The 57,671-nt window shown below is 66.7% G+C and carries 42 protein-coding genes and 1 pseudogene (1 of these 43 running past the window's edge); 24 read left to right on the forward strand and 19 right to left on the reverse strand.

Going from position 1 to position 57,671, the window contains the following annotated elements; all coding sequences use genetic code 11:
- Positions 1–197 precede the first annotated feature (197 nt).
- Complete coding sequence (locus tag ACFW0H_RS20845; protein WP_422915764.1) at positions 198–1,103, reverse strand: LysR family transcriptional regulator; 906 nt, start codon at positions 1,101–1,103, stop codon at positions 198–200.
- Between the two features lie 99 nt (positions 1,104–1,202).
- On the opposite strand from ACFW0H_RS20845, the gene ACFW0H_RS20850 reads away from it, so the two are divergent.
- The 4 genes from ACFW0H_RS20850 (at position 1,203) to ACFW0H_RS20865 (ending at position 5,462) form a co-directional block, all read left to right on the forward strand.
- Positions 1,203–2,066, forward strand: a complete 864-nt coding sequence (locus ACFW0H_RS20850) for a pirin family protein (RefSeq protein WP_422915765.1) — start codon at positions 1,203–1,205, stop codon at positions 2,064–2,066.
- A 119-nt stretch (positions 2,067–2,185) separates the two neighbouring features.
- The gene (locus tag ACFW0H_RS20855) at positions 2,186–2,872 is read left to right on the forward strand and encodes a hydrolase (protein ID WP_422915766.1); all 687 of its coding nucleotides are present in this window, start codon (positions 2,186–2,188) and stop codon (positions 2,870–2,872) included.
- A gap of 57 nt (positions 2,873–2,929) precedes the next feature.
- Positions 2,930–3,553: an isochorismate family cysteine hydrolase YcaC gene (gene ycaC, locus ACFW0H_RS20860; protein WP_422915767.1), complete on the forward strand. Its 624-nt coding sequence runs from the start codon at positions 2,930–2,932 to the stop codon at positions 3,551–3,553.
- Between the two features lie 97 nt (positions 3,554–3,650).
- Positions 3,651–5,462, forward strand: coding sequence for a monovalent cation:proton antiporter-2 (CPA2) family protein (locus ACFW0H_RS20865; protein WP_422915768.1), 1,812 nt, complete (start codon positions 3,651–3,653; stop codon positions 5,460–5,462).
- 248 nt (positions 5,463–5,710) lie between these two features.
- Here the strand turns inward: ACFW0H_RS20865 and ACFW0H_RS20870 are convergent, their stop codons facing one another.
- Positions 5,711–6,571 (reverse strand): CAP domain-containing protein, encoded by an 861-nt coding sequence (locus ACFW0H_RS20870; RefSeq protein ID WP_422915769.1) that lies wholly within the window; start codon positions 6,569–6,571, stop codon positions 5,711–5,713.
- Positions 6,572–6,927: 356 nt separating this feature from the next.
- On the opposite strand from ACFW0H_RS20870, the gene ACFW0H_RS20875 reads away from it, so the two are divergent.
- From ACFW0H_RS20875 to ACFW0H_RS20890, 4 genes and pseudogenes are all read left to right on the forward strand, one after another.
- The gene (locus tag ACFW0H_RS20875) at positions 6,928–7,080 is read left to right on the forward strand and encodes a PSPA7_2676 family Cys-rich small protein (RefSeq protein ID WP_422915770.1); all 153 of its coding nucleotides are present in this window, start codon (positions 6,928–6,930) and stop codon (positions 7,078–7,080) included.
- A 281-nt stretch (positions 7,081–7,361) separates the two neighbouring features.
- Positions 7,362–7,583 (forward strand): annotated as a pseudogene (locus tag ACFW0H_RS20880) (CheR family methyltransferase); the annotation flags it as partial.
- Entirely contained in the window at positions 7,580–8,167 is a 588-nt protein-coding gene (locus tag ACFW0H_RS20885; RefSeq protein ID WP_422915771.1) for a chemotaxis protein CheD, read from the forward strand. The pseudogene ACFW0H_RS20880 and the gene ACFW0H_RS20885, both read left to right, overlap by 4 nt.
- Before the next feature lie 191 nt (positions 8,168–8,358).
- The gene (locus ACFW0H_RS20890; protein ID WP_422915772.1) at positions 8,359–9,396 is read left to right on the forward strand and encodes a metal-dependent hydrolase; all 1,038 of its coding nucleotides are present in this window, start codon (positions 8,359–8,361) and stop codon (positions 9,394–9,396) included.
- Between the two features lie 10 nt (positions 9,397–9,406).
- Here the strand turns inward: ACFW0H_RS20890 and ACFW0H_RS20895 are convergent, their stop codons facing one another.
- The 3 genes from ACFW0H_RS20895 to maiA all read right to left on the reverse strand — a co-directional run bounded on the left by ACFW0H_RS20895 (position 9,407) and on the right by maiA (position 12,888).
- Entirely contained in the window at positions 9,407–10,510 is a 1,104-nt protein-coding gene (locus ACFW0H_RS20895) for a hypothetical protein (protein WP_422915773.1), read from the reverse strand.
- A gap of 206 nt (positions 10,511–10,716) precedes the next feature.
- Positions 10,717–12,126: an amino acid permease gene (locus ACFW0H_RS20900; RefSeq protein ID WP_422915774.1), complete on the reverse strand. Its 1,410-nt coding sequence runs from the start codon at positions 12,124–12,126 to the stop codon at positions 10,717–10,719.
- Between the two features lie 96 nt (positions 12,127–12,222).
- Positions 12,223–12,888: a maleylacetoacetate isomerase gene (gene maiA, locus ACFW0H_RS20905; RefSeq protein WP_422915775.1), complete on the reverse strand. Its 666-nt coding sequence runs from the start codon at positions 12,886–12,888 to the stop codon at positions 12,223–12,225.
- 296 nt (positions 12,889–13,184) lie between these two features.
- On the opposite strand from maiA, the gene ACFW0H_RS20910 reads away from it, so the two are divergent.
- Entirely contained in the window at positions 13,185–14,282 is a 1,098-nt protein-coding gene (locus tag ACFW0H_RS20910) for a helix-turn-helix transcriptional regulator (protein WP_422915776.1), read from the forward strand.
- A 152-nt stretch (positions 14,283–14,434) separates the two neighbouring features.
- Positions 14,435–15,331: a class I SAM-dependent methyltransferase gene (locus ACFW0H_RS20915; protein ID WP_422915777.1), complete on the forward strand. Its 897-nt coding sequence runs from the start codon at positions 14,435–14,437 to the stop codon at positions 15,329–15,331.
- 163 nt (positions 15,332–15,494) lie between these two features.
- On the opposite strand, the gene ACFW0H_RS20920 is transcribed toward ACFW0H_RS20915, so the two are convergent.
- The 5 genes from ACFW0H_RS20920 to ACFW0H_RS20940 all read right to left on the reverse strand — a co-directional run bounded on the left by ACFW0H_RS20920 (position 15,495) and on the right by ACFW0H_RS20940 (position 19,828).
- Positions 15,495–17,276 carry an ABC transporter ATP-binding protein gene (locus ACFW0H_RS20920; RefSeq protein ID WP_422915778.1) on the reverse strand — a complete coding sequence of 594 codons (1,782 nt, stop codon included), beginning with the start codon at positions 17,274–17,276 and terminating at the stop codon, positions 15,495–15,497.
- Positions 17,269–17,880 (reverse strand): DsbA family protein, encoded by a 612-nt coding sequence (locus ACFW0H_RS20925; RefSeq protein ID WP_459077324.1) that lies wholly within the window; start codon positions 17,878–17,880, stop codon positions 17,269–17,271. The genes ACFW0H_RS20920 and ACFW0H_RS20925 overlap by 8 nt, the downstream gene beginning before the upstream one ends.
- Before the next feature lie 29 nt (positions 17,881–17,909).
- Positions 17,910–18,845: an oxygen-dependent tRNA uridine(34) hydroxylase TrhO gene (trhO, locus tag ACFW0H_RS20930; protein ID WP_422915779.1), complete on the reverse strand. Its 936-nt coding sequence runs from the start codon at positions 18,843–18,845 to the stop codon at positions 17,910–17,912.
- A 154-nt stretch (positions 18,846–18,999) separates the two neighbouring features.
- Positions 19,000–19,305 (reverse strand): BolA family protein, encoded by a 306-nt coding sequence (locus tag ACFW0H_RS20935; protein ID WP_422915780.1) that lies wholly within the window; start codon positions 19,303–19,305, stop codon positions 19,000–19,002.
- Positions 19,306–19,318: 13 nt separating this feature from the next.
- The gene (locus ACFW0H_RS20940) at positions 19,319–19,828 is read right to left on the reverse strand and encodes a DUF2059 domain-containing protein (RefSeq protein ID WP_422915781.1); all 510 of its coding nucleotides are present in this window, start codon (positions 19,826–19,828) and stop codon (positions 19,319–19,321) included.
- Between the two features lie 291 nt (positions 19,829–20,119).
- Here ACFW0H_RS20940 and ACFW0H_RS20945 point away from each other — a divergent pair, with 291 nt between their 5' ends.
- The 3 genes from ACFW0H_RS20945 (at position 20,120) to ACFW0H_RS20955 (ending at position 23,210) form a co-directional block, all read left to right on the forward strand.
- On the forward strand, positions 20,120–21,130 hold the full coding sequence (locus ACFW0H_RS20945; RefSeq protein ID WP_422915782.1) for a DUF2804 domain-containing protein: 1,011 nt from the start codon (positions 20,120–20,122) through the stop codon (positions 21,128–21,130).
- A 72-nt stretch (positions 21,131–21,202) separates the two neighbouring features.
- Positions 21,203–22,597 (forward strand): class II fumarate hydratase, encoded by a 1,395-nt coding sequence (locus ACFW0H_RS20950; RefSeq protein WP_422915783.1) that lies wholly within the window; start codon positions 21,203–21,205, stop codon positions 22,595–22,597.
- On the forward strand, positions 22,590–23,210 hold the full coding sequence (locus tag ACFW0H_RS20955; protein WP_422915784.1) for an NAD(P)H-dependent oxidoreductase: 621 nt from the start codon (positions 22,590–22,592) through the stop codon (positions 23,208–23,210). Before ACFW0H_RS20950 ends, ACFW0H_RS20955 begins: the two co-directional genes overlap by 8 nt.
- A 413-nt stretch (positions 23,211–23,623) precedes the next feature.
- Here ACFW0H_RS20955 and fusA read toward each other — a convergent pair whose 3' ends face one another.
- From fusA to ACFW0H_RS20970, 3 genes are all read right to left on the reverse strand, one after another.
- Complete coding sequence (fusA, locus tag ACFW0H_RS20960) at positions 23,624–25,726, reverse strand: elongation factor G (RefSeq protein ID WP_422915785.1); 2,103 nt, start codon at positions 25,724–25,726, stop codon at positions 23,624–23,626.
- 368 nt (positions 25,727–26,094) lie between these two features.
- Positions 26,095–26,382 carry a GYD domain-containing protein gene (locus tag ACFW0H_RS20965; RefSeq protein WP_422915786.1) on the reverse strand — a complete coding sequence of 96 codons (288 nt, stop codon included), beginning with the start codon at positions 26,380–26,382 and terminating at the stop codon, positions 26,095–26,097.
- A gap of 149 nt (positions 26,383–26,531) precedes the next feature.
- The gene (locus tag ACFW0H_RS20970) at positions 26,532–27,362 is read right to left on the reverse strand and encodes a methyltransferase domain-containing protein (RefSeq protein ID WP_422915787.1); all 831 of its coding nucleotides are present in this window, start codon (positions 27,360–27,362) and stop codon (positions 26,532–26,534) included.
- Positions 27,363–27,606: 244 nt separating this feature from the next.
- On the opposite strand from ACFW0H_RS20970, the gene ACFW0H_RS20975 reads away from it, so the two are divergent.
- The 4 genes from ACFW0H_RS20975 (at position 27,607) to ACFW0H_RS20990 (ending at position 31,809) form a co-directional block, all read left to right on the forward strand.
- Positions 27,607–28,260 carry a peroxiredoxin gene (locus tag ACFW0H_RS20975; RefSeq protein WP_422915788.1) on the forward strand — a complete coding sequence of 218 codons (654 nt, stop codon included), beginning with the start codon at positions 27,607–27,609 and terminating at the stop codon, positions 28,258–28,260.
- A 55-nt stretch (positions 28,261–28,315) separates the two neighbouring features.
- A complete protein-coding gene (locus ACFW0H_RS20980) occupies positions 28,316–29,068 on the forward strand; it encodes a Mut7-C RNAse domain-containing protein (RefSeq protein ID WP_422915789.1) in 753 nt (250 codons plus the stop codon).
- 258 nt (positions 29,069–29,326) lie between these two features.
- On the forward strand, positions 29,327–31,171 hold the full coding sequence (locus ACFW0H_RS20985; protein WP_422915790.1) for a multicopper oxidase family protein: 1,845 nt from the start codon (positions 29,327–29,329) through the stop codon (positions 31,169–31,171).
- A gap of 26 nt (positions 31,172–31,197) precedes the next feature.
- Positions 31,198–31,809, forward strand: coding sequence for an SCO family protein (locus tag ACFW0H_RS20990; RefSeq protein ID WP_422915791.1), 612 nt, complete (start codon positions 31,198–31,200; stop codon positions 31,807–31,809).
- A 407-nt stretch (positions 31,810–32,216) separates the two neighbouring features.
- On the opposite strand, the gene ACFW0H_RS20995 is transcribed toward ACFW0H_RS20990, so the two are convergent.
- A complete protein-coding gene (locus ACFW0H_RS20995; protein WP_422915792.1) occupies positions 32,217–36,617 on the reverse strand; it encodes a DEAD/DEAH box helicase in 4,401 nt (1,466 codons plus the stop codon).
- Positions 36,618–37,005: 388 nt separating this feature from the next.
- On the opposite strand from ACFW0H_RS20995, the gene ACFW0H_RS21000 reads away from it, so the two are divergent.
- The 5 genes from ACFW0H_RS21000 to ACFW0H_RS21020 all read left to right on the forward strand — a co-directional run bounded on the left by ACFW0H_RS21000 (position 37,006) and on the right by ACFW0H_RS21020 (position 49,506).
- Positions 37,006–42,897, forward strand: a complete 5,892-nt coding sequence (locus tag ACFW0H_RS21000; RefSeq protein ID WP_422915793.1) for a peroxidase family protein — start codon at positions 37,006–37,008, stop codon at positions 42,895–42,897.
- 509 nt (positions 42,898–43,406) lie between these two features.
- A complete protein-coding gene (locus tag ACFW0H_RS21005; protein WP_422915794.1) occupies positions 43,407–44,846 on the forward strand; it encodes a multiheme c-type cytochrome in 1,440 nt (479 codons plus the stop codon).
- 471 nt (positions 44,847–45,317) lie between these two features.
- A complete protein-coding gene (locus ACFW0H_RS21010) occupies positions 45,318–46,364 on the forward strand; it encodes a class I SAM-dependent methyltransferase (RefSeq protein WP_422915795.1) in 1,047 nt (348 codons plus the stop codon).
- A 255-nt stretch (positions 46,365–46,619) separates the two neighbouring features.
- Positions 46,620–48,020 carry a nucleotide 5'-monophosphate nucleosidase PpnN gene (gene ppnN, locus ACFW0H_RS21015; RefSeq protein WP_422915796.1) on the forward strand — a complete coding sequence of 467 codons (1,401 nt, stop codon included), beginning with the start codon at positions 46,620–46,622 and terminating at the stop codon, positions 48,018–48,020.
- Between the two features lie 214 nt (positions 48,021–48,234).
- A complete protein-coding gene (locus ACFW0H_RS21020) occupies positions 48,235–49,506 on the forward strand; it encodes an MFS transporter (RefSeq protein WP_422915797.1) in 1,272 nt (423 codons plus the stop codon).
- A gap of 4 nt (positions 49,507–49,510) precedes the next feature.
- On the opposite strand, the gene ACFW0H_RS21025 is transcribed toward ACFW0H_RS21020, so the two are convergent.
- Positions 49,511–50,983, reverse strand: a complete 1,473-nt coding sequence (locus tag ACFW0H_RS21025; RefSeq protein WP_422915798.1) for an aldehyde dehydrogenase family protein — start codon at positions 50,981–50,983, stop codon at positions 49,511–49,513.
- A 196-nt stretch (positions 50,984–51,179) separates the two neighbouring features.
- On the opposite strand from ACFW0H_RS21025, the gene ACFW0H_RS21030 reads away from it, so the two are divergent.
- Complete coding sequence (locus ACFW0H_RS21030) at positions 51,180–51,911, forward strand: class II aldolase and adducin N-terminal domain-containing protein (protein WP_422915799.1); 732 nt, start codon at positions 51,180–51,182, stop codon at positions 51,909–51,911.
- A gap of 290 nt (positions 51,912–52,201) precedes the next feature.
- Here ACFW0H_RS21030 and ACFW0H_RS21035 read toward each other — a convergent pair whose 3' ends face one another.
- From ACFW0H_RS21035 to ACFW0H_RS21045, 3 genes are read right to left on the reverse strand one after another with little or no spacing between them, the layout of a single operon-like run.
- Positions 52,202–53,233, reverse strand: a complete 1,032-nt coding sequence (locus ACFW0H_RS21035; protein WP_422915800.1) for a GlxA family transcriptional regulator — start codon at positions 53,231–53,233, stop codon at positions 52,202–52,204.
- A 27-nt stretch (positions 53,234–53,260) separates the two neighbouring features.
- Positions 53,261–54,916: a choline dehydrogenase gene (locus ACFW0H_RS21040; RefSeq protein WP_422915801.1), complete on the reverse strand. Its 1,656-nt coding sequence runs from the start codon at positions 54,914–54,916 to the stop codon at positions 53,261–53,263.
- A 22-nt stretch (positions 54,917–54,938) separates the two neighbouring features.
- Positions 54,939–56,108, reverse strand: a complete 1,170-nt coding sequence (locus ACFW0H_RS21045) for an aromatic ring-hydroxylating oxygenase subunit alpha (RefSeq protein ID WP_422915802.1) — start codon at positions 56,106–56,108, stop codon at positions 54,939–54,941.
- 266 nt (positions 56,109–56,374) lie between these two features.
- Here ACFW0H_RS21045 and ACFW0H_RS21050 point away from each other — a divergent pair, with 266 nt between their 5' ends.
- On the forward strand, positions 56,375–57,319 hold the full coding sequence (locus ACFW0H_RS21050) for a choline ABC transporter substrate-binding protein (RefSeq protein ID WP_422915803.1): 945 nt from the start codon (positions 56,375–56,377) through the stop codon (positions 57,317–57,319).
- 72 nt (positions 57,320–57,391) lie between these two features.
- Here ACFW0H_RS21050 and ACFW0H_RS21055 read toward each other — a convergent pair whose 3' ends face one another.
- Positions 57,392–57,671: the final stretch of a MerR family transcriptional regulator gene (locus ACFW0H_RS21055; RefSeq protein ID WP_422915804.1), read on the reverse strand. The gene runs 530 nt beyond the window's last position; only the last 280 of its 810 coding nucleotides appear in the window; its start codon lies beyond the right edge, outside the window; its stop codon occupies positions 57,392–57,394.

Here is a 57,671-nt window from a genome sequence, read left to right on the forward strand (position 1 = left end):
AATAAATTCGCCCCTACAAAAAAGCGGCTTGTGCCAACACTCGACCTCATCAGCCGCACCGACCCACTGTAGGGGCGAATTCATTCGCCAAGGGCAACGCAGTTGCCCCCTGCGGGTTCGAACGGCAGCCCTGCGGCCTGCTTGGCGAATGAATTCGCCCCTACAGAAAAGCGCCCCGTGCCGGTGCGCACATCCCCTCACTTCATATCACTGCCCTTGAATGCTTCGGCCAGGAAATCGATCAGGGTGCGCACCGACGGCAGTAATCCGCGCCGTGATGGAAACGCCGCATGCACCACGCCGGTCCGCGGCGCCCAGCCCGGGGTCACCTGGACGAGCCTGCCGCTGGCCAAGCCTTCACGCGCCACCACCCAGGGCATGTGCACCACCCCAACCCCAGCCTCGGCGGCCTGGCGCAACACCAGCAGGTCGTCGGTCACCAGCCGGGGATGGTGGCGCACCGCGGCGCTGGCCCCGTCCGGGCCGTCCAGTTGCCAGACGTACTCGCGCAGCGGCGCCCCCCAGTGCAGGCTCGGCAGGCTGGCCAGGTCCGCCGGCACCCGCAGCGACGGTAAACGCTCCAGCAGGGTCGGGCTGGCCACCAGCCACTGGGTGCTGTTGGCCAGCACCTTCATCACCAGGTCGGTGTCCTCCAGCGGCGGGAAGCGCACCCGCAAGGCGATGTCGATGCCCTCCTGGATCAGGTCCACCTGGCGGTTGGTGCTTTCGATATGCAGCTCCACCAGCGGGTACTCCAGCATGAAGCGGGTCAGCATCGGCCCCACCCAGAAGTCCAGCAGTGCCGTGGGACAGCTGATGCGCACCACGCCCTGGGGCTCGGAGCGGTTGCGCTCGATCACCTCGGCGGCGCCCTCGGCCTCCACCACCATGGCCACACACTGGCGGTAGTACGCCTGGCCAATCTCGGTGACCGAGAAGTGCCGCGTCGAGCGCTGGATCAGGCGCACGCCCAGGCGTTCCTCCAGGTTGGCGATGCGCCGGCTGAGCTTGGACTTGGGCATATCCAGGGCTCGTCCGGCCGGGGCGAAGCCACCGTGCTCGATCACCTGGGCGAAGTAGTAGAGGTCGTTGAGGTCTTCCACCGTCGTTCTCCAAATAGGACTCTGAGACCAATTTAACCCCACTACCGAGGCCAGCGTTGCAGTTTCAAGATGTGCCCCATGCACTCAAGGAGGCACACCATGAAAAAGATCCGTGGCATCTACACCAGCCCAAGGCCCCATTGGGTGGGCGACGGCTTCCCGGTTCGCACACTGTTTTCCTACGACAGCCTGGGCAAGCACATCAGCCCCTTCCTGATGCTGGACTACGCCGGCCCCGCCGACTTCACCCCCGCCAACCGGCCACGCGGCGTCGGCCAACACCCGCACCGGGGCTTCGAGACGGTGACCATCGTCTACCAGGGCGAACTGGAACACCGCGACTCCACCGGCGCAGGTGGACTGATCGGCCCCGGCGATGTGCAGTGGATGACCGCGGCCTCGGGCATCCTCCACGAGGAATTCCATTCCGAGTCCTTCACCCGCAGCGGCGGCACCCTGGAAATGGTCCAGCTCTGGGTCAACCTGCCGGCCCGCGACAAGCTGGCGGCGCCGGGCTACCAGACCATCCTCGACGCCGATATCCCGCACCTGCCCCTGGCGGATGGCGCCGGCAGCCTACGCCTGATCGCCGGTGAGTTCGCCGGCCACCACGGGCCGGCGCGCACCTTTACCGCCATGGATGTCTGGGACATCCGCCTGAACGGCGGCAAGCCGGTCAGCCTCGACCTCAAGCCCGGCCGCAACACCGCCCTGGTGGTGCTGCGCGGCGCCTTGTTGGCGAACGGCGTGGACCTGGTGCGCGAAGGCCAGCTGGCGCTGCTCGAACAAGCCGGTGACGAGCTGCTGCTGGAGGCCAACGGAGAAGCCCTGGTGCTGCTGCTTTCCGGTGAGCCCATCGACGAGCCGATCGTCAGCTACGGCCCCTTCGTGATGAACAGCGAAGCCGAGATACGCCAGGCCATCCGCGACTTCCAGCGCGGCGACTTCGGCCGCCTCGACTGACGGTCCCACACCAGGCCGGGCCCTTGCCTAGTCTGATCAACCCCCACGGCGGAATCGTGGGCCGGCGGGCAACCGCTGCGGCCAGGACGGCCATCACCCTGAAAAAGAGGAAACACGCCATGAGCAACTTCGCCCAAGTCGCCAACTTCAACGGCAAGATCCCGAAGATCGACCCCAATAATGCAGCGATGCTGCTGATCGACCATCAGAGCGGGCTGTTCCAGACGGTCAAGGACATGCCCATGACCGAACTGCGGGCCAATGCCATCACCCTGGCGAAGGTCGCCACCCTGGCCAGGATGCCGGTCATCACCACCGCCTCGGTGCCCCAGGGTCCCAACGGCCCGCTGATCCCCGAGATCCACGAAGCCGCGCCTCACGCCCAGTACGTGGCGCGCAAGGGCGAGATCAACGCCTGGAACAACCCCGAATTCGTCGCCGCCGTGGAGAAGACCGGCCGCAAGCAACTGATCATCGCCGGCACCATCACCAGCGTGTGCATGGCCTTTCCCAGCATCAGCGCCGTGAACGCGGGCTATCAGGTGTTCGCTGTCATCGACGCGTCAGGTACCTATTCGAAGATGGCCCAGGAAATCACCCTGGCGCGCGTCGTCCAGGCCGGCGTGGTGCCCATGGATACCGCTGCCGTCTGCTCGGAGGTCCAGCAGACCTGGAACCGCCCGGACGCAGCCGAGTGGGCAGCAGCCTATAGTCAAGTGTTCCCGCACTACCAACTGCTGATCGAGAGCTACATGAAGGCCCAGCAGGTGGCCAAGGACAACGAAGTGCTGGATTCGCAACGCTGAATTGAATGCGCCCGCCCCCACGAGGGCAGGCGCCAAACCGAAGCAAGGAGAACCACCATGTCTTTCCAATACAAGCGTCTGGACAAGAACAACGCGGCCGTGCTGCTGGTCGACCACCAGGCCGGCCTGCTTTCGCTGGTGCGGGATATCGAACCCGACAAGTTCAAGAACAACGTGCTGGCCCTGGGTGCCCTGGCCAAGTACTTCAAGCTGCCGACCATCCTCACCACCAGCTTCGAAACCGGCCCCAACGGCCCGCTGGTGCCGGAGTTGAAGGAACAGTTCCCCAACGCCCCCTACATTGCCCGCCCCGGCAACATCAACGCCTGGGACAACGAAGACTTCGTCAAGGCCGTGAAGGCCACCGGCAAGAAGCAACTGATCATCGCCGGCGTGGTCACCGAGGTCTGCGTGGCCTTCCCGGCACTGTCGGCACTGGAAGAAGGCTTTGACGTGTTCGTGGTCGCCGACGCCTCCGGCACCTTCAATGAAGTCACCCGCGACGCCGCCTGGCGCCGGATGGAAGCCGCCGGCGCGCAACTGATGACCTGGTTCGGCGTGGCCTGCGAACTGCACCGCGACTGGCGCAACGACATCGAAGGCCTGGCCGCGCTGTTCTCCGCCCACATCCCCGACTACCGCAACCTGATCACCAGCTACAGCACCCTCACCGCCAAGTGAGCCTCAGGGGGCCGCGTCGTATTGGCGCGGCGCCCTGCCCCATCGTTCCGCCCTGCTCTAAGATGTCGCCCCCCGCACCAAACCCAAGGAGTGACATATGCCCCACGACGGCAGCCTGCTGCAGGCATCAGTGATTTTTCTGCTCGCCACCGTCCTCACCGTGCCCCTGGCCAAGCGCCTGCAACTGGGGGCCGTGCTGGGGTACCTGCTGGCCGGCGTGCTGATCGGCCCGTCGGTGCTGCGCCTGATCGGCAACACGGAAAACGTCAGCCACCTGTCCGAACTGGGGGTGGTGCTGCTGCTCTTCATCATCGGCCTCGAACTGTCGCCCAGGCGCCTCTGGGTCATGCGCCACTCCGTGTTCGGCATGGGCCTGGCCCAGGTGCTGCTGACCGGCCTGGCCATAGGCGCGGTCGCCTGGCTGGTCTTCGCGCAATCGCTCAACACCGCCGCGGTGGTGGGCTTCGGCCTGGCCCTGTCATCCACCGCCTTCGGCCTGCAGTTGCTGGCCGAGCGCAAGGAAGTGACCAGCCCCCACGGCCGCCTGGCCTTCGCCATCCTGCTGTTCCAGGACATCGCCGCCATCCCGCTGATCGCCCTGCTGCCGGTAATCGCCGGCACCGGCGAGCTGGAGGCCGACCGCGACACCCTGGTCAATCTGCTCAAGGTGGTGGGCAGCGTGGGGGCGGTGATCATCGGCGGGCGCTACCTGCTGCGACCGGTGTTCCGCATCGTGGCCAGGACCGGCCTGCGGGAGGTCTCCACCGCCACCGCGCTGCTGGTGGTCATCGGCACCGCCTGGCTGATGGAGCTGGCCGGGGTATCCATGGCCCTGGGCGCCTTCATCGCCGGCGTGCTGCTGGCGGATTCGGAATACCGCCATGAGCTGGAATCCCATATCGAGCCCTTCAAGGGCTTGCTGCTGGGCCTGTTCTTCATCAGCGTGGGCATGAGCGCCGACCTCGGCCTGCTGCTGAGCGAGCCGCTGTCGGTCATAGGCATGACCCTGATCCTGGTGCTGATCAAGCTGCCGCTGCTCTACCTGATCGGCCGCTACTCCGGCGGCCTGGACGGCGGCCAGGCGCTGCGCCTGGGCGTCGTGCTGGCAGCCGGCGGCGAGTTCGCCTTCGTGGTGTTCAAGCTGGCCCGCGAGCATGGCCTGCTGGACGCCCGCCTGCACGACCTGCTGGTCCTCACCATCACCCTGTCCATGGCGGTCACCCCGCTGTTGGTGCTGCTCCTGTTCCGCCTGTTCAAGGCCAAGCCGGCACCGGTAGAAGTGCCGCCGGAGTACAGGAACATCGAGAGCGACGAACCACGGGTCGTGATCGCCGGCATGGGCCGCATGGGCCAGATCATCGCCCGGGTGCTGCGCGCCCAGCGGGTGAACTACGTGGCGCTGGACACCGCGGTGGAAATGGTCGACTACGGCCGCAGCATGAGCCTGGGCCGCATGCCGGTGTTCTACGGCGACCCGCTGCGTCCGGAAATCCTCCGTGCGGCGAAGGTGGACAAGGCCGAATTCTTCATCGTCACCACCGACGACCCGGAGACCAATCTCAAGGTCACCGAACTGGTGCAACGCCACTTCCCGCACGTCAAGGTCATCGCCCGTGCGCGTAATCGCCAGCATGTGCACCGCCTGCTGGACCTGGGGGCAGTGCCGGTGCGCGAGACCTTCCATTCCGCCCTGGAGATGAGCCGCCAGGCCCTGCTTGGCCTCGGCCTCGACGAAGACCAGGCCAATGCCCGCATCCGCCGCTTCCATCGCCACGACGAAGAAGTGCTGGCCGCCCAGCACAAGGTCTACGACGACGACGCCGCCGTGATCCAGACCGCCCGCGAGGCCCGCGCCGAGCTGGAAAACCTGTTCGATGCCGACCTGATCGAGGACAAGGGCGTGAAATAGCGCCCTCCCTTGATCCCTCCGGGGGCTGGCGCCACGTAGGAGCGAGCTCTGCTCGCGAACAGCCCCCCTTCGCAAGCAATCCCCGGGAGCGCTGGACTTCCGACTCCTTTCAGCTACGTAGGATGGCTCGGGCGGCGTTCCGCGAGCTTGCGATACCCATGAGCCCTGTCCGCATGGGTATCGCTCCGCTCCACCCATCCGAACTGGGCGACTGGAAAGGCTTACCGTTGTGGGGGCGATCGCGGGTATCAGGGCGCGCCGAACATCATGGTCCAGTAGATGCCGTTTTCGCTGCGGGTTTGCGAGGCGTAGGCGGCGCCGACGTGGGTGAACCTGGGGTTCATCAGGTTGGCGCAATGGCCGGGGCTGGCCAGCCAGCTTTCCATGGCCTGGCTGGGCGAACCCTGGCCGGCGGCGATGTTCTCGCCCACCTGGCGGCCCTTGTAGCCAGCCGCGCGGGCGCGGTCGAAGGGTGAATCGCCGTTCGGGTCCTGGTGGGAGAAGTAGTCGCGGGTGGCCATGGAGCGGCTGTGCTGCTGGGCCGCAGAGCCGAGGGCGGAACTCCAGGTCAGCGGGCGGGCGGCGGCGAAGCGCTTGCCGCCGCACATGCGCGACCGGGCCCGCGCCGCGTTGACCTGGGCCAGCAGCGCCTGCCCCGCCGAGCGGGCATCTCCCAGCTGCGCGCTGGCCATCGGCCGGGCCAGTACCAGCCGCCACTGGTTGCCGCTGCGGCTGATCCCGATATCGGAAACCTGGGTGTCGAGCAGGTCCTCGCAGTATTGGTCACGGAGCATGTCGAAGGCCCTTTCGGCATCCCGCGCTCCGGACAGGCGAATGGTGCGCACCTCGCCCGCCAGGTAGCCGGCATTGCGCAATCCGCGCCGCAGCTCGCCCGAGTACCCCACCGGCAGGGCCACGTTGGATTTCAACACCAGCGGCGGCGCCGCCCGGTAGCTGCGCCATTCGCAGCGCTGGCTGTGGGTACGGTAATCGTTGATGGCGGCCAGCAGTTGCCGTTCCTCGCCGGCGTGGGCGGGGCTGGTGAACAGAGGTAACAGGGCCAGGGAGCACAGGGAAAGCGGGCGAAGGGATCGGGTGATTGGGCGCATGAAAGGCTTTGCCGGTGGAGGGTGATGAGATCGGGCCGGGCTATGACTGCGGCGCCAGGAACAAGGTTCAGAGGCGTCCGGAAAACCGTGACGAGGCGCATGGTTGTTCGGGGCAGCTGCGCTGCCCATCGCGAATGAATTCGCCCGCCCGCAGAGTCCGTGCCCCGGCGAAATCCGCTCGCTGGCACCGCTTGTCACCGACCAGCGGTCCCACCGCCCGGCCGTTTAGGTTGCCGGTTCTAGCGCTTCAGGCCGAACCTCGGGCCCGATCCATGCCTCCAACAAGAACAAGGCGAGTGCAGTTCCAAACCACCACTGCCTTATCTCACCAGGGGGGTCGCCCCCGGGGAGGAGCCATGCGTATTCGTTGCTTCCTGCTCGGTTGTCGCTGGACCGAGAGTTTCCGTACCGAAGTGGGCGCCGTGCCCATGATCTGCCAACGCTGCCTGCGCTGTGGCGCCCAACGCTATGTGAGCCCGCCGGAGGAAGGGGTGGAAACCACCGGATGATCGACGCGGGCAGCGGACGGTTGGCCAGTTGACAGCACGCCATCACCCTCTAGCTTTATCCAGCGTTGCCGATGACCTTCACAGGGTCAGCCGTCCGGCCGAACAACCAGGCAAGGGAGTGCACCATGTCGCATCCGTCCTCCGCCAATCCCATCAAGTGCCTGGCCCTGCACTCCCTGGTCTGGTTGGTTTGCGCCGGCCTGGTCGCCCTCGATGTGCCGGTCTGGCTGGCCCTTGGCGGTGGCTGGCTGGCCAGCCGGCAGCCGGTGGCCGCGGTGCCGGACTGGCGCCTGCCCGGCGGCTTCGACGGGATCTTTTGCCGCAACGTGATGATCTATTTCGATAAGACCACCCAGGTCCAACTGCTGGAACGCATGGTGCGGCTGCTCAGGTCAGACGGTCTATTCTTTGCCGGGCACGCGGAAAGCTTCGTGCAGGCCAGCCACGTGGTGAAGCTGGTCAGCCGCACCGTCTACAGGCCCGTTACAGGAGTTCCGGCATGAAAGGAGAAACTGCAGGCGCCATCGCCTCCAACCGCTATTTCGATCCCGATTTCCAGCTGCCGGCGGTGAAGATCCTGCCCGGCGAGTTCTACGCCACCAGCGAGGACCAGGTGCTGGTCGCGGTACTCGGCAGCTGCGTCGCGGTCTGCCTGTTCGACAGCCAGCGCGGCATCGGCGGGATGAACCACTTCCTCCTGCCCGACCAGGCCAGCGCTCACCACGGCGTGCGCATCATGGAGCAGCTCATAGAGGAATTGCTGCGCGAAGGTGCCCGCCGCTACCAACTGGAAGCCAAGGTATTCGGCGCCGGCAACCTGCCCCAAGAACTGTTGCGCCACGACACCACTCTGCGCACGGTGGAGTTCGTCCACAGCTATCTGGACACCGAAGGCATCCCGCTGCTGGCCGAGGATGTGATGGGTCCGCATGCGCGCAAGGTCTACATTTTCCCCTCCAGCGGCCAGGTGCAGGTGAAGACACTCAGGAGCCTGCACAACGACACCATCCAGCAGCGCGAACTGGAATACCTGCTGTACCTCAAGCGCGGCGAGGTGCTGGGCCCCTACGATCTGTTCAAGAAGTGAACAGGTGGCGATCGCGGCAGTTGAGCGCGGAGCAAGGGCTGATCCTGCAATCGGTGCGCATGGCGCACCCTACGGCGGGCCAGGTGCGGGATTAATGCCGCGTCGGTGGAAAACTTTCGTCCGAATTTCCCGCAAGCCAATGGCCAGAGGGACCGTTAACGTAGCTCGCTGACCTATCACGAAGGACGGCGATGGACTCACTCACCCAGGCACTGCTCGGCGCCACCATCCAGGGCGCGATGCTCGGCCGCTGGCAGGGCCGCAAGGCGCTGCTGTACGGCGCCCTGCTCGGTACCCTGCCGGACCTGGACGTGGCGATCCGCTACAGCGACGCGGTAGCCGCGATGACCTACCACCGCGGCTTCAGCCATTCGCTTGTCGTCCTCAGTGCCCTGGCCGCGCTGCTCACCTGGCTGGTGCGGCGCTTCCGGCCGCATCCGGGCTATTCCACCCGACGCCTGTTCCTCGCCCTCTGGCTGGTGCTGGTCACCCACCCGCTGCTGGACTGCTTCACCAGCTACGGCACCCAGCTGTTCTGGCCGATGGCGACGCCCCCCGTGGCCTGGTCGAGCATTTTCATCATCGATCCGCTCTACAGCCTGCCATTGCTGGCCGCGGTGCTAGGTGGGCTGCTGTTCGGGCTGCGTGAGCGCGTGCCACGCCTGCCGCTGGCCGCACTGGCGCTGTCCAGCCTCTACCTGTTGTCGACCCTGGGCGGCAAGTTCATGGCCGAGCAGCGGGTCGCCGAGGTGCTGGATCGCGAAGGCATCCGCCCGCAGGCGATCTTCAGCACGCCGGCGCCCTTCAACACCCTGCTTTGGCGGGTGGTCGTGCTGGACGGCGAGGACTACCACGAGTCCCTGGTGAGCTGGTTCGACCGCGAGCCGCCGAAGCTCGAACGCATCCCGCGCGGCACCGAACTCGCGCGGCGGCTGCGGGATTCTCCCCAGCACCTGCGGCTGGCCTGGTTCACCCACGGCATCCTGCGCTACGACCAGATCGACCAGGCGCTGGTGGTCACCGACCTGCGCCTGGGCATGACCGGTTTCCACCCGTTCCGCTTCGTTCTCGCCGAGCGCCGGGACGGGCGCTGGCAGCCGGTGGCCGAGGCGCGCCGCTGGCGCACCGAGCGCGGCGACCTGGAACGCCTGAAGGTGCTCTGGCAGCGCATCTGGCACCAGGAACCGTCCGTGCCGCTCTCCACCTGGGCCGGCCTGCTGCAGCACTAGACAGCGGCGGTCAGGCCGCTGCCTTCAGTACGTCCAGCAGCGCCGGCAATGGCAATGCCTGGGCGCCGTTGATGGACAGGCCGCAGCGATTGCCGGCGGCCTCCACCAATCGTTGCAACTCGGCCGCCGGCAGTTGCCCGGCGTTGAACTGCAGGTCCAGCTTCCTGGCCTGCCCCGCTGCGTCCAGCGCCGCAACCAACCCCTCGACCGCCACACCCTGGGCGCTGCTGACGCTCACGGAGGTGCTGATGCCAGCCGCCTCGATGGCCTGCACCAGGCCAGCGGCAGCGGCCTGCACGCCGTTGTACTCGACGTTGAGCTGACGGGTATTGCCGGTGGCCTCGATGGCCGCCAGCAGCCTTCCTGCGCCAATCGCCTCGGCTGTGTTCAGCCGCACCAGAGTGTTGGTGCCGGCGGCGGCCACCAGGTGCGGCAGAGCAGCTTCATCCACCTGGGAACCATTCAAGGAAAGGCTGAGCTGCTTGGCATCCCCGGCCCCCAGCATCAGCGCCTGGAGCTCGTCCCGGTCCAGGGCGTGGGCGGTGTTGATGGCGATGCCGGTATTGGCGCCAGCCGCCTCCACAGCCTGGAGCAGGTTGGCCGCCGGCTGCGCGCCGCCCAGCTCCACGGCGAGCTTGCGCTGGTCGCCCGCGGCCTGGAGGGTAGCCAGCAGGGCTTCCTGGGCAAGGGACTGGGAAGCGACGAGGCTGATACCCACCTCGCGGCCGGCGGCGTCCAGGGCACTGCGCAGGGTCTCCTGGTTGACCCGGGCGCCGCTGAAGACCGCCCGTATGGACTTGCTATCGCCAGCGGCGGCGATGGCAGTCACCAGGGCGCTCGGCTGTACCGCCTGGGCGGCGGCGATATCGATGCGGGTGCGGTCACTGGCGAAGCTCACCGCCTGCTGCAGGCTGCGGGGGTCCAGGCGGGCGCCGTCGAAACCGAGGACCAGGTTTTTCTCGCCACCGGAGGCGCTCAGCACCGAGAGCATGGCGCTGGCGTCCAGGTCGTGGGCGGCGGAGTAGTGGATGGTGGTGCTCTCCCCGGCGGCCAGGATCGCCTGGCGCAGGGTGTTGATCGCAACGGAACCATCGAAGTGCAGGGCCAGTTTCATATTCCTTCTCCTGTACGGGTCCTGGGGACGAACCCACCACCATACAGGGAGGCGCCCGCTTCACAAGCCTAAGAAGCCAGCATCTTGTCTGGATTTATCCGATTTTACCTGCAAAATCACGACAAACTGTGTGGTCCTTTCCTTAACCCGAAGCTCGGAAACGACAAGGCCCGGCACTTGGCCGGGCCTTGCGGGTGGGGCGGCAATCAGCTGGCGGCGTAGGCCTGGCGGGCCTTGGCGGCGCTGGACAGCTTGAGGCGGTAGCAGCCCCACATCACCAGCAGCCACAGCGGGATGGCGTACACCGACACCTGGATGCCCGGGATCATCAGCATGACGCCGAGGATGAACACCACGAAGGCCAGGCACAGGTAGTTGCCCATCGGGAACCACAGGGCGCGGAAACCGGTGCGGACACCGTCCTTGTCCATGCGCTGACGGAACTTCAGGTGGGAGTAGCTGATCATCGCCCAGTTGATCACCAGGGCGGCCACCACCAGGGACATCAGCAGCTCCAGCGCGTTCTGCGGGACTACGTAGTTGACGACCACCGCGAGGAAGGTCACCACGGCCGACACCATGATCGAGCGCACCGGCACGCCGCGCTTGTCCACCTTGGCCAGGGCGCGCGGGGCGTCACCCTGCTCGGCCAGGCCCAGCAGCATGCGGCCATTGCAGTAGGTGCCGCTGTTGTAGACCGACAGGGCGGCGGTGAGCACCACGAAGTTCAGCAGGTGAGCGGCGGTGTCGCTGCCGATCAGCGCGAAGATCTTCACGAAGGGGCTGCCGCTGTAGGCGTCGCCGGCGCTGTTGATGGAGGCCAGCAGCGCATCCCAGGGGCTCAGGGAGAGCAGCACCACCAGGGCACCGACATAGAAGATCAGGATGCGATAGATGACCTGGTTGATCGCCTTGGGGATCACCTGCTTCGGCTTGTCGGCCTCGGCAGCGGTGAAGCCGAGCATTTCCAGGCCGCCGAAGGAGAACATGATGAAGGCCATGGCCATCACCAGCCCACTGACGCCATTGGGGAAGAAGCCGCCATGTTCCCAGAGGTTGCTCACCGCAGCCTGCTCGCCGCCGCTACCACTGAACAGCATCCAGCAGCCGAGGACGATCATGCCGACGATGGCCACCACCTTGATCATGGCGAACCAGAATTCGGCCTCGCCGAACAGCTTCACGTTGGCCAGGTTGATGGCGTTGACCACCAGGAAGAACACCGCCGCCGTGGCCCAGGTCGGGACGTCTGGCCACCAGTAGTGGATGTACTTGCCCACCGCGGTGAGCTCGGACATGCCCACCAGGATGTAGAGCACCCAGCAGTTCCAGCCGGAAAGGAAGCCGGCGAAACCGCCCCAGTACTTGTGGGCGAAATGGCTGAAGGAGCCAGCGACCGGCTCTTCGACGATCATTTCGCCGAGCTGGCGCATGATCAGGAAGGCGATGAAGCCGCAGATGGCGTAGCCGAGGATCATCGAGGGGCCGGCGGACTTGAGCACCCCGGCCGAGCCGAGGAAGAGGCCGGTGCCGATGGCGCCGCCGAGGGCGATCAGCTGGATATGGCGATTCTTCAGGCCGCGTTTCAGCTCGCCCGAGTGTTGCATCTCACTCATTGCGTCACCTTTTGTTGTTGTCGTGACGGGATTTCACCCGCCGGGCTTGTGGTCCGGCGGAACTTTGCAAGGCAGGTGGGTAGACCAGACCCCGGATTACTGTGCGTCTGGCTGTACCTCCGGAGCAGCATTCCTGAATGCCTCGAGGGCTTCGCAGCGCGCAGCGATATCGAGGATGCGCGGATAGGCCGACAGGTCACAGCCGAAGCGCCGTGCGTTGTAGACCTGGGGAATCAGACAGGCTTCCAGGTAGCCCGGGCGGGAACCCAGGGAAAGCTTGCCACCAAAGGCTTCCAGCCCCTTTTCCACAGCGGCGAGGCCGAGCCCCACCCAGTGGCGGTACCAGGCGTCCTTGGCGTCTTCCGCCACGCCCAGTTCGTTCTTGAGGTACTGCAGCACCCGCAGGTTGTTCAGCGGATGCACGTCGCAGGCGATGTGCAGGGCCAGGGAGCGCACCAGGGCGCGCTGGGCCGTGTCGGCCGGCAGCAGGGCCGGAACGGGGAAGGCTTCTTCGAGGTATTCGAGGATGGCCAGGGACTGCGCGATGCGGACTTCGCCACCGGCATGGCCGCCATCCACCAGCAGCGGGACCAGGCCCTGGGGATTGAGTTCGCGATAGGCACCCTGGTGCTGCTGGCCACCGTCCTTGACCAGGTGGACCGGCTCCTGGCGGTAGGCCAGGCCCTTGAGGTTGAGGGCGATGCGGACACGGTAGGCAGCGCTGGAGCGCCAGTAGCCATATAGGGTCAGTTCGGTGTTCATGGCGTCGGACCGATTTTTTGTTTGCGCCATGACACTCTGGCAGCGCTTCGCGAACAAGGCGCGGAACTCGCCGGAGCGAAGCGCCGAACGGTCAAACCGGAAAGTTTTCCTTACACCAACGAGATACTGATGGCACAGCCTGCCAGGCGCCCCAACTACGTAAACTTTTATTTACAGGGCGTTCATCCAGGCTTCCAGGCGGGAATCCTGCTGCCCGACCAGCGGCGATTCTCAAGGGCCGCCGCGCTGTGCCATATGAAGGCAATGCGCCACCTGCCATTCAAGGACGCCGCGCGATGCCGCAAATGGACGAGCTCTACGACGAACTGGTCAACCTCTGCTACGAGTGCGTGCTGGACGAAAGCACCTGGAATCCGATGCTGGATCGGCTGGCGGCGGCCACCGGGCATCAGATGGGCGCCCTGCTCTTCCTCGACCAGCGCCAGCGACGTCCACAGGTGACCTCCATCCACAGCTGCGACCCGGCCAGCGTGGAGGCGTACAACGGCTACTACCACCAGTACGATCCGGCCAAGGAAGTGCTGGTGCCGCGCCCCGTCGGCAGCTGGTACCACGACCGCGAAGACCTCGGCCCACGGCGCATCCGGCGCGACCCCTACTACCAGGAATTCCACCTGCCTTTCGGCATGAACAGCATTTCCTGCATCAAGCTGCATGAGCAGGCCGACTCGGGGGTCTACCTGTCGCTGCTGACGGCCGTGGGCGCGAGCCTGCCGGAGCGGCACGAGCGCGACCTGCTGAACCGCCTCAGCCCGCACCTGCTGCGCGCGGCACGGATGTCCAACCGCCTGCAGGCACTGGAACTGGATGTGGCCCGCCGTGACCTGCTGCTGGAGCGCCATTCGACGCCGGTCTGGCTGCTGAACGTCGAAGGCCGGGTAGTCTTCTGCAACCACCAGGCCGAACTGCGCCTGTGCCGGCGGCAGTTTCCCCTGCAGGAGCGCCAGGGACGTTTGTACGCTGGCAGCCTCGACGTCCGCCTGCAGGCATTGCTGCGCCAGGCGCTGGGCCGCGATGGCAATCGCCGCGCCGGCTGGCTGCCCCTGGAAGCGGAGCCGCCGAGCCAGCTGCTGGTGACACCGGTGCCGGAAGATCAGGCCCTGGCCGCCCGCCATCCAGGCCCGCTGGTGCTCCTCGCCCTGCTGGAGCACCAGCCACGGAACCCATTCATGGCCGAACTCTTCCAGTTCACCCCAGCGGAACGACGCCTCGCCGAACTGCTCGTCCAGGGCCTCGCCCCCGAAGCCTGCGCCGCGCGCCTGACGGTCTCGATCAACACGGTCCGGACCCAACTGCGCGCGCTCTTCCGCAAGACCGGGACGGAGCGCCAGGCCGAACTGCTCAGCCTCCTTGCCCGCCTCCAGGACCTCTGAACGGCATACTTCCAGCCATCGGAAATCGCCATTTCATCTAGATGAATGATGGCGGGCAAATGGCCATCAACTAAGGTACTAACGGAGTCAACATCTGCCTTCATCCCGCGTGCCGGGTCGAGGATTCCGCGTTGGGCCAGAGGAGGTGGCGTGTGGAAGAAATCAGCGGTCCGGAAGAACTGCGCAGACGTCTCGAGGAACAACAACAACTCCGCCAGGAACTGGCGAGGATCAAGTCGGAACGGGAACGATTGAGGTTCGACCACCCCGAGCCGGCCAGTGAAGCACCAAGTCCAACCAGCAACATCCTGCCGTTCCCCTGCAAGCGCCTCCTCAGTCCGGGCATGCGCTGCGGCAACGCCACGCTGCTGGACTATCTCTACGGCGTGGAGTCCGACGCGCTGCGGGAGCTGCCCGAGGAGCGTACCCGCCAGCTTTTCGACTTCGCGACCAGCGCGGCGGCCGCTCGGGCCCTGCGCTGCCGGCGCCGCATGCTGGCCCGCGCGGTGGACGAGACCTGCCAGCAGGCCGGCAAGGCCGCGCGCCTGCTGTGCATCGCCGGCGGCCACTTCCGCGAGGCGGAACTCGCCCATGCCCTGCGCCATGGTCGCTACGGTGAAATGCTGGTGTTCGACGATGACCAGGCGCGCCTGGAAACCGTGCGCAAGAGCTACGGCGCGCTGGGCGTCACCACCCGCCTGGGCGACCTCGACCAGTTGCTGGCCGGCGAATGCCAGTTCGAGGGCTATGACCTGGTGTATTCGGCGGCGGTCACCGAGTTGCTCGACGACCGCCGTTGCGAGCGCCTGGTGCATCGCCTGTTCCAGGCCCTGCGCCCCGGCGGCCGGCTGCTGCTGGGCAATTTTCGCCCCGGCATCAACGCCATCGCCTTGCTCGAAGGCCTGCTGGACTGGCGCCCGCGCTACCGCCACGACGCACAGATGCTCAGCCTGCTGGACGGTATCGACTACAACCAGATCGCCTCGGCGCGGGTGTTCCACGATATCGGCCAACGCATCGTGTTCCTCGAAGCGGTGCGGTACGGCTGACGGCACCGATGGTGGAAATCCGTCACGCGGATTTCCACCCAGGCCAGCAGCATCACCTCGTAGGGTGCGCTGTGCGCACCGATTCCGACGTACAGAAGAACATCGATTCCCGGTCCTGCTCCGTCACGGTGCGCATGGCGCCCCCTACGGCCGCCACTTCCGGTCAGCCCTGCTGCAGATGCCCGTAGAGCTTGGCGTAGAGCCCGCCTTCGGCGATCAGCTGCTGGTGGTCGCCGTCTTCGGCGATGTGGCCACCGTCGAACACCAGCACGCGGTCGGCCTGCTTAACCGCCGACAGGCGGTGGGCGATGATCAGCGTGGTACGGCCATTGAGGAAGGTGCCCAGGGCCTGGTGCAGGGCATACTCGGTGGCGGCGTCCAGGGCCGAGGTGGCCTCGTCGAGGATCACCACCTTGGGCTCGGCCAGCACCATGCGGGCGATGGCCAGGCGTTGCCGCTGGCCACCGGACAGGCGCACGCCGGAGCGCCCCACCACGCTATCCAGGCCCAGGGGCAGGCTGTGGATGGTGTCGGCCAACTGAGCGATTTCCAGCGCGCGCCAGCAGGCTTCGTCGCTGCGCTCGCGGCCCATGGTCAGGTTGGCGCGCACGCTGTCGTTGAACAGCGCCGGGTGCTGCAGGACCACGGCGACGTTGTCGCGCACCTCGGCCAGGCCGATCTCCTCCAGGCGGCAACCGCCGTAGCGGATCTGTCCGGCCTGGGGCTGGTAAAGCCCGAGCAGCAGTTGCACCAGGGTGCTCTTGCCGCCGCCGCTGGCGCCGACGATGGCCACCTTCTCGCCCGGGGCGATGGACAGATTGAGGCCGTCCAGCACCGGGTCGTCGGCATAGGCGAAGCGCAGGCCCTTGACCTCGATGCCGACCGTATCGCGCCCCTTGAAGGGATCGACGGCGGGGCTGTACTCGGGCTCGTCGGCGCGGGCCAGCAGCTCGTTGATCCGCCCTAGCGCGGCGCCGGCCGCATAGTAGGAGTACTGCAGGCCCAGCAGTTGCTCCACCGGGCCGATCATGAACCAGAGGTAGCTGAACACGGCCAGCATCTGGCCGATGGAGAGGTCCGAGAAGAGCACCGTGAGCATGGCCGCGGCGCGGAAGAAGTCGATGCCGAACTGGAACAGCAGGCCGCTGGTTCGCCCGGCGGCGTCGCTCTTCCACTGGGAGGCCACGGCGTAGTCACGGACTTCCTGGGCGCGCTGACCGAGGCGGCCGAAGAAGAAGCCCTGGCGGTTGCTGGTGCGCACTTCCTGGATGGCTTCCAGGGTTTCCGTCAGCGCCTGGGTGAAGCGCGCCGTGCTGTCGTTTTCCAGCTTCTTCAGGTGCTTGACCTTCTTGCCCAGCTGCACCGTGGAGTAGATCACCAGCGGGTTGAACAGGAGGATCAGCAGCGCCAGCTTCCAATGCATCCAGACCAGGATGCCGGCCGTGCCGGTGAGGGTGAGCACGGCCACCAGGAAGCGGCTCAGGGTCTCGCCGACGAACTTGTCGAGGGTGTCCAGGTCGGTCACCAGGTGGGCGGTGACGGTACCACCGCCGAGACTTTCGTACTCGCCCAGGGAAATGCGCTTCAAGCGCTCGATCAGGCGGATGCGGATGCGATAGACGATGTCCTTGGCCAGCCGCGCGAAGAGGCGCGCCTGCAACACGTTGAACACCAGGGCCATGCCGCGCAACAACAGGGTGGTCACCAGCATCAGGCCGATATAGCCGACGGCGTTTTCCCAGGGCTGGGGCAGGAAGTGGTCCATGAAGCGCAGGGCGGCATCGCCGCGCTGCAACAGCACTTCGTCCACCAGCAGGGGCAGCAGCAGCGGAATGGGCACGCTGCAGAGAGTGGCCAGTACGGCGGCGAAGTTGGCCAGCCAGAGTGCTTTCTTGTGGCGCAAGGCCAGACGGCGGACCTCCGCCCAGCTCAAGCGATCAGCCATGGGTACCCCGTTCCAGCCAGCGACCCAGCAGCGGCGCCAGGTCGTCCAGCGGCTGGTAGCCATTGGTCAGCAACGCCAGCTGGCCATCGCGCTCGGCCAGCACGGTGGGGAAGCCGGCGATGCCGAGGTCCTGTACCCAGGTGAAGTCGGCGGCCGTTGCCTCGCGGGCCGCAGCCCCGTCGAAGGCTTCGGCGAACGCGATGCGCGCAATCCCCACCTGCTCCGCCAAGGCCACCAGGGTGGATGCCTGGGTCACGTCGCGCCCTTCGGCATAGAAGGCGTGCTGGATCTGCCTGACCAGCGGCCAGGCCAGTTCCGGCGCGAGCATGCGCGCCACCACCAGAGCGCGGCAGACCGGCTCGGTGTCGTAGACGAAACCCTCGGGCAGCGCGCCCTCGAAGCGGAAGGGCTGTCCCGTGGCCTGGTTGACCGCCTGCCAGTGTTCGAGGATGTAGCGCCTGGTGTGGCCATCCAGCGCCGCGCCGTGGCCGGTACGCAGGCCGCCGGCAACCAGGTGCAGCGGCACGCCGGCCGCCGCGGCCTGCTCGGCGAGGGCCGAGGCCACCGGGGCGAAGCCCCAGCACCAGGAACACATGGGGTCCATCACATAGAGCAGGCGGGCGTTGGACAAACTCAGTCCTCCATGGCTTGGCGCGGGTCGCGGCCAATCGGATGGGGCAGGTTGCGGACCTTGGCCAGTTCGATCTGCTTCTGCCGCTCGCGGGCGCTGGCGCGGGTCTTCTCGCTCAGGCTGTCCCAGCAGTGCGGGCAACTGATGCCCGGCGAGTAGTGTTCAGACAGGCGCTCTTCCAGCGAGATCGGGTTACGGCACGCGTGACACTGGTCGAAGTCCCCTTCTGATAGATCGTGGCGCACGGTGACGCGATTGTCGAAGACGAAGCAGTCGCCACGCCAGAGGGTTTCCTCCCGGGGCACTTCCTCCAGGTACTTGAGGATGCCGCCCTTGAGGTGGAAGACCTCCTCGAAGCCCTGGCCGAGCATGTAGCTGGAAGCCTTCTCGCAACGGATGCCGCCGGTGCAGAACATCGCCACCTTCTTGTGCACCGCCGGGTCGTAATGGGCCTTGATGTAGTCGGGGAATTCGCGGAAGGACGCGGTCTTCGGGTCCACCGCGCCCTCGAAGGTGCCGATGGCCACTTCGTAGTCGTTGCGGGTGTCGATCAGCAGCACCTCGGGGTCACTGATCAGCGCGTTCCAGTCCTTGGCTTCGACATAGGTGCCGACCTGCTGGTTGGGGTCCACGCCGGGCACGCCGAGGGTGACGATTTCCTTCTTCAGCTTGACCTTGGTGCGGTAGAAGGGTTGCTCCTGGCAGTAGGACTCCTTGTGGTCCAGGTCAACCAGGCGCGGGTCGACCCTGAGCCAGGCGAGCAGCCCGTCGATACCTTCGCGGGTGCCGGACACGGTGCCGTTGATGCCTTCCTCGGCCAGCAACAGCGTGCCTTTGACGCCGTTGTCGAGCATGGTCTTGAGCAGCGGTTCGCGCAGCGCGACGTAGTCCTTCAGGGTGACGAACTTGTACAGCGCCGCAACAACGATCTGGGTCATGCGGTACTTCCTCCAGTGGTCGCCCTCGCAAAGGGCGGACCGGGTGATAGAAACGACTGCGCCGGCTGGGCCGGCGCGGTGCGAAGTCTATCAAAAAGCCGCAGGGGACAGGCTGCGTGAGAATGTCTCAGGCGCCCAGCGGGCGTACCGCCTATCAATGACCCAGCTTGCTGCCGCCCTTGCAGGTGGGCGAATCCGGCGCGGCGCCCTGCTCCGCCCACTCCTCGGGGGTGTAGGTATGCAGGGCCAGGGCGTGGAACTGGCCCATCAGCTCGCCGAGGCTGCCGTAGACCTTCTGGTGACGCTTGACGGCGTTCAGCCCGGCGAACACCGGGCTGACGATCACCGCCTTGTAGTGGGTTTCCAGGCCGCGGCTGTGCATGTGGCTCTCGTCCAGCACTTCCAGGTGCTGCGGTTCGAGGGCCGCCAGGGCGGTCAGGATGCGTTGTTGCATGGACATCGGGTAACTCCGCTTACGGCTTCTTCTTGTCCTGGGGTGCCAGTTCGTTGGTCATGTCGCTGAGCAACTTGTTGACCTCGGGCACGGCGCTTTCCAGGCGGCTCTGGGTCAGCTGGGCGGACTGCTGGGTCAGGGCCGGCATCTTTTCCAGCACTTTCTTGCCCAGGGGGGATTCATAGAAGGCGACCAGTTCCTTGAGTTCGCTCTCGGTGAAATTGCTGGTGTAGATCTTCACCAGTTCCGGTTTCAGCTTGTCCCAGCCGACAGCCTTGTCCAGGGCGGCATTGGCCTTGGCCTGGTAGCTTTCCAGGGTGGCCTTCTTGTCGGCCGGCGCCTTGGTCTGCTGGAAGCGCTGCTCGAACATCTGCTGCACCTGCGCGTAGACCGGCACGGTCAGCTTGTCCGCGCGGGCGAGCTTGAGGAAACGCTCGGCGTCGGCGGCGTGGCTGGCGGCATCGGCCAGGACCTGGCCACTGGCGCAAGCCAGCAGAACGGCGGTGCAGAGAACGCGAAGCTTGGTCATTGGGAATCCTTGTTCGGGCGTGGATAAGGGGGGCTGCCCCGAGGCAGATCATTTTGCGCTCAAGCCGATATCGGGCTCAAGCCGCGAGTTTCTTCGACAACCCCGTGGCGAAAATGTGCGATACAGCGCTCAATCGGACAGTTGTCAAAATGCCATCACTTGCTCATGCTTTCACCCACTGGGCATCCTGTGCCGGCTTCGAAATCCGTGGTGCGATTCGACGGATTCTCCGATGAGGCTGAGGCCGGTTTCTTGCAGAACCCAGGCTCCGCACACACATGGACGTGCCCGATGACTAGCCACATCTCCACCCTGCCGCCGGGATCTCCCGCGCTCTGCGACGCCCGCGGCAAACTCGTTCCCAGCGCCGTCGGCTGGTCCAGCCGACCCCGCCTGGATTACGCGATCCCCGGCCACTTCGGCCGCCGCAAGCGCTGGAACCACTGGTGCATCACCACGCCACGCTGGATGCTTTCGCTGACCCTCGGGGACCTCGACTACCTGGGCTACGGCGCCGCCTACTTTCTCGACCTCGACAGCGGCCAGGCCGTCGCCCACACCCAGCTGCGCGCCTTCGCCCGTGGCTGCCGGCTGCCCGACACGCCGCTGGCGAGCCATGGCTTCGACCACCCGCGCCTGCAGATCCAGGTGGAGGAACACCTCGGCCGCCTGCGCCTGCGGGTGGAGGCCCCGGACCTCGGCGGCCTGCCGCTGCATGTCGCCCTCGACGTCCTGCGCCCCGCCCACCTGGACTCGGTGAACCTGGTGGCCCCCATGGCCGGCCGCTGCTTCCATGCCTGCAGCCGGCATATGGGCCTTCCCGCCAGCGGCAGCGTGCAACTGGGCGACCGGCATTACGAATGCACCACCGGGCAGAGCTTCGCCGCGCTCGACTTCGGCCGCGGCGTCTGGCCGTGGAACAGCCACTGGACCCGCGCCGCCTTCGCCGCCCCGGGCGGCATCGCGGCCAACTTCGGCGGCGGCTGGACCGACGCCAGCGGCCTGACCGAGAACGCCCTGTGGTTCGGCGGCAAGCTGTCCAAGCTGGACCGCCCGGTAGCGATCGAGCAGGCCGCCGGCAACCCCCTCGCGCCCTGGCGGCTCTGCACCCCCTGCCGCCGGGTGGAGCTCAGCTTCACGCCCCGGCAGCTGCATCACGCCTGCCCGCGCGTCGGCCCGATCCATGCCGACACCCGGCAATGGTTCGGCCACTTCGACGGCGTGCTGCGCAGCCCGGCAGGCGAGTGCGTGCCGGTGAACAACGCCGTCGGCTGGCTGGGAGCCACCCGCGCGCGCTGGTAATCGCCCGAACGGTTGAACCGAGTGCCGGAGTTACGGCCTAAACTGCGGAATCAATAGCCGGAGCCAATCCACATGAGCCGCACAGAAACCGACAGCCTGGGGCCTGTCGAAGTCGCCGACGATGCCTACTGGGGTGCCCAGACCCAGCGCTCGCTGGAAAACTTCGCGATAGGTGGCGAACGCATGCCGCTGGCTGTGGTGCATGCCCTGGCACTGATCAAGAAGGCCGCCGCGCGGGTCAATGGCCGCGACGGCGACCTGCCGCCGGACGTCGCCCGCCTGATCGAACAGGCCGCCGACGAAGTGCTGGCCGGCAAGCACGACCACCAGTTCCCCCTGGTGGTCTGGCAGACCGGCAGCGGTACCCAGAGCAACATGAACGTCAACGAGGTGATCGCCGGCCGCGCCAACGAGCTGGCCACCGGCAGCCGCGGCGGCAAGAGCCCGGTCCACCCCAATGACCATGTGAACTTCGCCCAGAGCTCCAACGACTGCTTCCCCACGGCGATGCACATCGCCATCGCCAAGGCCGTGCAGCACGAGCTGCTGCCGGCCATCGCCGAACTGTCCGGCGGCCTGGCCGAGCAATCGGCGCGTCACGCCCATCTGGTGAAGACCGGTCGCACCCACATGATGGATGCCACCCCCGTCACCTTCGGCCAGGAACTCTCCGCCTTCGTCGCCCAGCTCGACTACGCCGACAAGGCCATCCGCGCGGCGTTGCCGGCGGTCCTGCAACTGGCCCAGGGCGGTACCGCCGTGGGCACCGGCCTCAACGCCCCCCATGGCTTCGCCGATGCCATGGCCGCCGAGCTGGCGGCGCTGTCCGGGCTGGATTTCGTCTCGGCGCCGAACAAGTTCGCCGCCCTGGCCGGCCACGAGCCGCTGGTGAACCTCTCCGGCGCCCTCAAGACCCTGGCCGTGGCCCTGATGAAGATCGCCAATGACCTGCGCTTGCTGGGCTCCGGCCCCCGTGGCGGCCTGGCCGAAGTGAAACTGCCGGCCAACGAGCCGGGCAGCTCGATCATGCCCGGCAAGGTCAACCCGACCCAATGCGAGGCCCTGTCCATGCTGGCCTGCCAGGTCATGGGCAACGACGCCACCATCGGTTTCGCCGCCAGCCAGGGACACCTGCAGCTGAACGTGTTCAAGCCGGTGATCGTGCACAACGTGTTGCAGTCCATCCGCCTGCTCGGCGACGGCTGCCGCAACTTCCAGCAGCACTGCGTGGCCGGCATGGAGCCGGATGCCGCGAGGATGGCCGAGCACCTGGAGCGCGGCCTGATGCTGGTCACCGCCCTCAACCCGCACATCGGCTACGACAAGGCCGCGCAGATTGCCAAGAAGGCCTATGCCGAGGGCACCACCCTGCGCGCGGCGGCCCTGGCCCTGGGCTACCTGACCGAGGAAGAATTCGACGCCTGGGTCCGCCCGGAAGGCATGCTGGAGGCCGGTCAACATGGCTGAGGCGGCAAAGCACGGCGCCACGCCGCTCGAAGGTGACGGCAAGCGCATCCTGATGATTCTCGGCACGTCCAAGGGCGGCAGCCTGTGCCACGCCCTGAGCGATGCCTTCGCCCAGGGCGCCCGCAGCGAAGGCCACGTGGTGCGCCTGCTGAAGCTCGGCGAGATGCAGTTCGACCCGGTGCTGCGCGGCGGCTACGACCAGAACCAGATCCTCGAGCCCGACCTGCTCGACGCCCAGCGGCAGATCCACTGGGCCGAGCACCTGGTGTTCGTCTATCCGGTCTGGTGGGGCGGCCTGCCGGCGCTGCTCAAGGGCTTCTTCGACCGCGTCTTCCTGCCCGGCTTCGCCTTCCGCTACCGCGGCCAGTCCCAGGCCTGGGACAAGCTGCTGAGCGGCCGCACCGCCGACCTGCTGGTGACCCTGGACACCCCGCCCTGGTACTTCCGCTGGATCTACGGCGCCCCGGCGCACCGCCAGATGGTGCGCACCATCCTCGGCTTCTGCGGGATCAAGACCCGTCGTCTCACCGAGTTCTCCCCGGTGCGTCCCTCCTCCGAGGAGCAGCGCCAGACCTGGCTGCGCAAGGCCGAATTGCTCGGTACCCGCTGCTGATCCCAGGGTCCATGTCGATTTGCGCGTAGGGTGGAAATCCCTTTGGGGATTTCCACCATCGGTGTCCTGCATGGCCCCGCCGGTGGATAGAAAAGCGCTATCCACCCTACAGGGCTGATGGCACAGGACTTGTAGGGGCGAATTCATTCGCCAAGGGACGCGCAGCGTCCCCCTCGGCCCGCAGGTTTACTCGGCCGACTCCCGGTATCGCCCACCATCCCTCACCCCAACCCCGCTCTGCGCCCCAGCCTGATCGCTTCGCGCTCAGTCGCTCATCGGCACCGGAAGCGGGGCTTCCGAACGCGCGCCTCTTCGCCCCAGAGGGAGAGGGGGCAGTCCGTGCGATCTGGTTGTTTTTACCTTGCCTGTGGGAGCGAATTCATTCGCGAGTGCGGGCCCCGGGCCCGCCCTGCTCAACCGGACTTCTTCACGATCGCCTCGGCGATGCTCGCCGGCACTTCGGCGTAGCGGGCGAACTCCATGGAGAAACTGGCCCGGCCCTGGGACATCGAGCGCACATCGGTGGCGTAGCCGAACATCTCGCCCAGGGGCACCTCGGCGCGGACGATCTTGCCGGAGAGCCCGTCTTCCATGCCGTGGATCAGGCCCCGCCGGCGGTTGAGGTCGCCCATGATGTCGCCCATGTAATCCTCGGGCGTCACCACTTCCAGCTTCATCACCGGCTCCAGCAGCACCGCGCCGCCTTTTTGCGACAGCTGTTTGGTGGCCATGGAGGCGGCGATCTTGAAGGCCATCTCGCTGGAGTCCACGTCGTGGTAGGAGCCGTCGAACACGGCGGCCTTCAGGCCGATCAGCGGGTAGCCGGCGAGCACGCCGTTCTTCATCTGCTCCTCGATGCCTTTCTGGATGGCCGGGACGAACTCGCGGGGCACCACGCCGCCCACGACCTCGTTGACGAATTCCAGCCCCTCCTTGCCTTCATCCGCCGGGGCGAAGCGGATCCAGCAATGGCCGTACTGGCCGCGCCCGCCGGACTGGCGGACGAACTTGCCCTCGATCTCGCAGGTCTTGCGGATCGTCTCGCGATAGGCCACCTGCGGCTTGCCGGTGTTGGCCTCGACGCCGAACTCGCGCTTCATGCGGTCGACGATGATGTCCAGGTGCAGCTCGCCCATGCCGGAGATGATGGTCTGCCCGGTCTCCTCGTCCGTCCTCACCCGGAACGATGGGTCCTCCTGGGCCAACCGGCCGAGGGCGATGCCCATCTTTTCCTGGTCGGCCTTGGTCTTGGGTTCCACGGCAATGGAGATCACCGGCTCGGGGAAGTCCATGCGCTCGAGGATGATCGGCTTGTTCAGGTCGCACAGCGTGTCGCCGGTGGTGACGTCCTTCATGCCGATCAGCGCGGCGATGTCGCCAGCGCGCACTTCCTTGATCTCGGCGCGGTGGTTGGCATGCATCTGCACCATGCGTCCGACGCGCTCCTTCTTGCCCTTCACCGAGTTGAGCACGGCATCCCCCGAGTTGAGCACGCCGGAGTAGACGCGGACGAAGGTCAGGGTGCCGACGAAGGGGTCGGTGGCGATCTTGAAGGCCAGGGACGAGAAGGGCTCGGCGTCATCGGCGTGGCGTTCGTCTTCCTTCTCCGGGTGGTCCGGGTGGGTGCCGCGGATCGACGGAATCTCGGTGGGCGCCGGCAGCAACTCGACCACGGCGTCCAGCACCAGCGGCACGCCCTTGTTCTTGAAGGAGGAGCCGCATACCGCCGGCACCACCTCGCAGGACAGGGTGCGGATGCGCAGGCCGGCCTTGATCTCGTCTTCGGTGAGGTCGCCAACGTCGAGGTAACGGGTCATCAGCTCCTCGTTGGCTTCGGCCGCCACTTCCAGCATCACGCTGCGCCAGTGCCGGGCGTCCTCCAGCAACTCGGCGGGGATGTCCTCCTCGCGGAAGGTGGCGCCCTGGTCGGCGTCGTTCCAGTAGATGGCCTTCATGCGGATCAGGTCGATCTGTCCGTGGAAATTCTCCTCCTGGCCGATGGGCAGCTGGATCGGCACCGGGGTGTGGCCGAGGCGCTTCCTGATCTGCTCCACCACCCGCAGGAAGTCGGCGCCGGCGCGGTCCATCTTGTTCACATAGGCGATGCGTGGCACGTGGTACTTGTCGGCCTGGCGCCAGACGGTCTCGGACTGCGGCTCTACGCCATCGGCGCCACTGAACACCACCACCGCGCCATCGAGTACCCGCAGGGAACGTTCGACTTCGATGGTGAAGTCGACGTGGCCGGGGGTGTCGATGATGTTGATGCGGAATTTCTCCAGCTGCTTGCGCGAGCCGGTCCAGAAGGCGGTGGTGGCCGCCGAGGTGATGGTGATGCCGCGCTCCTGCTCCTGGACCATCCAGTCCATGGTCGCGGCGCCGTCGTGCACCTCGCCCATCTTGTGGTTGACCCCGGTGTAGTAGAGGACCCGTTCGGTGGTGGTGGTCTTGCCGGCATCCACGTGGGCCACTATGCCGATATTGCGGTAATGGCTGATGGGAGTAGTACGTGCCATGGCGATCACCTCCGTGCGGATTCATAGGGTTCGGCAAGGCCGCACGCCTTCCGGCGGTGCCGACCGGCACCAGTCTGGATAGCGGAAGGTTGTGGTCGGCGATAGACCGTGGGTCCTTGCCACGCTGGGCATGGCACGGCCCCTGGCCGGCACCTCCCCTTCTCTAACGCTAGCACCGCCGCCGCCCCGGCACCGGCCGCTCATCCGCTATTCGGCCCGAGCTGTGCGAGGCCGCGCGCAACCCCGCCTGGCCTGAAGCGGCCATGGGTTTCGACGCGATGGGTAACAGGAAGAGACTCAGGAAAACCGCGACCGGACCGCGCAAGGGGAACCGCCCGACGCGGCTCCCCATGCGGGGCCGGGCCTTGCTACACCTTGTCCAGGAGACGCCGGAACTCCTGCTCCGAGTAGCCGCGCAGCGTCTGGGTCCTGACATTGCCGAGCGCGCCGGTCTTCAACAGCAGGGTGGTTGCCGCCTCCTCGTTGCCCTCGACGATCAGGACGAGGTCGTAGTTGCCGACCGTCCAGTAAGCGGCCTTGACCGACAGGCCGAGTCCTTCGGCCAACCCCTTGAAGGCGACGAATCGATCCGGGGAATCCTTGACGTTGCGAATGCCCTGATCGGTAAAGCTCGCCAGTGTGATGAATGTAGCCATGGACACTCTCCAGCGACGGTCACGGGGGTTGCGAGGGACTGCACTGGAGAAGGCCGCCATTCATCCATTTCCGCCTCATCAAGCACCGGACCTCCCCTCCCCGAGCCCGGGAGGCACCATCCCGGCGGCCATTCGCGCCGGGCCGCCGCTCAGGCGACCCAACCGCACTCGGTACTGCTGGCCTTGCTGGCCGTGACGATCAGCACCGGCATCACGAATTCGATCCGGCCTTCAGCATTTATGAAGGGCCGCAACGCCGGCTTCGCCGCCTCCTGCAGCCGCTGGAACTGCGCATCGTCGAGCAGGCCGCCGAGGGTCCAGGCACAGGCCCGCTCAGTGGAAACCAGGGCCTTGATCGAAGGGAAGCGAACCAGGCCGTCATGCCGCATCACCCGGGCTTCGGCCACCGCCGCCTGGTCGCAGAAGCCCAGCAGCCGTTCGACGTCGCCCAGCACGAAGGGGGCGCGGAAGGCATTGGCCACCTTTTCGCCGAACAGCCGTTGCAGCACCTCGGCCAGCGCGGCATAACCGGGCGAATGCTCGAGCGCATCGCACACGGCCACCGCCAGGCGTCCGCCCGGCTTGAGCACCCGCAGCATTTCCCGCAGGGCGGCGGGGGGATCGTCGAAGAACATCATGCCGAACTGGCTGACCACCGCATCGAAGCTGTCGTCGGCGAACGGCAGCGATTCGGCCCGCCCGTCCACCCATTCGATCGCGCCGCTCGTGCGCCGGGCCACGGCGAGCATCTGCGGATTCGGGTCCAGGCCCACCACCGAACCGCCGGGGCCGACACGCTCGGCAGCGGCGCAAGCCAGCACCCCGGTGCCGCAGGCCACATCGAGGACCCGCTCACCCGGCACGATGCCCGCCTCCGCGACGACCCGCGGGCCCCACTGCCGGAACAGCGCCGGGACGAAGAATTCCTCATACACCTCGGCGGGGGATGCCTCCACCCGCCCCTTGTCGTTCCCGCTCATTCGACACCTCCTGTCACCGCGCTCGAACCGGCGACTGGCAGGCCGGACAACATTCAAACCCCCTATCTGGGTAGGAATAGCAGCCGTTTGCCATGGTGCATGACCGCTGATCCCCCTCCCGTCCGGCAGGCGCCGACCGGCCACCTATACTTCTAGGCCCGACCCTGCAGTGGCTCAGCGCCGCCCCCGGTCGCAATGCCTGCCGTGGCAGCGGCAGCCCCCGCCAACAGAAAGGAGGACGACTATGGCAATCCGCATTGGTGACGAAGCCCCCGATTTCACCGCAGAAACCACCGAAGGCACCCTCAATTTCCACCAGTGGATCGGCGACCAGTGGGCCATCCTGTTCTCCCACCCGAAAGACTTCACCCCGGTGTGCACCACTGAGCTGGGCTACATGGCCAAGCTCAAGCCCGAATTCGACAAGCGCAATACCAAGATCGTGGGTCTCTCCGTGGACCCGGTCAGCGACCACCGCAAGTGGGTCGGCGATATCGAGGAAACCCAGGGCCATGCGGTGAACTACCCGATGATCGGTGACGACAATCTCAACGTGGCCAAGCTCTACGACATGATCCACCCCAACGCCAGCCCGGGCCCGCGCACCGCCGTGGACAACGCCACGGTGCGCTCGGTGTTCATCATCGGGCCGGACAAGAAGGTCAAGGCCATGCTGGTCTACCCCATGAGCGCCGGACGCAACTTCGACGAGGTGCTGCGCCTGCTCGACTCGCTGCAACTCAATGCCAAGCACACGGTGGCCACCCCGGTGAACTGGCGCCCGGGCGAAGACGTGATCATCCCCACCTCGGTGTCGGACGAAGACGCGCAGAAGAAATATCCCCAGGGCTACAAGACCCTCAAGCCTTACCTGCGGGTCGTCGCCCAGCCGAAATGACCCTCCGCGCGCCCTCCGGCAGGAGGGCGCGCCGTGGGCTGCCATACTGTCCTGCATGGTCAGGGCAACATTCCGCTTCTACGAAGAGCTCAACGACTTCCTGCCGGCCGAACGTCGCCGACAGGCCTTCACCTGCGCCTGTGCCAGGGCGGCCACGGTCAAGCACATGATCGAAGCCCTGGGCGTACCCCACACGGAAGTGGAGCTGGTGCTGCTCAACGGCGAGTCGGTAGGCTTCGACCGGGTGATACTCGATGGCGACCGCGTGGCGGTCTATCCCAAGTTCGAGACCCTGGACATCAGCCCGCTGCTCAAGGTGCGCGTCCACCCCCTGCGGGTCTTGCGCTTCATCGCCGACGCCCACCTCGGCGGCCTTGCCAGCCTGCTGCGCATGAGCGGTTTCGACACCCTCTACGACAACGCCTTCGAGGACGGCCAGATCGCCGAAATCGCCGCCCATGAGGGGCGCGTCGTCCTGACCCGCGACCGCGAACTGCTCAAACGCAGGATCATCACCCACGGTTGCTACGTGCATGCGCTCAAACCCGCGCAGCAACTGCGGGAGCTCTTCGAGCGGCTGGACCTGGCCCGCAGCGCCAAGCCCTTCAGCCTGTGCCTGCACTGCAACCGCCCGCTCCGGGAAATCGACCCGGAACTCGCCCGCCCGCGCCTGCCGCCGCGCATCGGCGCGCTCTACTCGCGCTTCCTCTTCTGCGACGCCTGCGACCGCCTGTACTGGGAGGGTTCCCACTGGCGCAGCATGTGCGCACTGCTGGCTCCTTTGCTGAATGGGAAGGACCTTCATTAGCAATTTCATCCCGCAAACCCAGGCGGGAAGCGGACTGCTATTAATTCGCCATAATTCCGACGAAACGGCAAAGACCCGCCTTTACGCGTCGTAAGTCTTGAACTTTAGTCATCGCATTGACGGTTCGAGCGGGTTCGTCGAACGGGTCCCGGGGACTGTGACCGCCAAATTTGCGCTAGGGCAATCGGCATCCATGAGCCTGACTTCCATGGGGCGCGGGAAGCGCACTCCTGTGATGGGGGAAGGTGGCTATGTCAAATGCAAAGAAAAAGATGGATAGGCAAATCCGGCTCTTCTGAAACACCAACCAACCGCGACACCAGACGTTCATTCCTCAAACTGTCCGCAGCGGCACTGACGGCGCCCCTGGTTCCCTGGGCCCGCGATAGCGGGGCCGTAGAGTGGATCACCGCCCCCCAGCCGATCTTCCCGCCCAGCCCGCCGACCCGCCCCTGGATGGAGGAACTCCCCACGGCGATCGTCCCGGTCGCCCGGGTGGACGCCCTGAACCCGGCACCCACGGTGGACGCCAACGTCCTCGGCGGTGAAATCGGCCGGGCGCCGCACCAGCGCTTCGATGAACTGATCACGAAACTGGGCGCGCCGGAACTCTATGAGCTGAGGGCGGTGGAAAACCCGGAATGGATCACCCACCCGGACCTGCCCAAGCAGAAGGTCTGGGCCTACCGCGGCGGCAACCCGGACGCGACGGTCCCGGCCACCCTCTTCGCCCACTACGGTACGCCGGTGCTCTGTCGTATCCGCAACGAGCTGCCGCAGGATCACGTCGGCTTCGGCAGCCCGGAGATCTCCACGCACCTGCACAACCTGCACTCCCCCTCGGAGAGCGACGGCTTCCCGGGCGACTTCTACAGCATCAACAAGGCGGGCCTGACCCTGGACAAGACCGGACCGCGGCAGGGCAAAGGGTCCTTCAACGACCACTTCTATCCCAACATCTACGCCGGCTACGACCAACTGCAGAACGGCATCGGCGACTTCCGCGAGGCCCTGGGCACGCTGTTCTATCACGACCACACCCTGGACTTCACCGCGCCCAACGTCTATCGCGGCCTGGTCGGCTTCTACCTGCTGTTCGACCATCTCGACTCGGGCAACGAGCACGATCCGAACCCGGAAGCGCTGCGGCTGCCGAGCCATCCCTACGACTATCCGCTGGCGTTCGGCGACCGGCGCTTCACCCCGCTGCCGGAGGGCCAGCTGTTCTTCGACGAGTTCCACGTCGAGGGCGTGCTGGGCGACAAGATTGTGGTCAACGGCAAGATCGAGCCGGTGCTCAGGGTCGCCCGGCGCAAATACCGCCTGCGCCTGCTCAACAGCGGCACCAGCCGCTTCTACGAGTTCTACCTGGTGGACTCGCGCGACAGTCCGCAGCGCTTCACCTACATCGCCAACGACGGCAACCTGCTGCCCGCGCCGCTCAGGGACCAGACCAGGGTGCGGCTCGGCGTGGCCGAACGCGGGGACATAGTGGTCGACTTCTCCCAGTACGCGATCGGTACCGAACTCTACCTGACCAACCGCCTGCGCCAGGACAGCACCCGCGGCCCCAGGGGCGTGAAGGCACCGGGCACCCGGGTGATGAAACTCATCGTCGACCGCGACCCGCCCGAGCCGGACGTCAGCCAGGTGCCGGACCAACTCCGGCCGCTGCCGGACCTCCCCACCCCGGAGGAGCTCGCCAGGCTGCCGGTACGACGCTTCGAGTTCAACCGCAAGAACGGCCTGTGGAAGATCGACGGCCAGGTGGTCGACGTGGAGAAACCGAGGGTCGTGGTGAAACAGGGCGAGGCCCAGGTCTGGGAGCTGGTCAGCGAGGCCGGTGGCTGGTACCACCCGATCCATATCCACTTCGAGGAGGGCCGCATTCTCAGCAAGACCGTCGACGAGGTCGAAGTGCCGATCCCGCCCCACGAGCGCGGGCGCAAGGATGTCTTCGTGCTCGAGCAGACCATGAGCATCAAGATCCTGCTGCACTTCCGCGACTTCAAGGGCAAGTACGTCATGCACTGCCACAACGTGATCCACGAAGACCACGCGATGATGTTGCGCTGGGACATCGAGGACGATGAGTCCGCCTGAGCCACGACGACAAGGGAGACATGCAGATGAACACTCGCAGAGATCTTTTGGCCGGCGCCGGCGTACTGGGTGTCGCCGCGCTGGGCTGGGCCCTTTCCCACGGACTTGGCGAAAAGACACAAAGGGTGGCCCGCAGCGGCCGCCTGCCGAACAGCCTGCTGTACACCCATGAGGGCAAGGCGGTGCGGTTCTACGACGACCTGGTCCGCGGCAAGGTGGTCGCCATTAACATGATGTACGCCGCCTGCGCGGGAATCTGCCCCACCGCGACGGCCAACCTGTTGCAGGTGCAGAAGATGCTGGGCGCGCGCGTCGGGCGCGACATTTTCTTCTACTCGATCACCCTGGAGCCCGAGCTCGATACGCCGGAGAGCCTGAAGGACTACGCCGACCAGCACCACATCGGGCCCGGCTGGCTGTTCCTGACCGGCACACCCGCCAGCGTCCAGGACGTGCGCTTCGCCCTCGGCTTCTACGATCCCGACCCGATAATCGACGCCGACAAGACCTCCCATTCCGGCATGTTGCGCGTCGGCAACGACGCCTACGACCGCTGGACCATGGCGCCCACCCAGGCCACCCCCGTGCAGATCCTGTCCACCATCGACCACGTGGACCGGACGGCGCTGCGGACCTGACGCGGTGCGGCCCTGGCCATTACCCGGTTACCCACAAAGGCGGTGGATGAAGCTGTGGATAAGCTGTCGGGCAATGGCCAGGGGCCAGGATTGGCGCGGGTAGGCCTGGACCGGGTCAATTTCTGAGCGGTTTCAAGTAGTTAGCTGTAGGGACGATCTCATTCGCAAGTGGGTCTGGCGCCGAGCTGGCCTGAAACTTCCCTCACCCCCGGCCCCCGCCCTGCGCCCCAGCCCGATCGCTTCGCGCTCAGGCGTTCATCGGCACCGGAAGCGGTGCTTCCGAAAGCGTGCCTCTTCACCCCGAAGGGAGAGGGGAGACTCAAGCCTGATACCCGGCACGAACGGCTCCCTCTCCCTCTGGGAGAGGGCTGGGGTGAGGGAAGCCAGGGACCACTGGGACCATTGCCCTACATCGGCATCCGCGCCCTTCGCGACTGCTGTCCCAGCGGCGTCGCCGCCGGCTGGCGGATCAGCGCCGCACGCCATGAATGGGTGGTGGCCACGTCGGCGTCCTGCAACAACGCCACCTTGCCCGCCACCAGGGTCGCCACCGGCACGCCGTCGCGATACAGCAGGCGGTTGCCCGCCAGCGCCGGCACCTTGCCGCCGCTCAACAAAGTACCCAGCAGGTTCAACGGATCGCAGGCGGACAGGCTGACCAGGCAGCCATCCAGCGGCCGCTTGCGCACCTCCCGCAAGAGGCCCACGGCCTCCGGCAAGGCGAACTGTTCGCCGGAAACGCCGGCGACGAAGCGCCCGCCACGAATCTCGCCGCGCGCTTCCAGGCGATGGTAGACCCGCAGCAGGTCGCGCCAGGGCGGCAGCCAGTCGGCCTCCCGCTCCAGCAGGCGCCAACCCACCACGCCGTAGCGGCGCAGCAGGGTACGCGCCACATGCTCCAGGGCATCCGCCGGCACCTTGCCGCTCCCCTCCTCCACCTTGCCGCGCAACAGCGCCCAGCGCCCGGCGTCCTGCATGTTGGCCAGGGCCAGGCGCGCGCGGCGGTCATGGCGGCTGCGCCGGGCCGCCGGCAGCAGCAGGGAGCGCAGCCCGGCGAAGCTGTCGGCATTGGCCAGGCCCAGAGCCACCAGCTCGCCGAGGCAATCCTCCAGTTCGCTGCGCAGCAGATGGGCTTCGTCCATCAGTTCGTCGAAGAACAACGCGCCCTGGCTGGCCAGCACCTGACGCACCCGCTCAGCGCGGGCTGAAGGCTCCGCCGCCGGCAGGTCATGCAGGCAGGCGCGCCACAGACCGAGACTCTTGCGTGGCAGCAGCAGGATCGGCGTGCCGCGCACCGGCCCCACCGCCGCCTTGCCGCGCCCGCCCAGGCGGCACCAGACAATGCGGCCGGCGCGGCACAGGTCGTCCAGCCAGTTGATGCCATAGTCGGCCACTCGGCTCGGCAGAATTTCACTTTCCCAGGAGCCGGCCGCCGCCTCGAAGCCTTCCAGTTGCCCGAGCACCCCGGCCAGGGCTTCGGCGCCGCGCACCTGGGCGTTGGGCGCCACGCGCTGCCAGTCGAACAGAAAGCGCATGAAGTCGGCCCGCTCCACCGGCTCGATCTGCCGGCGCAGGCGCTTGACCGTGTAGCGGTGGATGCGCGCCAACAGGTGCCTCTCGCACCACTCCTCCTCGGCCGCGCCGGGGGTGAAGCGACCACGCAGCACCTGGCCCTCGCGCTCCAGGCTGGCCAGGGCGTAGGCCAGCGCGCCCGGTTCCTGGCGCAGGTCGACGGCCAGTTTCGCCAGGGTCAGGGGACCGAAACCGCCCAGACGCGCGCGCACCGTTTCCACCAGGGCGGCATCCGCCTCCCAGGCGTCGGTGTACCCCTCGGGCGCGGCAATCGCCGGCTTGAGGCGGGCGTCCGGGTAGAGGACGCGGAACGGTTCCAGGCGCTCGGCCGGCAGCCACAACAGCGGTTGCCCGTCCAAGTGCAGGCAAGTGACGCGGCGGGCCTTGGCCAGTTGCGCCAGCCAGCCGGCCCAGCCGTCATTGGCCTCCACTTCCGCCCGGGTGATGCAGGCCAGCGCCAGCAGCGCCTCGTGCATTTCGTCGGCATCGCGCACCTGGGGCCAGGCTTCCTCGGCCACCGCGGCAATGGCATCCAGGTCCAGGGCGCCGAGGTCGTCGGCGGATTCCGGGTCGGTCCAGCGGCGATTCAGCACGGCCTGGGTGCGGCGCTCCTCCAGTGGCGCGTCGTCGAGGAAGGCATAAGGCCGCGCACCGAGGATTTCCGCCGCCAGGGCCGAGGGCGCCGGCAGGTCACGGGCCACCAGATCCACCTCGCCACGCTCCATGCGCCGCAAAAGGTCCAGCCAGCCCTCTGCGTCCATGGCGTCGTGCAGGCAGTCGTCCAGAGTCTGGGTCACCAGCGGATGGTCGGGAATCTCACGCTCGCCCACCAGGTTTTCCTGGCAGGCCACCTGGTCGGGAAAGACGCTGGCCAACAGGTCCTCGCTGCGCATGCGCTGGATCTGCGGCGCCACCTTGCGCCCGCCGGAGAAACGCGGCAGGGCCAGGGCGGTGGAGGCGCTCCAGCGCCAGCGCACGCCGAACAGCGGGGCGTCGAGAATGGCCTGGATCAGCACCTGTTCGGCGCTGTTGGAATGTAGGTAGCGCCAGACTTCCTCCAGCGGGAAGCTGTGGCTGGTGGACAGCGAAAGGATCAGCGCGTCCTCGGTGGCCGCCGCCTGCAGCTCGAAGTTGAAACTGCGGCAGAAGCGCTTGCGCAGGGCCAGGCCCCAGGCGCGGTTGATCCGGCTGCCGTAGGGCGAATGGATGATCAGCTGCATACCGCCGGATTCGTCGAAGAAGCGCTCCATCACCAGCCGCTGCTGGGTCGGCAGTGCGCCCAACGATGCCTGCGCCCGCGCCAGGTATTCGACGATCTGCCGCGCCGCCGCCTCGCTCAGACCGATGCCCTCGCGCAGTCCCTCGACCGCCCGCTCGATCCCGCCTTTCTCCCCTCTCCCTCTGGGAGAGGGGCCGGGGGTGAGGGAAGCCCAGTCCCGCTCGGAATCTCCCAACAACCGCTCGACATCAGCCCGCAACCGCGCCACCCCCGCCGACAATTCATCCGTGCGCCCCGGCGCCTCCCCCAGCCAGAACGGAATGTTCGGCGGTTGCCCCTGGGCATCCTCCACCCGCACCCGCCCCGGCTCCACTCGGAGAATGCGGTAGGACTGATTGCCGAGCTGGAACACGTCGCCGGCCAGGCTTTCCACGGCGAAATCCTCGTGCACGCTGCCCACCGACACGCCCTGGGGCTCCAGCAGCACGGCATAGTCAGCGGTTTCCGGGATGGCGCCGCCGGAGGTGATGGCGGTCAGCCGCGCCGCACGCCGGCCGCGCAGCCGGCGGTTCACCGCGTCGCGGTGCAGGTAGGCGCCGCGCACGCCCTGGCGGCCGCTGTAACCCTCGGACAGCATCTTCACCAGGGCGTCGAAATGCGCCCGCGCCAGGTCCGCATAGGGCATGGCGCGGGTCATCAACTCGAACAACTCGTCCTCGCCCCATTCCTGGCAGGCCACTTCGGCTACCACCTGCTGGGCCAGCACATCCAGGGGGGCATGGGGGATGACCAGGGCATCCAGCTCGTCACGGCGCACGCAGTCCAGCAGCGCCGCGCATTCGATAAGGTCGTCCCGCGATTGCGGGAACAGGCGGCCCTTGGGTGTGCCGCCGACGCTGTGGCCGGAACGTCCGACCCGCTGCAGGAAGGCGGCGATGCTGCGCGGCGAGCCGAGCTGGCAGACCAGCTCCACATCACCGATGTCGATGCCCAGTTCCAGGGACGCGGTGGCCACCAGCACCTTCAGGTCGCCACGTTTGAGGCGCTGTTCGGCGTCCAGGCGCAGGTCCCGCGCCATGCTGCCGTGGTGCGCGGCCACGGCGGCGTTGCCCAGGCGCTCGGACAGGTGGCGGCTGGCGCGCTCGGCGAGGCGCCGGGTGTTGACGAAGACCAGGGTGGTGCGGTGCTCGGCCACCAGTTCGGCCAGGCGGTCGTAGACCTTTTCCCAGGCGTCGTTGCTCAGCACCGCGTCCAGCGGCACCGGCGGCACCTCCAGGGCAAGGTCGCGCTCGCGGCTGTAGCCCACGTCCACGAGGGTGCAGGCGGGTCGCTCCCGGCCCATGAGGAACTGCGCCACCCGCTTGATGGGCTTCTGCGTGGCGGACAGGCCGATGCGTTGCAAGGGCCGCCCGCACAGGGCTTCCAGGCGTTCGGCGCTGAGCATCAGGTGGCTGCCGCGCTTGCTGCCGGCGATGGCGTGGATCTCGTCGATGATCAGGCTGCGGCAACCGGCGAGCATGGCGCGGCCGGACTCGGAGCCGAGCAGGATATAGAGGGATTCCGGGGTGGTGACCAGGATGTGCGGCGGCCGCTTGCGCATGGCGTCGCGCTCGGCCTGAGTCGTGTCGCCGGTGCGCACCGCAGTGCGGATATCCACATCCGCCAGGCCCTGGCGCGCCAGCTCGGCGCGAATCCCGGCCAGCGGCTCTTCCAGGTTGATGCGGATATCGTTGGACAACGCTTTCAGTGGCGACACGTAGACGACGCTGCAGCAGTCCGCCAGGCCGCCCTGCTCCAGGCCCTCGTGGACCAGTTCGTCGATGGCGGAGAGAAAGGCGGTGAGGGTCTTGCCGGAGCCGGTGGGTGCCGCCACCAGGGTGCTGTGCCCGGCGCGGATCGCCGGCCAGGCACGGGCCTGGGCCGCCGTGGGCGCGGCGAAGCTGGCGCGGAACCAGGCGGCGACGGCCGGATGAAAACCCTCCAGTGACGCACTGGCGCAATGGTTGGTCGAGGTCATGGCACCCACTATGGGTCGCGACTGGATGTCGCTCAAGGGCGCCGGACCGGTGGTTGCCCGTCTTCCCTCCGCTTGCCGGAGCAGCGAGTGACCGCGACCGAAGCCGCCTGACGGCCAGCACCCAAACCTGGGTTTTTTCACCCACCCGAAACCGGCGCCTCAATCCTCCATCATTCCGCACCTGGCCAAGGATACCCGCGCCGCCTGGCCCTTTCCTCGATGAACGGCATCGCTGGTATGGAGTTTGCCCATGCCCTCGTAGCCAGCCCGTGAATGAGTAGTTGCCAAGGCGGCGATGCGTACAGCGAGGGAAAGACGCCAACCGAGCGCCCGAGCTGCCCGCAGCGGACACCTCAACATTGCCAATGCAGGTCTCGAGGAAGAAAAAATGCCCACACTCATAAAAGCCGACCTGGATTTCATCCTCCAGCAGATCAAGATCGCCGAGGCCCATGCTGCCGGCGGCGACCTCGCGCAACTTATCGGCAACCCCCTGCTTCCCTGGGGGCTGCGTACCGTCGATGGCAGCTTCAACAGCCTGCTGCCCGGACAAAGCAACTACGGCTCGGCGGACCAGATCATGCCGCGCCTGCTGGATCCGGTATTCCTGCCCGCCGAGAACGGTTCGTCGTACAACCAGACCAGCGGCGTGGTGACCGACTCCCAGCCGCGCACCATCAGCAACCTGATCGTCGACCAGACCATCAGCAACCCGGCGGCCGTGCAGGCCTATGTCGCCGCGGGGCTGGGCACCCTGGCCACTGGCACCCAGATGGACCCTGGCGGCACCGCCTACCCGATCGGCACCCTTCTCGGCCTCGACGGCCTGGCGATCCCCGCCGGCCAGAGCCTGGTACTGCCGAACGTTTCCGCCGATCAGGGGATCACTGCCCCCTTCAACTCCTGGATGACCCTGTTCGGCCAGTTCTTCGACCATGGCCTGGACCTGGTGAACAAGGGCGGCAACGGGATCGTCTTCGTCCCCCTCCAGCCTGACGATCCCCTCTACGTGCCCGGCTCGCCCACCAATTTCATGGTACTGACCCGCGCCACCCAGGTCGCCGGCCCCGGCGCGGACGGCATACTCGGCACCGCCGATGACACCACCCACGAGAGCGTCAACCAGACCACGCCCTTCGTCGACCAGAACCAGACCTACACCTCCCACGCCTCGCACCAGGTCTTCCTGCGCGAGTACGCGCTGGTGAACGGCAGGCCGGTCGCCACCGGCCACATGCTCGAGGGCGCCAACGGCGGCCTTGCCACCTGGGCGGATATCAAGCTGCAGGCAAGGACGATGCTCGGCATCGACCTGGCCGATACCGACGTGACCAACGTGCCGCTGCTGGCCACCGACGAATACGGCCGCTTCGAGCGCGGGCCGAACGGCTTCGCCCAGGTCGTCATGCGGACCGCCGGCGCCGACGGGATACTGGGCAGCGCCGACGATGGCCTCACCCTGGTCGAAGGCAATCCCCTGGCGCCCATCAGCCTCTCCAACGCGCTGCGCACCGGGCACGCCTTCCTCGACGACATCGCCCATGCCGCCAACCCCACCGGGAAGACGGCCGATTCGGACAGCGCGACCGGCCTGGCCAACGCGGACGCCTCGGCCACCACCGGCAACTACGACAACGAGCTGCTGGACGCCCACTACATCACCGGCGACGGCCGCGGCAACGAGAACATCGGCCTGACCGCCGTGCACCATGTGTTCCACTCCGAACACAACCGCCTGGTCGAACACACCAAGGACGTGGTGCTGCAGTCGGCCGACCTGGCCTTCCTCAACGAGTGGCTGCTGGTGGACGTCGCCGCGCTGCCGGCCACGCCGGCTGAGATCGATGCCCTCCTGTGGGACGGCGAGCGCCTGTTCCAGGCCGCGCGCTTCACCAACGAGATGCAGTACCAGCACCTGGTGTTCGAGGAGTTCGCACGCACCGTGCAGCCGCAGGTGGACGTGTTCAACTTCCAGCCGACCATCGACCTCGACCCGGCCATCGTGGCCGAGTTCGCCCATACCGTGTACCGCTTCGGCCACTCGATGCTCAATGACACGGTGGCGCGCATCGACAGCAACCTGCAGTCGAACGATATCGGCCTGATCCAGGCATTTCTCAACCCCCTGGAATTCGCCAACGGCGGCACCGCGGACATCGCGGCGGGCGCCATCATCCGCGGCATGACCCGGCAGGTGGGCAACGAGATCGACGAGTTCGTCGTCGGCGCGCTGCGCAACAACCTGGTCGGCCTGCCCCTGGACCTGGCGGCGCTGAACATCGCCCGCGGCCGCGACACCGGCATTCCATCGCTCAACAATGCGCGGGCGCAGTTCTTCGAGATGACCGGCGATGCCCAGCTCAAGCCCTATGCGAGCTGGGTCGACTTCGCGATGAACATCAAGAATCCGGCCTCGATCATCAACTTCATCGCCGCCTACGGCACCCATTCCAGTCTGACCGCACCGGAGGTGGACACCCTGGTCGAAAAACGCGCCGCGGCGACCCTGCTGGTGATGGGTGGCACAGGAGCGCCGGCGGACCGGGTCGACTACCTGAACGGCACGGGCGCCTGGACCGGGGTGGAAACCGGCCTGAACCTGGTGGACTTCTGGATCGGCGGCCTGGCCGAAGAGAAGATGCCCTTCGGCGGCATGCTCGGCTCCACCTTCAACTTCGTCTTCGAGGTCCAGCTTGAGAAGCTCCAGGACGGCGACCGCTACTACTACCTGAGCCGTACCCAGGGCATGAACCTGCTCAACGAACTGGAGGCGAACTCCTTCTCCGCCCTGGTGATGCGCAATACCGACCTGGGCGACCCCACCTCGTCGCACCTGCCGGGCAACCTGTTCCAGGCGGTGGACCACATCCTGGAGATCGAGACCACCCGGCAGATCGGCGCCGACCCGGTCGGCACCGACCCGCTGCTGGAGGCGCTCCGGCCCACCGTGGTACGCCAGGACCTCGACGGTGACGGGGACGGCGACCTGCTGCAGTACACCGGGGGAGCCCATGTGGTACTCGGCGGCTCTGCGGAGGATGACACCCTGATCGCTGGCGATGGCGACGACACCCTTTGGGGCGATGCGGGCAATGACCACCTGGAAGGCGGCTATGGCGTCGACCTGATCCACGGCGGAGCCGGCGACGACTTCATCACCGACATCGGCAACGACATCGGCGATGGCGACACCCTGCACGGCGAAGAAGGCGACGACGTTATCCACGGCGGCAACGGCCTGGACCTGATCTTCGGCGGCAGCGGCCGCGACTTCATCATCGGCGGCGTCGACAACAAGCAGGTCTTCGGCGGCACCGGCGATGACTTCATCCACGGCGGCGAAGGCCTGGACTTCCTGATGGGCAACGAGGGTGATGACTGGATGGAGGGCGGCGCCCGGTTCGACACCCTGGCCGGCGACAACTCGGAACTGTTCTTCAACAGCCCGATCATCGGCCACGACGTGCTCATGGGTAATGGCGGCGACAACGACTACGACGCCGAGTCCGGCGACGACATCATGTTCCAGGGCGTCGGCATCGAGCGCAACGAAGGCATGTTCGGCTTCGACTGGGCCATCCACAAAGGGCATATGCAGGCCGCCGACTCGGACCTGGCGGTGCCCATCTTCACCACGGTGCAGGCCGACATCCTGCGCGACCGCTTCGATCAGGTGGAAGGACTTTCCGGTTGGCAGTTCCACGACGTGCTCATCGGCGACGACCGTGGCAGGGCGGCGGAACCGGTCCCCGAGCTGATCTTCACCAATCACGAACTGACCCAGGCGGGCGCCGACCGCATCGCCGGCCTCCAGGCCGTACTCGGCACGGCGGCCGCCGCCAACCCGGGCAACGACCCGAACGCCATCCTCTTCGACGGCGGCAACATCATCCTCGGTGGTGACGGCAGCGACCTCATGGAAGGCCGCGGGCAGGACGACATCCTCGATGGCGATGCCTGGCTCAACGCGCGGATCAGCGTACGCTCGCCCCTTGATCCGACCGTGGAACTGTTCAGCGTCGACAGCATGGTGGAAATCCAGGCGCGGGTGCTGGCGGGCGAGATCAGGCCGAGCCAGTTGCAGATCGTCCGCGAGATCCTCATCGCCGACGGCAGCGACGACGTCGACACCGCCGTGTTCTCCGATGCCCGGCAGAACTACCAGGTGACCCAGAACGATGACGGCACCTGGACGGTCGCCCACACGGCCGGCACCCAGGCCGACGGCACCGATCTGCTGCGCAACATCGAGCGCCTGCAGTTCGCCGACCAGACGGAGGTGATCAGCGGCAGCAACGGACTGCCGACAGGCACCGTGCTCATCAGCGACACCACACCCGCGCGGGGCCAGGTGCTGACGGCGACCGCTGCCTTTGACGATCCGGATGGCGTCGTCCCCGGCACCACCGATTTCACCTGGCAGGTCCGGACCGTCGACGGCGGCTGGGCCGACGTGGGCACCGGCGCGACCTTCCAGCCGGGCACCGCCCAGCTCGGACAGGCCCTGCGGGTGATCGCGTCCTTCACCGACGGCCTGGGCGTGCTCGAGCGCGTCGCCTCGGCGCCCACCGCCGCGGTCATTGTCAACAACGCCCCAGTGGGCCTGCCCGCCATCAGTGACACCACGCCTACCCAGGGACAGGTTCTGACAGTCTCCACCGCTGCCATCAGTGATCCGGACGGGCTCGCCGGGGTGCAGTTCAGCTACCAGTGGCAAGTCGGCAATGCAGGCACCTTCACGGACATCGCCGGGGCCACCGGTTCGACCTTCACACCCGCCCAGGAGCAGGTTAACCAGCAGATGCGGGTCGTGGTCAGCTTCACGGACAATGTCGGCAATCCGGAACGCCTCATCTCGGACCCGACCACGGCCGTTACCGATGTCAACGATGCACCGACCGGTGCGCCGACCATCAGCAATAGCACGCCGGCCTATGGCCAGGTGCTGACGGCCGGCCGAGGGACCATCGCCGACCCGGATGGCACCACGACCTCGACCTTCAACTACCAGTGGCGCTCCTCGAGCGACGGCGGCCTGACCTTCGCCAACATCCTCGGCGCCACGGCGGCGACCTTTACGCCCGGAGTGCAGCAGGCCGGACAGATGCTGCAGGTGGTAGCTACCTACACCGACGACGCCGGCTTCAGCAACTCGGTGGCTTCGGCGGCGACGGCAGTGTTGAGCGGCATCCAGGTGGGAACACCTGGCGCCGACAGCCTGACGGGTACCGCAGGCGACGATGTACTGATCGGTGGCGCCGGAGCCGACCTCATGGTTGGCGGCCTGGGCAACGATATCTACGAGGTTACCGAAGCCGGCGATGTCGTCGTGGAACAGGACGGCGAAGGCCACGACACAGTGTCGACCTCCCTCGCCAGCTACGAGTTGGGTGCCAACTTCGAGGGCCTGTTCTTCGGCGGTAGCGGCGACTTCACTGGTATCGGCAACGCGGCGGACAACGTGCTGGTGGGTAATGCGGGGAATGACGTACTGAACGGTGCCGGTGGTGCCGACGTCATGGCCGGCGGCCTGGGCAACGATACCTATGCCGTGGCCGAGGCGGGCGACCTGGTGATCGAGATGCCCGGTGAGGGCGCGGACACAGTGCTGACCTCGCTGGCCAGCTACGTGCTGGGCGCCAACCTGGAGAACCTGACCTTCGTCGGCAGCGGCGACTTCACCGGCATTGGCAACAGCCTCGACAACGTCATGGTGGGCGGCGGCGGCAACGACATCCTGATCGGTAACGCAGGCGCCGACCACATGACGGGTGGCCTGGGCAACGACATCTACGAGGTCACCGAAGCCGGCGATGTGGTGCTGGAGCTGGCCGGTGCCGGCCACGACACGGTGTCGACCTCGCTGGATAGCTACAGCCTGGGCGCCGATGTGGAAGGGCTGTTCTACGGCGGCGGCGGAAACTTCACCGGCATCGGCAACGAACTCGACAACGTCATCGTCGGCGGCACCGGGCAAGACTTCCTGAATGGCGGGCTCGGCAACGACACCATGGTAGGCGGCCTGGGCAACGACACCTTCATGTTCGCTGCGGGCTTCGGCCAGGACCGTCTCTTCAGCTTCGACGCCGACCCGGCGGGCGGCCAGGACCTGCTGGACGTGACGGCGCTTGGCATCACCGCGGCCAACTTCGCGGCCAACGTGAACATCCAGGCGGTGGCGGGAAGCACCCAGGTCAGCATCGGCGCCGACAGCATCACCCTGGTGGGTGTGGCCGATGCCGGCAGCGTGACCCAGGCGGACTTCATCCTGGCGGGCTGAGATGTCTGGCGACAGGAAGCAACGGGACGAAGGGCATGGGCGCATACCCCATGCTCTTCGCTCGCGGTCCGCAAGCGCCGGCTGGGAGGCTTGCCCCGCCAGCGGACCGGCGAGCCCGGTTTCTGGCTGCCTCGTCGCCTCACACCCGAAAAAACACGAAATCAAATTCCTTTTAAATCAATCCGATACCAATTCAACTCAAATCCTGCGCAATTTAGGCGAATTTTTGACACAGATAGGACACCCATCTAGTACTGGGTGTTACCTCCTGGTAGCCGGGTGCATGAGCCGAGGTACATGGCATGCGCCGAACGCACCAAGTGAGCTGTGGACCTGCCGGCGGCTGCGCAGGGATCGTGCGACTCGCGGGTCATGACGAGGGTGAGGCTTCCCTTGCCGGCGGGCAAGGACCTCCTGCGACATGACGCCGTACAAATGGAGTGGGCAGAGAAATGGTCGGCTCTTCAGAGAGGTCATCGGTTCCTTCGATTCGCGCAATCCGCGGTTTCATGGCATGGAGGTACATCCACTGGCTGTTCGCCTGCCTGCTGGCGACCCAGGTAGCCGCGGCGGAAGGCCCAGCGGGTAACGACAAATGGCTGGAGCCGGCCCGCTCCAGGCTGACGGCGGACAAGCACGGGCTCCCCTTCTTCCCCCATCGCGCCAATACGCCGGGTAACGGCCTGCTGAGCGTCAAGGACTTCGACAATGCGGAGGTGTGCGGCGCCTGCCATACGGAGATCTACCGGCAATGGCGCACCTCGATGATGGCCCACTCCTGGGAGGAACCCATCTACCGCGCGCTGCTCAGGCATGCCAGCGAGGCCACCGGCGGCACAGTGGATAACTTCTGCACCGGTTGCCATACGCCGATCGGCCTGACCACCGGGCAGATCAACTCGCAGGTGAACCGCGCATCCGTGGCCTTCACCGCCGAGCACAACCCGATGCCCGGAGTCGACTGCGAAACCTGCCACAACATCAACGCGCGCACCGGCCTGGACAACGGCGCCTATGTGCTCACCCCCAAGGCCAATGGCCGGCCGACCAAGTTCGGCCCGCGCAGCGATGCGGTGTCGCCCTACCACGACACGGTCTATTCCAGTCTGCACACCCGCTCGGATTTCTGCGCCACCTGCCACAACGTGACCCACCCGTTCAGCTCGGTGGCGGTGGAACGCACCTACGATGAGTGGCTGGAGAGCCCCTACAGCCTCAGTGGCCAGACCTGCCAGAGCTGCCACATGCCGGGCTTTGCCGGCAAGGCGGCAATCATGGGGCCGGACCGCACGGACGTCGCCTCCCACTGGTTCAGCGGCGCCAATGCCGCCGTGCTGGACTACCTCGGCCAGGCCGAAGCTGCACAACGTGCGCGCGAGTCACTACAGCGGGCGGCGCAGATCACATTCCAGACGCTTCCGCAGAGCGTGGCGCCCGGACAGCGGGTCTCGGTGCAGGTGAAAGTGGCCAACGTCGGCGCCGGGCACAAACTGCCCACCGGGTTCCCGGAGGGACGCGAAGTATGGATCGATTTCCGCGCGGTGGACGCAACGGGGCGCGAACTCTACCGCCTCGGGACGATCAAGGACGGCGGCACCGAACCGGGGACGCGCAACTTCAAGGTTCACCTCGGGGACAAGGACGGTAAGGAACTGGATATTGAAGTGTGGAATGCCACCCAAGTCCTCTCGGACAACCGCATCCTGCCCATGGGCTATGACGTCGAGGAATTCTCCTTCGAGGTCCCGGCGGATGCCGTCGGCCCGATCACCCTGACCGCCGACCTCAACTACTGGCCCTTCTCGCAGCGGCTGGTGGATTACCTGCTGGCCAAGGAGCAGATGCGGGTGGAAATCACCCTTATGGCCCAGGTGACCGGGCAGATCGGCCTGTCACCCATACCCGCAAGCGGCGAGAGCCGGGTAGCGAGCAACCCCGCTGAACATTGACCGTGATCTCGTTCGTAGCGCCTGGGCGCCGGTGCATCCGGCGCCCCTTGAACCCGTAACTGCCTGGGCGGGCTGAAGCGGGGAGCCTCGGAGTGCGCTGAGCGGTAGAGCAGTCCGGTGCTACTGCCTTCTTCATCCTTCTTCTCCGGCGCGGGCCCCACGGCGCGTCGCAGTTGCCATTCATCGGAAGAATCAGATCGCATCGCCAGCTTGCTGGGTGCAGCGCATTGCTCCAGCGGGGCCTGCAGGGTTGATGGCCGGTCACCAGCCAGCCGAGGGCGGCGGCAGGCCCCGCGCCCGGCCACTAAACTGAAATTGTCTTGCGATTGCAGGACAGGGGCGGGGCCACTCCAGCCCGGCGCTACCGAGCTGCCGCGGACCCCGTCCATCATCCCCGTGCTTTTTCCCCGCCGCCGCACAGTGCTGTCGCCCTGGCCGGCCGACCACCGCCTTGCCAGAGGAGGACAGGCAATGGACGAATCCAGACTCAATGATTTCATGGGCAAACTGGTGGCCGACATGGGCGGTGCCGCGATGCTCGCCAACATCATCCTCGGCGACGAACTCGGGCTTTACCGCGCCATGGCCGACAGCCAGCCGGTCAGCCCCGAGGACCTGGCCGCCAGGACCGGCTGCAATGCGCGCCTGTTGCGCGAATGGCTGAGTGCCCACGCCGCCTCCGGCTACATGGAGCACGACAACGGGCGCTTCCGTCTTCCGGAGGAACAGGCGCTGGCCCTGGCCGTGGAAGACTCGCCGGTGTACGTGGCCGGCGGCGCCTCGGTGATCGCCGCGCTCTTCCACGACAAGGACAAGCTGGTCAAAGCCATGCGCGGTGACGGCGGATTGCCCTGGGGTGATCACCACCCTTGCATGTTCAGCGGCACCGAACGCTTTTTCCGCCCGGGCTATCGCGCACACCTGGTGGCCGAGTGGCTGCCGGCCCTGGACGGCGTGGTGGAAAAACTCGAGGCCGGGGCCAAGGTCGCCGACATCGGTTGCGGCCATGGCGCCTCCACCGTGATCCTGGCGCAGGCCTTCCCGGCTTCGCGTTTCATCGGCTTCGACTATCACGCGCCGTCCATCGAGACGGCCAACCAGCGCGCCCGGGAAGGCGGCGTGGCCGAGCGGGCGACCTTCTCCCAGGCCAGCGCCAAGGATTACCCCGGCAACGATTACGACCTGATCTGCTACTTCGACTGCCTGCACGACATGGGCGACCCGGTGGGCGCCGCCCGGCACGCGTACCAGACCCTGAAGCCGGACGGCACCGTGCTGCTGGTGGAGCCTTACGCCAACGACAACCTCGACGACAACGTGACCCCGGTGGGCCGCCTGTTCTATTGCGCGTCGACCTTCATCTGCACGCCCAACTCCCTGTCGCAGGAAGTGGGCCTCGGCCTCGGCGCCCAGGCCGGCGAAGCGCGCCTGCGCAAGGTCTTCGAGCAAGCCGGTTTCAGCCGCTTCCGCCGGGCCACGGAAACGCCCTTCAACCTGATCCTGGAAGCCCGCAAGTGACGCGCGTGGTGGACAGCCTTGCGGCCGTCCACCACCCCGTTTCCGTGAACATCGCCAAGAAACTCCTTGTCAGACAGACACTAATCTCGCTATTACCTGACCCAGGACCCGAGAAGAATCTCTGCGACACAAATCCGTAACCTCGCAATGCACAGATAAGAGCGACCTCCGCAATTCGCGCCATGGACAAGGGCGTACTGCATTCCGCCGTGGGTGGCTGCCTGGCACTCCGGCCTCGCTGCAAGGAAATATCGAATGCCCAGAAGACAAGTCATCAACGCTCAAGTAAGCCCGAAGGGCAGCCTGGAAACCCTCTCCCAACGCGAAGTCCAGCTGCTCAGCGAAGCCGGCTCGGGCCGCATGTACCAGCTGTTCCGCCAGTGCGCCCTGGCCATCCTCAACACCGGCGCGCAGATCGACAACGCCAAGACCATCCTCGACGCCTACAAGGACTTCGAAGTCCGCATCCACCAGCAGGACCGTGGCGTGCGCCTGGAGCTGATCAACGCACCGGCGAATGCCTTCGTCGATGGCGAGATGATCGCCGGCACCCGCGAGATGCTGTTCAGCGCCCTGCGCGACATCGTCTACACCGAGAACGAGCTGGACAGCTTGCGCATCGACCTGGACAGCTCCCAGGGCATCACCGACTACGTCTTCCACCTGTTGCGCAACGCACGCACCCTGCGTCCAGGCGTGGAGCCGAAGATCGTCGTGTGCTGGGGCGGCCACTCCATCAGCACCGATGAGTACAAGTACACCAAGCGGGTCGGCCACGAGCTGGGCCTGCGCCATCTGGACGTTTGCACCGGCTGCGGTCCCGGTGTGATGAAGGGGCCGATGAAGGGCGCCACCATCGGCCATGCCAAGCAGCGCACCCACGGCGGTCGCTACCTGGGCCTGACCGAGCCCGGCATCATCGCCGCCGAGGCGCCCAACCCCATCGTCAATGAACTGGTGATCCTGCCTGACATCGAGAAGCGCCTGGAGGCCTTCGTGCGCGTCGGCCACGGCATCATCATCTTCCCCGGCGGGGTCGGCACGGCGGAGGAATTCCTCTACCTGCTGGGCATCCTGATGCACCCGGACAACCAGGACCTGCCCTTCCCCCTGGTGCTCACCGGACCGAAGAGCGCCGCGGCCTACCTGGAACAGTTGCACGCCTTCGTCGGCGCCACCCTGGGCGAAGCCGCGCAGAACCGCTACCGGATCATCATCGACGACCCGGCCGCCGTGGCCATCGAAATGGCCCAGGGCCTGAAGGCGGTCAAGCAGTTCCGCCGCGAACGCAACGACGCCTTCCACTTCAACTGGCTGCTGAAGATCGACGAGCGCTTCCAGCGTCCCTTCGACCCCACCCACGAAAACATGGCCAGCCTCAAGCTCAGCCGCGACCTGCCGGCTCACGAGCTGGCCGCCAACCTGCGCCGGGCCTTCTCCGGCATCGTCGCCGGCAACGTGAAGGACAAGGGCATCCGCCTGATCGAACAGCACGGCCCCTACGAAATCCACGGCGATGCCGTGGTGATGCAGCCGCTGGACGACCTGCTCAAGGCCTTCGTTCGCCAGCACCGGATGAAGCTGCCGGGCGGCGCGGCCTATGAACCCTGCTACCGGGTGGTGCAGAGCGGGGCCGAGGCGCTGGAGGCGAGTTGAGGACAGGGTAAGAAGCCGCTGTGGGGTCGAACGGCTTGCCGCTTTTCTGTGGGGGCGAATGAATTCGCCCCCACAGAAAAGGTCCCACCACTGGGCGCGCCGTGCCTCGGGCGGTATTCCATGGGCGCGGCGCGGGGGCTGCCTCCCGCCGCGGTCGCGCGATGCCCTGGTCAGGGCTAGGCTCTCCGGGACGCTCCACAGGGGGAAAAGCGCCATGCGATCCAGCCTCGCCAGCGGCGTGACACGCCGGGAAATCTGGGCCTGGGCGATGTTCGATTTCGCCAATTCCGGCTACACCACGGTGATCATCACCGCCGTGTTCAACGCCTACTTCGTCGCAGTGGTCGCCGAGGGCAAACCCTGGGGCACCCTGGCCTGGACCAGCACCCTCGCCCTCTCCTACGCCCTGGTGATCGTCACCGCCCCCCTGATCGGCGCCCATGCCGACGCCACGGCGCGCAAGAAGCGCCTGCTGCTGCTGAGCACCATCGGCTGCGTGATCTTCACCGCGGCCCTGGCCCTGGCCGGTCCGGGCGCCCTGGGGCTGGCGGTGCTGTTCGTGGTGCTGTCGAACTTCTGCTTCGGCACCGGGGAGAACCTGATCGCCGCCTTCCTCCCCGAACTCGCCCGCGACGACGCCATGGGCCGGGTATCCGGCTGGGGCTGGGGGTTGGGCTACATCGGCGGGCTGGTCAGCCTGGGCGCCTGCCTGGGCTACGTCAGCTGGGCCCAGGGCCAGGGGCATACGGCGGCGCAGTTCGTCCCGGTGTGCGTGCTCATCACCGCCCTGCTCTTCGCCCTATCCAGCACCCCGACCTTCCTCTACCTGAAGGAACGCAGCCAGCCGCAACCCGCCTCGGCACAAGGCGCCTGGTCACGTTTTGCCCGCACCCTGCGCGAGGCCGGCCGCTATCGCGACCTGCTGCGCTTCCTCGCCTGCACCGTCTGCTACCAGGCGGGCATCGCCGCGGTGATCAGCCTGGCGGCCATCTACGCCGACCAGGTGATGGGCTTCACCACCCAGGACACCCTGATGCTGATCTTCATCGTCAACATCACCGCCTCCATCGGCGCCGTGCTGTTCGGCTGGCTGCAGGACCGCATCGGCCACCGCCCCACCCTGGCGCTGACCCTGCTGGGCTGGCTGGCCATGGTCGGCATGATCTGGCTGGCCAGCGGCCCGGCGCTGTTCTGGGTCGCGGCCAATATCGCCGGCCTGTGCATGGGAGCCAGCCAGTCGGCCGGCCGCGCCATCGTCGGCCTGCTCGCCCCGCCGACGCGGCTGGCGGAGTTCTTCGGGCTCTGGGGCCAGGCGGTGAAGCTTTCCGCCATCCTCGGCCCCATGACCTACGGCCTGGCCAACTGGCTGTCCGGCGGCGACCACCGCCTGGCCATGCTCATCACCGGCAGCTACTTCGTGATCGGCCTGGCGCTGCTGGCCAGCGTGCGCCTGGAGCGCGGACGGCGCGCGGCGCTGACCGGCTGAAGCGTCATACGCCGAACCAGTTCAGCGCCGACGGGCTGGTGTTCAGGTAGAGGTGCTTCACCTCGCTGAACTCCTCCAGTCCGGTCCGCGACAGCTCGCGGCCAATGCCGCTGGATTTGTAGCCGCCCCAGGGCGCCTGGGGGAATGCCGCGTTGTAGTCGTTGATCCAGACCGTGCCGGCACGCAATCGCCGAGCCACGCGATGAGCCCTGGCGAGATCGCGGGTCCAGACGCCGGCAGCCAGGCCAAAGGGCGTGCCGTTCGCCAGTTGAAGCGCCTGCTCCTCACCCTCGAAGCGCTCCACGGTGATCACCGGACCGAAGATTTCTTCGCGGGCAATACGCATGTCCGCGCATACCTGGCCAAGCAGGGTCGGCTCCAGCCAGAAGCCGCGCTCGAACATCCCATCCTGCGGGATACGTCCGCCCGCCAGCAGTTGGGCGCCCTCCTGCAGCGCGCCGTTGACAATCGCCAGCACCTGGTCGCGCTGGCTGGGGGAGATCACCGGGCCCATCTGGGTGCCTTCGGCAAACCCGTCGCCCAGGCGAATGCGCCGTACCCGATCGGCCAGGGCTGCGACGAAACGGTCGTGGATGGCGCTCTCCACCAGCAGCCGCGAACCGGCCGAGCAGACCTGGCCGGCATTGAAATAGACGGCATTGAGTGCCTGGTCGAGGGCGACTTCGAAGTCGGCATCGGCGAAGACGATGTTGGGGTTCTTGCCGCCCAACTCCAGTGCCACCCGTTTGAAGTTGCCGCTGGCCGCGCGCATCACCTTACCGCCCGCGGTGGCGCCACCGGTCAGGGACACCAGGTCCACGTCCGGGCTGGCGGCCAGCCGTTCGCCGATTTCCCCCGGCCCGGTCAGCAGATTGAACACACCCGCCGGCAGGCCGACCCGCTCGATCAACTGGCACAGGCGCACGGCGGTCAGCGGGGTCAGGCTGCTGGGCTTGACCAGCAGGGTATTGCCGGCGGCCAGGGCCGGCGCAACCTTCCAGGCCAGTTGCAGCAGCGGGTAGTTCCAGGGCGCGATGAGCGCGCAGACGCCCACCGGCTCACGCTGGTTGATGCTGATGACATGGGCCGGCGCGTGGGTGTTGAAGCTGCCACCCTCGCTCTCCAGCAGGGCCGCGTAGTAGCGGAAGGTGGCCACCACGTTGGCTACGTCACCCAGGCTCTCGCCGAGGGTCTTGCCGGCGTTGAGGGTTTCCAGCCGCGCCAGGTGCTCGCCGTCGGCTTCGATGGTGTCGGCGATGCGCCGCAGGATCGCCGCCCGATCGCAGACGCCCAGCCAAGGCCAGTCGCCCTGGTCGAAGGCACGCCGCGCGGCGCCGATGGCCGCTTCGGCGTCCTGCGGGCCGGCCACCGCGACCTGCGCCAGCACTTCTTCGCTGGCCGGGTTGATCACCGGGCGTGACAGAGGGGTGGCGGGGTCGCGCCACTGGCCGTCGATATAGAGCTGATGGGTCGCCATGGTGCATCTCCTGGGTCAGGGCTGAAAGTGGGGCCACTTTCGGCCAGCCCGGCGGCGAGAGATTGATGGAATGCGGCGAATCGCTGGCGCATTGCGTCGCTTGAAGGAACACGCCAACGAAGGTCGCTCCGCATCAAGTCGACCGGCGCCGGCTCCCTAGACTCCAAACCAGCCACCCACCCCGAATGGAGTCCCCATGGACACGCTCGAACACTGGCAGGCCCGGGTCGACCTCGCCTGCGCCTTCCGCTGGGCCGCCCGCCTGGGCCTGCACGAAGCCATCGCCAATCACTTCAGCCTGGCGGTCTCTGCCGATGGCCGGCAGTTCCTGATCAACCCCTACGGCAAGCACTTCTCGGAAATCCGAGCCAGCGACCTGATCCTGGTGGACGCCGATGATCCCTCCACGCTCGACCGCCCCGACGCTCCTGACATCACCGCCTGGGCCCTGCACGGCGCCCTGCACCGCAACCAGCCGCAGGCACGCTGCGTGCTGCACACCCACTCGAAGTACGCCACCGCCCTGGCTTGCCTGGCCGACTCGCGGTTGCCGCCCATCGAACAGAACTGCATGCGCTTTTTCGAGCGGGTGGCGATCGACGAAGGCTTCGACGGCATGGGCCTGGGCGATGAGGCCGAGCGCGTCAGCCGCCTGCTGGACGGCAAGCCGGTGCTGCTGATGGGCAACCACGGCGTGATGGTGGCCGCCACCAGCGTGGCCCAGGCCTTCGATGACCTCTACTACTTCGAGCGCGCCTGCGAGACCTACATCACCGCCCTGGCCACCGGCCGACCGCTGCGCATCGCCAGCGACGACGTGGCGCGCAAGACGGCAAGGCAGTGGCTGAACTACCCGGACTTCGCCGACAAGCACTTTGCCGCGCTCAAGCGAATCCTGGATCGGGAAGAGGTGGAGTATCGGTTGTGACCGGGGCCGCCTGTCTGCCCCTGGGAGTCCGCAGCGGCCCCCCTCACCCCCGGCCCCTCTCCCGGAGGTAGAGGGGTGACGCGCGCCGGCAGCCCCGTGCGCATCCTGTAGGGGCGAATTCATTCGCCAAGCAGGCCGCAGGTCCGCCCTTCGGAGTCCTGCCAAGCCCACCAACCCTCTCCCCCAGCCCCTCTCCCTGAAGAGGAGAGGGGAGCCGTCCGTGCCGGTACGGAACTGCGGTGCTCTTCCTGTAGGGGCGAGTTCATTCGCCAGGCAGGCCGCAGGCCTGCCTACGCCCCCTGCCGCGCCAGCGGCTGGCGCATCACCGGGGCGGTCCAGGTCTGGCTGCGGTCTTCGCTGGGCGGGCAGCCGAAGCGGGCGCGGTAGGCGCGGGAGAAATGCTCCAGGGAGCCGAAGCCGGAGCTGGCGGCTACCTGGGCGACGCTGAGGTTGGTTTGCTGCAGCAGGTTGTGGGCGCGGGCCAGGCGCAGGGCGATGTAGTACTTCAGCGGCGAGAGCCCGGTGTGCTGCTTGAACTGGCGCTCCAGTTGCCGGCGCGACAGGCCGACGCGGCTGGCGATGGCCTCGCAGTCCAGGGGTTCTTCCAGGGTCTGCTCCATCAACCGCACAGCCCGACGCAGCTTCCCCTCGTGCAGCGGTTCACCCTTCTGGCCATCGTCCAGTTGGCTCTCCGTCGGCGCGCGCACCTGCCCCACCAGCAGGTGCATGCCGATTTCCCGCGCCAGGTCCGCGTCAATCCGGCTCCCCAGCCAGGTGAGCATCATGTCCAGGATGGCGGCGGCACCAGCGCAAGTCAGGCGCTGGCGGTCGAGACAATAGAGCTGGGCGCGGGAGCGCACCTTGGGATAACTCTCCTGGAAACCCGGCAGGTTGTCCCAGTGCACCGCGGCGTCGTAGCCGTCCAGCACACCAGCCGCAGCCAGCAGTTCGGTGCCGGTTTCCACGCCAACCAGCACGGCGCCGAACAACGCCTGCTTGCGCAGCCAGCTCTTCAGCAGGTTGTTGCGGCAGTGCCGGTGCACATCGAAGCTGGCGATGACGAAGCAGAGGTCGAATTCCTGCTCCGGGCTGATGCCTGCCTCCACCTGGCTCGACAGGCCATTACTGGCCTGTACCGGCTGACCGTCCAGCGACAGCAGGGTCCACTGGAACAACGGCTTCTGGCTCAGCCAGTTGGCGATGGCCAGCGGTTCGGCGACCGCCGCCAATCCCAGACTGGGGAATGACGGCAGCAGCAACAGACCAACGCGCAGCGTGCGGTCGCTGGCCAGTGAGCGTTCCCGGGAGTTCAGGCCTTCCACGTTCGGCACCTCTCGTCAGTGCTCTGGTTATCGTTGTTGTCCACGCCAGTCCGGATGGGTCCACACCGGGACCTGGGCCGCAGGCAGCGGTGCCTGGCCCCGGATCATATCGCTGGCCTTCTCCGCGATCATCACGGTTGGCGCATTGGTGTTGCCACTGACGATGATCGGCATGATCGACGCATCCACCACCCGCAGTCCCTCCAGCCCGTGCACGCGCAGCTGCGGATCGACCACCGCTTCCGGGTCGCTGGCCGGCCCCATCTTGCAGGTGCCGCTGGCGTGGTAGCCAGTTTCAGTCACGCGCCGGGCCCAGGCATCCAGGGCCTGGTCACTGAGGTTCTCCGGCCCCGGCACCAACTCCTTGCCTTTCAGCGCACGCATGGCCGGCTGCTCGATGATCTCCCGCACCAGTCGCGCACCAGCACGCATGTCGGCGCGGTCCTGCTCGGTCTTCAGGTAATTGAACTGGATGCGCGGCGGCAGGCGTGGATCGGCGCCGCGCAGGGTGACACTGCCGAGGCTGGTGGGGCGCATCAGGTCGATATGAATCTGGAAGGCATGCGATGGCACGAGGTCGACGCTGCCGGGTTGTACCGCGAGCGGCATGAAGGTGAGTTGCAGGTCCGGGTGCTCGACGCCCGCTCGCGAACGGATGAAGGCCCCGGCCTCGAAATGGTTGCTCGCGGCCAGGCCGTCGTGGCTCACGAACCAGCGCGCCCCGATCCACCATTTGCCCGGCGCGCGGGTCCAGGGGTAGATCGACACCGGCTGCTTGCACAGGTACTGCACCACGGTATCCGGGTGATCGTTGAGGCGCCGGCCGACGCCAGGCAGGTCATGCACGACCGGCAAGCCATGAGCACGGATTTCCTCGGCCGGACCGACGCCCGACAGCAGCAGCAATTGCGGCGAATTGATCGCCCCGGCGGCGAGTATCACTTCGCGGCGAGCGCGGGCCTGGTGCACCTCGCCGTTCTGCTCGTACTCGATGCCGCAGGCGCGGCGCCCCTCGAAGAGGATGCGCAGGCTCAACGCGCCGGTGGCGACCGTGACATTGCCGCGTTGCAACGCCTCGGCCAGGTAGCCACGGGCGGTGCTCCAGCGCTTGCCCTTGCGGGTGGTGCGATCCACCGGGCCGAAGCCTTCCTGGCGGAAACCGTTGAGGTCACGGCTCTGCCCATAGCCCGCTTCCACGCCAGCCTGGACGAAGGCGGAACAGAGCGGCGTATCGATGTTGCCCGCGGTCACGTGCAGGTGCCCGGCGTCACCGTGGTAATCGTCGGCGCCGTGCTCGTGGTTCTCCGCGCGGATGAAGTAGGGCAGCACTTCCTGGTAGCTCCAGCCGTCGCAGCCCTGCTCGGCCCAGCCATCGTAATCGCGGGCATGGCCCCGGATGTAGACCATGCCGTTGATGGACGAGGAACCACCCAGGGTACGACCGCGCGGCGTGCCGATGCGGCGGTTGTCCAGCCAGGGCTCGGGTTCGGTGCTGTAGCTCCAGTTGTAGCGACTGCCGCCCACGACGATGCCCACGGCCGAAGGCATGTCGATGGTCCAGCTCTGGTCCAGCGGCCCGGCTTCCAGCACCAACACCTTCACACCGGGCTCGGCGCCCAGGCGGTTGGCCAGCACGCAGCCGGCCGAGCCGGCGCCGACGATCAGGTAATCGAATTCGGACATGGCACGTCCTCCGGAAGCGGGCTCAGGCCCGCTCCTCGCCATGGATGCCCTTGAACACCAGGCGGTGGAAGTGATGCACCAGGTGCTCGCTCTCGTTGCTGCGCTGGGCGTCGATCATGTAGCGGCCCTGGTCGTAGCCGAGGGAATGCAGGCCCTTCTGCACGGTGATGTTGAGCTCGATGTCCTCGGGCCCAAGCTCTTCGTTCATCCAGCGCATGCAGGCCTTGCTGACCTCCGCCGTCTCCTCGTTCGAGCTGTAGTAGCCGAAGCGCAGCAGGGAACGCTCGGCATCCAGCGGAATCATGATGAAGGTGCCGAGGAACTCGGAGAACGGGAAGGTGTAGAAGGTGTTGTTCGGCCACATGCCGATGTTGAAGAAGCACTCGTCCGGGTTCAGGTCTTCCCGCAACTTCACGCCGTAGGCTTCGCCGGCCTGGAGGTTGGCCGGGGCGATGTAGGTCCACCAGTTGTCGCGCTTGGTCAGGCGGTAGCCCTTGAAGTCGATCAGCTTGGCCAGGTCGATGTGGCAGGGGCCGGACAGCTTGAAGTGATAACCCTCGATGGAGTTGTCCATGATCACCTTCCAGTTGGCCGGCACGATCACGTCCTGCTCCTCGATCAAGCGCATGCGTTCGAGGTTGGGGAACACCCGGTGCATCTCCTCGTCGGCGCCGGGGAACAGCTCGGCCAGGGACGGCGCGTTGGGATCGAGGTTGAAGTAGATGAAGCCGCCCAGTTCCTCCACCCGCACCTGCGGGATGTTGAATTGCTGCAGCTCGAAGTCCTTCATCCGCTCGCAACGCGGCGCACTGCGCAGGCTGCCGTCCATCTCGTAGCACCAGGAGTGATAGGCGCAGCGCACCACGCCGCCGGTGGTGCCGCGACGGCTTTCCAGCAGGCGGTTGCCGCGGTGCTGGCAGACGTTGTGGAAGGCGCGGATCTCGCCCTTCATGCTGCGCGCCACCACCACGCTCTGGTCGAACAGGTCCACCACCACGTACTGGCCCGGCTCGCGGAACTCGCTCTTGTGCCCAGCCACATGCCAGGCGTGCATGAAGATGCGGTCGCGCTCGGCCTTGAACAGGCTCTCATCGAAGAAGTAGCGCGACGGCAGGGTGAAGGCAGATTCGGGGTCCTGTTCGGCCCAGCCTTCGATAGAGGTTTGCCGCTTGATGGCTTCGACGGATTGCATGATCGGTACTCCTCCCAGGTGATGTTCGTGCGGCTCGGTGGCCTGCTTCGGGAGCCAATCTAGGGGAGCGGAATTTGGCTGAATTGACGTCAAGCGACGAGTTGCCAGCGCAAAAGATCAACGCCCAATTTCACGGCCCTGCCTGCGGCGGAAGATGTCGCTTCCCATCAAGCGGGCGGGTGGGCCGTGCCTATGCTCGCTCAGGCAAGGGGCCCGAGAGCCCCGCCACTGACTTCTGCCGTAGCCGCCCGATGGGAGCCTCTGCCATGTCGAAGAAAGTCCTGTGCCTGCTCGCTGCATCCCTGTTCACCAGCCACTCGCTCACCGCCCTGGCGGCCGAACCCGACAGTTGCCGGACGGTGCGCCTGGCGGAGGTCGGCTGGGCCGATATCTCCGCCACCACCGGCCTGGCCACCACCCTGCTCAAGGGCCTGGGCTACAAGCCGCAGACCCAGCTCGCGTCCATCCCCATGGCCTACATGGGCATGGCGAAGAACGACATCGACGTCTACCTGGGCGCCTGGATGCCTTCGATGGAGGTCATCGCCAAACCCTTCCTGGACAAGGGCAGCGTGGAGAAGGTGCGCACCAACCTGCTGGGCGCCAAGTACACCCTGGCGGTGCCGGAATACACCTTCGATGCCGGGCTGAAGGACTTCAAGGACATCGGCCGCTTCCGCCAGCAACTCGATGGACGCATCTACGGCATCGAGCCGGGCAACGACGGCAACCTCCTGATCCAGGGGCTGATCGACAAGGGCCAGTTCGGCCTCAACGGATTCAAGCTGGTGGAGTCCAGCGAAGCCGGCATGCTGGTGCAGGTCCGCCGCGCCGTGCAGGCGCAGAAACCGGTCGTGTTCCTGGCCTGGGAACCGCACCCGATGAACACCAGGTTCGCCATCCGCTACCTGAGCGGCGGCGACGCCAGCTTCGGCCCCAACTACGGCAGCGCGGTGGTAGATACCCACACCCGCAAGGGTTACAGCGGGGAATGCGCGAATGTCGGCACCCTGTTGCGCAACCTGGAGTTCAGCCTGGCCATGGAGAACCAGATCATGGGTGCCATCCTCGACGATAAGGCACAACCGGAGGCTGCCGCCAAGGCCTGGCTCACGGCCAATCCGCAGGTGCTGGACCAATGGCTGGCGGGAGTCACCACCTTCGATGGAGCCGAGGCGCTGCCGGCAGTCAAAGGGAGCCTAGGCCTGTAGTGCGAGCCCGAGCGAGCGAAGCCCCCACGTTGGGCCTCGCTTCGCTGGGCGCCGCCCTGATGGCGCAGCGATTCAGCGCTTGAGAAAACCCTTCAACATCTCGCCGACCCGTTCGCCCAGTTCCTGGTTGGCCGAAAGCTGCAGGCCGCGGGCCAGTTCGCTGTCCACCACCTGCTCCACCAGCGGCCGCAGGGCCAGCAGCTGGCGATTCAGGCCATCCAGTTCGCGGACATGGGGCAGGCTGTCGGAGAGCAACGGGTTGACCAGGTGCTCGACAATCATCCGCACGATGCCCGCCGACACCGGCTCCACCTGGCGGCGGATGGCGGCGAACTGCTCCAGCAGCACATCC

Origin of the sequence: Metapseudomonas cellulosilytica (genome assembly GCF_049334135.1) — a bacterium.
Lineage (GTDB): Bacteria > Pseudomonadota > Gammaproteobacteria > Pseudomonadales > Pseudomonadaceae > Metapseudomonas.

Excerpts from the sequence above, each read along its gene's own strand:
- ACFW0H_RS20920 (WP_422915778.1), bottom strand. The coding sequence starts at position 17,276 with ATGGCTGATCGCTTGAGCTGGGCGGAGGTCCGCCGTCTGGCCTTGCGC.
- ACFW0H_RS20935 (WP_422915780.1), bottom strand. The coding sequence starts at position 19,305 with ATGTCCATGCAACAACGCATCCTGACCGCCCTGGCGGCCCTCGAACCG.
- ACFW0H_RS20950 (WP_422915783.1), top strand. The coding sequence starts at position 21,203 with ATGAGCCGCACAGAAACCGACAGCCTGGGGCCTGTCGAAGTCGCCGAC.
- ACFW0H_RS20925 (WP_459077324.1), bottom strand. The coding sequence starts at position 17,880 with ATGGACCCCATGTGTTCCTGGTGCTGGGGCTTCGCCCCGGTGGCCTCG.
- ACFW0H_RS20940 (WP_422915781.1), bottom strand. The coding sequence starts at position 19,828 with ATGACCAAGCTTCGCGTTCTCTGCACCGCCGTTCTGCTGGCTTGCGCC.
- ACFW0H_RS20900 (WP_422915774.1), bottom strand. The coding sequence starts at position 12,126 with ATGAGTGAGATGCAACACTCGGGCGAGCTGAAACGCGGCCTGAAGAAT.
- ACFW0H_RS21030 (WP_422915799.1), top strand. The coding sequence starts at position 51,180 with ATGGACACGCTCGAACACTGGCAGGCCCGGGTCGACCTCGCCTGCGCC.
- ACFW0H_RS20910 (WP_422915776.1), top strand. The coding sequence starts at position 13,185 with ATGCCGCAAATGGACGAGCTCTACGACGAACTGGTCAACCTCTGCTAC.
- ACFW0H_RS20855 (WP_422915766.1), top strand. The coding sequence starts at position 2,186 with ATGAGCAACTTCGCCCAAGTCGCCAACTTCAACGGCAAGATCCCGAAG.
- trhO (WP_422915779.1), bottom strand. The coding sequence starts at position 18,845 with ATGACCCAGATCGTTGTTGCGGCGCTGTACAAGTTCGTCACCCTGAAG.
- ACFW0H_RS21045 (WP_422915802.1), bottom strand. The coding sequence starts at position 56,108 with ATGCAATCCGTCGAAGCCATCAAGCGGCAAACCTCTATCGAAGGCTGG.
- ACFW0H_RS20955 (WP_422915784.1), top strand. The coding sequence starts at position 22,590 with ATGGCTGAGGCGGCAAAGCACGGCGCCACGCCGCTCGAAGGTGACGGC.
- ACFW0H_RS20965 (WP_422915786.1), bottom strand. The coding sequence starts at position 26,382 with ATGGCTACATTCATCACACTGGCGAGCTTTACCGATCAGGGCATTCGC.
- ppnN (WP_422915796.1), top strand. The coding sequence starts at position 46,620 with ATGCCCAGAAGACAAGTCATCAACGCTCAAGTAAGCCCGAAGGGCAGC.
- ACFW0H_RS20985 (WP_422915790.1), top strand. The coding sequence starts at position 29,327 with ATGCAAAGAAAAAGATGGATAGGCAAATCCGGCTCTTCTGAAACACCA.
- ACFW0H_RS20990 (WP_422915791.1), top strand. The coding sequence starts at position 31,198 with ATGAACACTCGCAGAGATCTTTTGGCCGGCGCCGGCGTACTGGGTGTC.
- ACFW0H_RS20890 (WP_422915772.1), top strand. The coding sequence starts at position 8,359 with ATGGACTCACTCACCCAGGCACTGCTCGGCGCCACCATCCAGGGCGCG.
- ACFW0H_RS20850 (WP_422915765.1), top strand. The coding sequence starts at position 1,203 with ATGAAAAAGATCCGTGGCATCTACACCAGCCCAAGGCCCCATTGGGTG.
- ACFW0H_RS20865 (WP_422915768.1), top strand. The coding sequence starts at position 3,651 with ATGCCCCACGACGGCAGCCTGCTGCAGGCATCAGTGATTTTTCTGCTC.
- ACFW0H_RS20895 (WP_422915773.1), bottom strand. The coding sequence starts at position 10,510 with ATGAAACTGGCCCTGCACTTCGATGGTTCCGTTGCGATCAACACCCTG.
- ACFW0H_RS21050 (WP_422915803.1), top strand. The coding sequence starts at position 56,375 with ATGTCGAAGAAAGTCCTGTGCCTGCTCGCTGCATCCCTGTTCACCAGC.
- ACFW0H_RS20970 (WP_422915787.1), bottom strand. The coding sequence starts at position 27,362 with ATGAGCGGGAACGACAAGGGGCGGGTGGAGGCATCCCCCGCCGAGGTG.
- ACFW0H_RS21000 (WP_422915793.1), top strand. The coding sequence starts at position 37,006 with ATGCCCACACTCATAAAAGCCGACCTGGATTTCATCCTCCAGCAGATC.
- ACFW0H_RS20870 (WP_422915769.1), bottom strand. The coding sequence starts at position 6,571 with ATGCGCCCAATCACCCGATCCCTTCGCCCGCTTTCCCTGTGCTCCCTG.
- ACFW0H_RS20995 (WP_422915792.1), bottom strand. The coding sequence starts at position 36,617 with ATGACCTCGACCAACCATTGCGCCAGTGCGTCACTGGAGGGTTTTCAT.
- ACFW0H_RS20975 (WP_422915788.1), top strand. The coding sequence starts at position 27,607 with ATGGCAATCCGCATTGGTGACGAAGCCCCCGATTTCACCGCAGAAACC.
- ACFW0H_RS21020 (WP_422915797.1), top strand. The coding sequence starts at position 48,235 with ATGCGATCCAGCCTCGCCAGCGGCGTGACACGCCGGGAAATCTGGGCC.
- ACFW0H_RS20945 (WP_422915782.1), top strand. The coding sequence starts at position 20,120 with ATGACTAGCCACATCTCCACCCTGCCGCCGGGATCTCCCGCGCTCTGC.
- ACFW0H_RS20980 (WP_422915789.1), top strand. The coding sequence starts at position 28,316 with ATGGTCAGGGCAACATTCCGCTTCTACGAAGAGCTCAACGACTTCCTG.
- fusA (WP_422915785.1), bottom strand. The coding sequence starts at position 25,726 with ATGGCACGTACTACTCCCATCAGCCATTACCGCAATATCGGCATAGTG.
- maiA (WP_422915775.1), bottom strand. The coding sequence starts at position 12,888 with ATGAACACCGAACTGACCCTATATGGCTACTGGCGCTCCAGCGCTGCC.
- ACFW0H_RS21040 (WP_422915801.1), bottom strand. The coding sequence starts at position 54,916 with ATGTCCGAATTCGATTACCTGATCGTCGGCGCCGGCTCGGCCGGCTGC.
- ycaC (WP_422915767.1), top strand. The coding sequence starts at position 2,930 with ATGTCTTTCCAATACAAGCGTCTGGACAAGAACAACGCGGCCGTGCTG.
- ACFW0H_RS21010 (WP_422915795.1), top strand. The coding sequence starts at position 45,318 with ATGGACGAATCCAGACTCAATGATTTCATGGGCAAACTGGTGGCCGAC.
- ACFW0H_RS20885 (WP_422915771.1), top strand. The coding sequence starts at position 7,580 with ATGAAAGGAGAAACTGCAGGCGCCATCGCCTCCAACCGCTATTTCGAT.
- ACFW0H_RS21005 (WP_422915794.1), top strand. The coding sequence starts at position 43,407 with ATGGCATGGAGGTACATCCACTGGCTGTTCGCCTGCCTGCTGGCGACC.
- ACFW0H_RS21025 (WP_422915798.1), bottom strand. The coding sequence starts at position 50,983 with ATGGCGACCCATCAGCTCTATATCGACGGCCAGTGGCGCGACCCCGCC.
- ACFW0H_RS20875 (WP_422915770.1), top strand. The coding sequence starts at position 6,928 with ATGCGTATTCGTTGCTTCCTGCTCGGTTGTCGCTGGACCGAGAGTTTC.